Source organism: Methylobacterium adhaesivum (assembly GCF_022179065.1).
GTDB lineage: Bacteria > Pseudomonadota > Alphaproteobacteria > Rhizobiales > Beijerinckiaceae > Methylobacterium > Methylobacterium adhaesivum.
The window spans coordinates 113,139-155,586 of the sequence record NZ_BPQD01000025.1 but is presented as its reverse complement, the minus strand read 5'-3'; the positions used below and the strand labels follow the sequence as shown (position 1 = coordinate 155,586).

The following is a 42,448-nucleotide window of genomic DNA, read 5'->3' as shown; positions in this document are numbered from 1 at the left end:
CATAATCCGTTGACACGCGCATCGTTGATTAGAGAAGAACGGCTATTGCGAGAGCTTCAACACGAAGCTGCGGGATGAACTCCTCAACGGCGAGGTGTTCTACACCCTCAAGGAGGCCAGCGTCGTGATCGAGCAATGGCGTAGGCACTATAACAACATCCGGCCGCACTCGTCGCTCGGCTACCAGCCGCCTGCGCCCGAGGTCGTCATCTGGCCAACCGAACCGAGCGGCTCAGGGCCGCTCGCTCACCCCGCCATCGTCACGCGACTGACGATGCACTAACTTCGAACCTGGGCCACCGAATGGGGGCAGGCCAGATGGGATCATCAATATTTGAATCGTAATTACTCGAAATGTGGAATAATAAAGCATATAATATTATGACATATTTTATGAGATTAACCGACAAAATCTAGATAACGGCAACTGATATTCTGGCTTAAATCAAATATTATGTTCAATAAGCGATCAATTTTACCGTTATTGATCATTTTATTAATAGCCGGCAGCCCGATTTAACGCCGCAAGAACCATGTCCGAGATATGATCGGCGATCGAAAGGACCTTGTGGAACTCGTTTTATACGCTGAGCCTCGAAACAGGCAGAGCTATGCAGATCGATCTACAAACCCTCTGGTATTTGACAGTCGGAACGCTGCTGGTGTCGGCTTCGCTCCTCCTCTGGGAGCGACACGCTCATCCTGGCCGCGCAAACATCCTCGCTGTGCTTGCTGCAGGTCTCTTCGCGTTCGTACTCGGCTGCATTGTCGCAATGAACCGCAGCCACGTCCCGGTCGCGCTCGGCATGGGGGCGACCAACCTCCTGATGATGTCGGGCTACCTCCTGGTTCTCAACGCCATGGCCGGCCTCGACGGTCGCCGATATATTTGGTCGTCCGCTGGTGCGCTGTGCATCCTCGCCGTCGGCTGGGCGAGCATCGGCACACACTTCCCGGCTGTTTTCTGGAACCATGTCTCGGCGCTCCCCATTGCGCTGACCTGCGGTCTGACGGCATGGATCCTCTCGCGCAGTCATACAGTTCGGGGATTACGCTCACGATCAGTCGCGATATCGATCTCGGTCGTCCACTCCGCGTTCTACTTTGGGCGGGGCGTCATCGCTCCGGTGCTTGGTCACGAGTACGGTGCAACCATGCTGTCCGCCATCGCACAGGCAACGATGTACGAAGCCGTCTTGTACTCGGTGGCGATGCCGATGTCTTTTCTGATGCTCATTCGAGAGGAGGAAAAACAGCATCTGCTTCACATGTCACACACCGATCAGCTGACGGGGCTCGCGAACCGGCACGCCTTCTTCGAGCAGGGCACGCGAATCCTCAGGCAGCGGGATCGACATCACGTCTCCCTCCTTGCCTTCGATCTCGACCATTTCAAAGCGATCAACGATCGCTACGGCCATCCCGTGGGTGACGAAATTCTGAAGCTCTTCGCCGAAGTTGCCCGCCAGGGGGCGGGATCCGATGCACTTGTCGTCCGGCTGGGTGGCGAGGAATTTGCCGCGCTTCTGCCACAGTGTGATCGTGATCAAGCTTATGATCGCGGCTCGTTGATCGCCAGCCGGTTCACCGCAGCGGCCGCACGGGCAGAAGGGCCTGGAATCGAGGCCACCGTCAGCATCGGACTCGCGGCGCCGGGCTGCTCCGATCTGTCGGGGATGCTCGCCAGCGCCGATGGAGCGTTGTACCGGGCGAAGTTACTTGGTCGAAACCGAATTGAAACCGCGGACGCAAACGTCTTGCCCGCCGCAGCCTGAAAGCCTGTCCGAAAGGGCCGCCTGCGGACTTATGTGGCCAGGGTGGTGATGCGTCCAGGCTCACCAGCAAGGGCATCGCTTATGCTGAAACGCCCCGGGCGGCGATGCGGCGGGCCATGACGTCGAAGGCGCGGAACGACGCTTCGATTAGAGCATGATCCAGCCCATGCACGATGAAGACGATGCGCGATGTCCTGCGCTCATCCGGCCAGCGCTCCAAGTGAACCGGCGAGTGAACGAGACGCTGGACGCCGTGCACGGCGACGGGGCGGTCCTCGCCGATGAGATTCAGGATACCTTTCACCCGAAAGACATTCTCCCCGTGCCGGTCGAGGAGCATGGTCAACCAGAGCCCGAAGCCAGTCCAGTCGATGGGCTGCTCAATTTCCAGGGCGAAGGAGGTGACCGGCGTGTCGGCACGGAAGGTCCCGGCATGGTGGTTCAGACGTGCCGACTCAGGGGGCGGCGGCAGCGATCCTGCCTCGGTGAGAAAGTCCATTGCCCCAACCTCGGATGCCGTCATGACCCGGGCGGATGGATTCACGCTCGCCAGTCGCGCGATCAGGTCCGAGACCCTTGCGGGCGGAGCCAGGTCTGTCTTGGTCAACGCCAGGAGATCCGCCGCTCCGATCTGGCGCAAGGCCTCGAGGCGGGTATCGAGCAGGCCCGGGGCGTTGACAGCATCGACCGTCGTGACGACGCCGACGTTGCGGTAGTGGTTGCGCAGCACCGGGTGGGACCGAATCGTGGACAGGGCCGGATAGGGATCGGCCATGCCCGTGGTCTCCACCGCGACGCGGTCGAAGAATGGGACCTCGCCGCGGGCGCGGCGCGAATGCAGGGCGAGCAGGGCATCCGCGAGTTCTCCACGGACGGTGCAGCAAAGGCAGCCGGACTTCAAAAGGACCACGGTTTCGTCGATGCGGTCCAGCAATTCGTGGTCGAGCCCGATCTCGCCGAATTCATTGACGAGTACGGCGGCACCGGCCATCGCCGGATCGGCGAGCATGCGGCGCAGCAGGGTCGTCTTGCCCGATCCCAGGAACCCCGTGAGGAGATGGACGGGCGTTGGTCCGTTCAACGGATGGCCTCGATCGAGGCGATGAAGCTGGGATCGAGGGGATCAAAGGGACGACCCGCCAGCGCCCCGGCCTCCGACCACAGATGCGACAGGGCCTCGAAGATCCGGGTGCTGCCCGTCGGCGAGGCCAGGACGTAGGACCGGCCCTGCCACTCCGATAGGCGTAGACGACGCGTGGCGAGCAGGGCGTTGGCGACGGCCAGGCGACGCGCGGCTTCGCGCCGGCGGGCGATGCGATCGCTGTTGTGCGTGTAGACGCCCGGCCGCGCCACCGCGCTCGTCCAATGGTCGTCACATCCCAGCACGCCGCAGAGTGAGCACATGGCGCGAAGCCTCCGTCCTTGGGTTGGGCGGGCGAGGCCCGCCCGTCGTTCACGTCCGGCGGGGATGGCGCCGGGCGAAGTCGTCCGCCATCTCATTCATCGTCACGAAGCGCACCCCCGCGTGCCCCTTCATGTGCTCGTAGAGCCGCTCGAGCATCATGAGCACCTGGGGACGTCCTGCGACGTCCGGATGGATGGTGATCGGGAACACCGCGTAGTCCATCTCCCGGTAGACCCAGTCGAACTGGTCGCGCCACATCTCCTCCAGGTGCCGCGGATTGACGAAGCCGTGGCTGTTCGGAGACTTCTTGATGAACATCATCGGCGGTAGATCGTCGAGGTACCAGTTCGCCGGGATCTCGATGAGGCCGGTCTCCTCGCCCCGCACGAGCGGACGCATCCAGTCCGACGGCTTCCCCGCGTAATCGATCTTCGTCCAGGCATCCCCAACCCGCACGTAGTAGGGCGTGAAGTCGTTGTGCATCAGCGAGTGGTCGTACTTGATGCCCTTCTTGAGCAGGAGCTCGTTGGTGACGTTCGAGAATTCCCACCATGGCGCGACGTAGCCGGTCGGCTGCTTTCCCGACAGGTCCGCGATCAGCGCGATGCACTTGTCGAGGACTTCCTCTTCCTGCTCCGGCGTCATGGCGATCGGATTCTCGTGCGAGTATCCGTGCAGGCCGATTTCGTGACCGGCCTCGGCCACCGCCTTCATCTCCTTCGGGAACGTCTCCACAGAGTGACCGGGGATGAACCAGGTGGTCTTGATGCCCCACCGGTCGAACAGCTTCAGCAGGCGCGGCGCCCCGACCTCGCCGGCGAACAGTCCCCGCGAGATGTCGTCCGGAGAGTCCTCGCCGCCATAGGAACCGAGCCACCCCGCCACGGCATCGACGTCGACACCGAACCCGACCAAGATTTCCTTCGCCATCCGGCGTCCCCTCCCTCGTCCGGGCCGGACTTCTCCGTCCGCCCGCCGTATCGAACCGTACTGCCGGTGCAGAATTGCGGCAGGCACCGTTGTCCATCGCCGGAACGGCGCGGATGCCCGCTTCCCGCGCTCCGGCAAGCTGCATCATCGCGCCGTCAGCGGGCGTCGAAAGCAGCATCACGTCGCGACGGGAGCACAATCGAGGCCAAGCCCCGGATGATCGGTTCGAGCACGTCGGTGTCGCCCCGATAGTACGCTCAGGGGCGGCCACTCGGGGCGTGGTCCGGTTCGTGCGTGCTCGGCGGAGACTGCCGATCCGCCCCCGGCAGTCGAAGGCTCGAAAGCGCGGTGAACCCGGTCGGCGTCGCATCTCGCGACCCGGCCCGGCCCACCAGGGGCACCCTCAACAGAGCTTGCGATGCCCGAATGCCTCGTCTTCCGCGTGCCGACGCGGCACCCCGCCGATGTCTCCGGTGTGATGGACCTCATCGCGTCCGGGGCCGTGGCGGCGGCCGAGATTCTGGCCGTCTTCGGCAAGACCGAGGGCAATGGCTGCGTCAACGACTTCACCCGGCACCTCGCCGTGATCGCCCTGGAGACGGCTCTCGCCGGCGCGCTTGGATGCACGCCAGAGGCCGTCGGCGCGCGGGTCGCCCTGGTGATGTCGGGCGGAACCGAGGGCGGCCTGTCGCCCCACCTCCTCGTACTCGCCCGCCGCGACGGCGCGCCGGCCGCCGATACGGCGGCGCTCGCCATCGGCACGGCCTTCACCGCCGACTTCCAGCCCGAAGAGATCGGCCGCATGGCCCAGGTGGAAGCCACCGCCGCGGCGGTCGGCCGGGCGATGGCCGCGGCCGGCTTGGACGATCCGGAGGATGTGCATTTCGTCCAGGTGAAGTGTCCGCTCCTCACGAGCGCCCGGATCGGCGAGGCGGCGACGCGCGGCCGGACCGTCGCGACCCACGACACCTACGCGTCGATGGGGCTGTCGCGCGGTGCCTCGGCTTTGGGCGTCGCCCTCGCGCTCGGCGAAGCGGAGGGGGCCGAGCTCTCCGACGCCGCCATCGGCACCCGGCGCGACCTCTATTCCGGCCGGGCCAGCGCCTCGGCCGGCATCGAACTGATGCGCAACGAGGTCATCGTGCTCGGCAACGCCCGCGGCTGGTCCGGCCCCTATGCCATCGCCCACCGGGTGATGCGCGACGGCATCGATTTTCTCGCGATTCAGGGCGTTCTGGCGGATCTCGGCTTTTCCATGTCCGGCCAACTGACGCCGGAGGATTCGGAGCGGGTGGTCGCCCTGCTCGCCAAGGCCGAGCCGTCGCATGACGGGCTGATCCGGGGGCGGCGCCACATCATGAACGACGACAGCGACATCAACGCCACCCGCCATGCCCGCGCCCTGGTGGGCGGGGTCGCGGCCGCCGCGATCGGGCGGACCGACCTGTTCGTGTCGGGCGGCGCCGAGCATCAGGGACCGGACGGCGGCGGTCCCGTCGCCGTCATCGCCCGCGTCAGGACCTGAACCCCATGCCCGATTTCGACCTCGCGATCCGGGGTGGCACCCTCGTCACCGCCGCCGACACGGTGCAGGCCGATCTCGGCATCCGCGACGGCCGCATCGCCGCTATCGCCGAGCGGATCACCGATACCGCCCGCACCCTCGACGCCTCCGGCCTCCTCGTCCTGCCCGGCGGCATCGACAGCCACGTCCACATCGCGCAGGCCGCCGGCCCCGGCATAGTTATGGCCGACGATTTCGCCTCCGCCACCCGGGCGGCGGCGGCCGGCGGCAACACCTGCGTGATGCCCTTCGCCCTGCAGCCGCGCGGCGCATCCCTGCGGGAGGCGACGCACGCTTACCGGGCTCTCGCGGAGGGCCAGTGCCATATCGACGTCGCTATCCACCTCATCGTCTCGGACCCGACGCCCGCCGTCCTCGGCCAGGAACTGCCGGCGCTGATCGCCGAGGGCTACACCTCGTTCAAGGTGTTCATGACCTACGACGATCTGGTCCTGAACGACCGCCAGATCCTCGACGTCTTCGACGTCGCCCGCCGCGAGGGCGCGCGGGTGATGGTCCATGCCGAGGGCTACGACACCATCCGGTACATGACCGAGCGGCTGGAGCGCGCCGGGCAGACCACGCCGTACGGTCACGCCCTGTCCCGCCCCGAACTCGTGGAGCGGGAGGCGGCGCACCGGGCGATCTCTCACGCCGAACTCGTCGATCTCCCCATCGTCATCGTTCACGTCTCGGGCGAGCAAGCCATGGAGCAGATTGCCTGGGCGCGGGCCCGGGGGCTGAAGATCCACGCCGAGACCTGCCCGCAATACCTCACCCTCACGGCCGAGGACCTGAAGGGGCGCGGGTCCGGCGACCCGATGGCGGGGGCGAAGTACGTCTGCTCGCCGCCCCCCCGCGACACGGCGAGCCAAGCCGCGATCTGGCGTGGATTGCAAGGAGGCGTCTTCGAGGTCGTCTCGTCGGACCATTGCCCGTTCCGCTACGACGACGCTCGGGGCAAGCTGAATCCGCGCGCGAAGGAATCCTTCCGCTACGTGCCCAACGGCATTCCCGGCATCGAGACGCGTTTGCCAATCCTATTCTCCGAAGGGGTCTCGACGGGCCGCATCTCCCTCAACCGCTTCGTCGAACTCACGGCCACGAACCACGCCAAGCTCTACGGGCTCTACCCGCGAAAAGGTTCGATCGGCGTCGGCTTCGACGCCGACCTGACGCTGTGGGATCCGAACCGCCGCGAGACGATCACCCAGGCCAACCTGCATCACGGCGCCGACTACACCCCCTGGGAGGGATTCGCGGTGACGGGCTGGCCGGTGATGACCCTCGCGCGGGGTGAGATCGTCGCCGAGGATGGACGTGTGGTCGGTGCCCTCGGCCATGGGCGGGTGCTCGATCGGATCGCGCAGGCCGCCCCACATCCATGATCCGATGGGAGGGCCGTTTCGGCGAACCGTCCCTCGTCTGGCCCGCCCCTTGCTGGATGCCTGCGGGGAGAAAATCATGGATGTCGAGCTGATCAGCCTGACCAAGCGCTACGGCAACACCGTTGCGGTGGACGGGATCGACCTTAAAGTGCGCTCGGGCGCCTATTGCTGCCTGCTCGGGCCTTCGGGCTGTGGCAAGACCACGACCCTGCGGATGATCGGCGGACACGAGACGGTGTCTTCCGGCGACGTCGTTATCGGCCCGCGCGCCGTGGGCGACGCGACGCCGGCTGAGCGCGGCACGGCGATGATGTTCCAGAGCTACGCCCTGTTCCCCCACCTCAATTGCCGGGACAACGTCGCCTTCAGCCTCAGGATGCGCGGTGTGGGCAAGGCCGAGCGCCGGGCCAAGGCGCTGGCCATGCTCGATCTCGTGCAGATGGCGCATCTGGCCGAGCGCCTGCCGGCACAACTCTCCGGCGGCCAGCAGCAGCGCGTGGCGCTCGCCCGGGCCCTCGTCACCGGCCCCAAGGTCCTGCTCCTTGACGAGCCGCTCTCGGCCCTCGACCCGTTCCTGCGGGTGCGAATGCGGACCGAACTGAAGCGCATCCAGGCGGAACTCGGCCTCACCTTCATCCACGTCACCCACAGCCAGGAGGAGGCGATGGCGCTCTCCGACCTCGTGGTGGTGATGAACGGCGGGCGCATCGAGCAGGCGGCCGACCCACGCACCGTGTTCGAGCGCCCGGCCACCGCCTTCGTCGCCCGCTTCATCGGCGGCCACAACGTCATCCGGCTGCCGGATTCCACCGAGATCGCCGTGCGGGCCGACCGGATGCGCCTCGGCCTGCAGGCCGGCCCGGAGGCGGTGCCCGCCCGCGTCGTCTCGGTGGAGTACCAGGGCACCAGCGTCCATGTCGGCTTCGAGGCGGACGGCCTCGGCGCCACAGCGCTCACCGCCATCCTCGACGACGCGGCCTATGCGGGCCGTCCGCTGGCCCTCGGTGAGACCGTACCACTCGGCTGGGATGCGGCGGCCGCGCACCGCCTGAGCGCCTGATCCGACATCCAACGCCTCCAGAGGACACCGTATGACGACCACGATCAAGTTCAGCCGTCGCACCCTGCTCCAGGGGGCGGGTGCCACCGGACTGACCCTCGGCGCCGGACCGATCACCGGCTTTCCCAACGTGATCGCCGCCGAGCCTGTGACCCTGCGCTACCTCGGCACCGCCGTGAACCAGTCCGGCGACATCGCCCGCAAGGTGAAGGAGGATCTCGGCATCACCATCGAGTACATCCCCGTCGTCACCGACGAGGTCACGAAGCGCGTGGTGACGCAGCCGAACTCCTTCGATCTCCTCGACACCGAGTTCTTCAGCCTCAAGAAGCTCATCCCCTCGGGCAACATCCAAGGCATGGATGCGCGCCGGATCAAGCAGGCCGACAACATCACCCCGGTCTTCACCAAGGGCGAGGTCGCGGGCAAAAAGATCGGCGACCAGGGCACTGCGCCCAAGAAGGTGTTCTACATCGAGGGGCAGAACGCGAAGACTTTCGCCGGTTCGCCCACCGAGTGGATCACCCTCATCCCGACCACCTACAACGCCGATACGCTCGGCATCCGCCCCGACCTGATCAAGCGCCCGATCACGAGCTGGAAGGAACTCCTGAACCCCGAGTTCAAGGGCAAGGCCTCGATCCTCAACATCCCGTCCATCGGCATCATGGATGCCGCCATGGTGATCGAGGCGACGGGCGACTACACCTATCCCGACAAGGGCAACATGACGAAGGCGGAGATCGACCGCACCATCAAGCTCCTGATCGAGGCCAAGCGCGCCGGTCAGTTCCGGGCCTTCTGGCAGGACTTCAACGAATCCGTGAACCTGATGGCGTCCGGCGAGACCGTGATCCAGTCGATGTGGTCGCCCGCCGTCACCAAGGTGCGTTCCCAGGGCGTCGCCTGCACCTACCAGCCCCTCAAGGAAGGCTACCGCGCCTGGGCGACGGGTTTCGGTCTGCCCAAGACCCTCACCGGCCGCAAGTTGGATGCAGCCTACGACTTCATCAACTGGTTCCTCTCAGGCTGGGCCGGCGCCTACCTCAACCGCCAGGGCTACTACTCGGCCGTGTTGGAGACGGCGAAATCCCAGATGGAGCCCTACGAATGGGCCTACTGGATGGAGGGCAAGCCCGCCGAGAAGGACATCAAGGGTCCCGACGGCACCGTGCTGGAGAAGGCCGGCGCCGTCCGTGACGGCGGCTCCTTCGAGACCCGCATGGGCGCGGTGGCCTGCTGGAACGCCGTGATGGACGAGAACACCTACATGGTCCGCAAGTGGAACGAGTTCATCGCCGCGTGAGCGGGCGCGCGGCACGACCCTCTCCCCTCTGCGGGAGAGGGTGCCCGCGGAGCGGACGGAAGAGGGGGCGACTTCTCCGGACAACGCGCTCCCCTCTTGCGGGATTTCGTCCCGGCCCGACCCGCGCTCACGCGCGGGCCACCCTTTCCCGCATAGGGGAGAGGGTTTCGCGTGTCACGAGGGGTGAGCCATGACCGACACTGCCCTCTCGGCGATGCCCGCCGCCGTGAACGTCCCGGCCGCTCCGGCATCAACCACCAGCCTCACCGCGAAAACCCGCCGCCGCCGGGCGCTCGCCTATCTCCAGGCCGCCCCCATGGCGCTGGTCTTCGCGGTGTTCTTCCTCGTGCCGCTGCTGCTGACCCTGATCGTCAGCTTCTGGGAGTACAACGAGTACGAGATCATCCCGTCCTTCACGGTGCAGAATTACTTCGACGTGTTCGAGGGCTGCTTCAGTCCGGCGGAGGCCTGCACGACGGTGCGGACCTACGTGTCCACCCTGAAGTTCTGCGTCCTGACCTGGGCCTGCACCCTCGTGATCGGCTTCACGGTGGCGTATTTCGTCGCCTTCCACGTCCGCTCGCGCACGATGCAGATGGCGCTGTTCCTCGTCTGCACGATCCCGTTCTGGACCTCGAACGTGATCCGCATGATCTCGTGGATTCCGCTGCTCGGCCGCAACGGCCTCGTCAACTATACGCTGATGGGGCTGGGGCTCATCAAGGCACCCATCGAGGGGCTGCTCTATTCCGATTTCTCGGTGGTGCTCGCCTTCGTGCACCTCAACACGGTGTTCATGATCGTGCCGATCTTCAACAGCATGGCGCGGATCGACCGTTCGCTCATCGAAGCGGCGTACGACGCCGGCGCCACGGGCTGGCAGACCCTATGGAACGTGGTGGTGCCACTCGCCAAGCCCGGCATCGCCATCGGATCGATCTTCGTGGTCACCCTGGTGATGGGCGATTTCGTCACCGTCGGCGTCATGGGCGGCCAGCAGATCGCCTCCGTCGGCAAGGTCATCCAGGTCCAGATGTCGGCCCTGCAGCTGCCGGCGGCGGCGGCCAACGCGGTGATCCTCCTGGGCGCCGTGATGCTGATGATCGTCGCCATGACCCGCCTCATCGACCTGAGGAAGGAACTCTAGGCATGAGCGACCGGCCCCGCTCCCCCGCCTTCTACCTCCTGGCGGCGTTCTTCTGTCTCTTCGTCGCATTCCTGTACGGGCCGACCCTGACCATCCTGGTTCTCAGCTTCCAGGGGCCGCAGGGCGGCCTGACATTTCCCATGAACGGGGTCTCGACCCACTGGTTCGGCAAGCTCTGGGCGGGGCTCGGCATCGTCGACATCTGGGGGGCCCTGTGGCGGTCGCTGCGCCTCGGCGTCGTGGTGATGGGGCTCACCGTCGGGATCGCGTTCTTCGCCGGTCTCGCGTTCCGCAAGCGGTTTCGTGGGGAGGGCGCCCTGTTCACGGTCGCGGTGGCGAGCCTGATCGTTCCCTCCATCGTGGTCTCGCTCGGGATCGGCCTCGAATTCCGGCTCCTCGACGACGCGGTGAACTGGGCCGCCGCCGCGACCGGCTGGGGCTGGCTGCAGGAGCACGGCACCCTGATGGGGCTCTACACGTCGGCACTCGGTGCGCACCTCACCTGGACGCTGCCCTTCGGCCTTCTCATCATGTTCGCGGTCTTCAACCGGTTCGATCCGGCCTACGAGGAGGCGGCACGCGATCTTGGCGCCACCGGCCCCCAGACCCTCCGGTACGTGGTGGTGCCGATCCTCGGGCCGTCCCTCGTCGGCGTCGCCCTGTTCGGCTTCACCCTGTCCTTCGACGAGCTCGCCCGCACCAGTCAGGCTATCGGCGGCCGCAACACCCTGCCGCTCGAGCTGCAGGGCCTGACCACCACCGTGACGACGCCGGAGATCTACGCGCTGGGCACCCTCACGACGGGCATGTCCCTGGCGGTGATCGCCACGGCGCTCGGGGCGAGCCTGTACCTCCAGCGACGGCGGGCGAGGACCGGGCTGCGCCTCGGGTGAGCGAGCAGGTCCGCCGCCCGCGCGGGCAGATCGAGCGCATGGCGCGGGCAGTCGGCGGAGAGTTTAGGCACGAGGTCGAACCGTGCGATTTAAGGTTTGACGTCTTGGTGCAGGCGGCCATTCTCGGAAGATGCAGCGAGGCACCCAAGCATTCCGGTGCCGTGACGTAGCGAGAGCTTGACGGCGTCCATGCAACCGCGTGGTCCGGCGTAATCTGACTGGGAGGTGACGATGGCCGAGCCCATGAATATCGGCGTCTTCATTCCGATCGGCAACAACGGCTGGCTCCTCTCGGAGAATGCGCCGCAATACAAGCCGAGTTTCGAGCTGAACAAGCAGGTGACGCTGAAGGCCGAGGGCTACGGGTTCGACTTCGCCCTCTCGATGATCAAATTGCGCGGGTTCGGCGGCAAGACCGAGTTCTGGGACCACAACCTCGACTCGTTCACGCTCATGTCGGGGCTCGCCGCCGTCACCAGCCGCATCAAGCTCTACGCCACCGTCCCGACCCTGTGCCTGCCGCCGGCCATCGTCGCCCGGATGGCCTCGACCGTCGACTCGATCTCGAACGGCCGCTTCGGCCTGAACCTGATCACCGGCTGGCAGAAGCCGGAATACTCCCAGATGGGCCTCTGGCCCGGCGAGGAATATTTTTCGCGGCGCTACGAGTATCTGTCGGAATACGCGCAGATCCTGCGCGATCTCTGGGAGACCGGCCGCAGCGATCTCAAGGGCGATTTCTTCCAGATGGATGATTGCCGCCTGAGCCCGCGCCCGCAAGCCGAAATGAAACTCATCTGCGCAGGCCAGAGCAGCGCCGGCATGGCCTTCACGGCGACCTATGCCGACTATAATTTCTGCTTCGGCAAGGGCGTCAACACGCCCACCGCCTTCGCGCCGACCGTGGCGCGGCTGGAGGAAGCCAAGGCGAAGACCGGTCGCGCGGTCTCGTCCTACGTGCTCTTCATGATCATCGCCGACGAGACCGACGAAGCGGCGCAGGCCAAGTGGGAGCACTACAAGGCGGGCGCCGACGAGGAGGCGATCGCCTGGCTCGGTCTGCAGAGCTCGGTCGACACCAAGTCCGGCACCGACACCAATGTCCGCCAGATGGCCGATCCGACCTCCGCCGTGAACATCAACATGGGCACCCTCGTCGGCTCTCACGCCACCGTGGCGCGCCTCCTCGACGAGGTCATGACGGTGCCGGGCACCAGCGGCGTGCTCCTCGTCTTCGACGATTTCCTGGAGGGCCTCGATGCGTTCGGGCAGAAGATCCAACCGCTGATGCAGACGCGCCGGCACATCACCGGCAATGTCGCGCCCCTGGCGGAGGTGGCCTGATGCAGGGCGACGCCCCCGCCGGTTATCGCGACGCGGCCGGCCGCTCCGGCGGCATGCTCCTTCCCGCGCGGCCCGAGCCGATCGCCTTCGATCCGGCGGCGAGTGCCCTCATCGTCGTCGACATGCAGAATGCCTACGCAACGAAGGGCGGCTATCTCGATCTTGCCGGTTTCGATGTCTCGGCCACGGCGCCGATCATCGAACGATGCGCTGATGCCGTCGCGCTCGCCCGGGCCGCGGCAATTCAGGTGATCTGGTTCCAGAACGGCTGGGACGCCGACTACGTCGAGGCGGGCGGCCCGGGTTCGCCGAACTGGCACAAGTCGAACGCGCTGAAGACCATGCGCAAGCGCCCGGAGATGAGCCAGCGGCTGCTGGCCAAGGGCACCTGGGATTATGCTCTCGTCGATGCGCTCAAACCGGGGCCGGGCGACATCGTCTTGCCGAAGCCGCGCTACAGCGGGTTCTACAACACCGCTCTCGACAGCATGCTCAGGGCTCGCGGAATCCGCACCCTGATCTTCACCGGCATCGCCACCAATGTCTGCGTGGAATCGACCCTGCGCGACGGCTTCTTCCTCGAATATTTCGGAATCGTGCTGGCTGACGCCACCCATCAGGCCGGGCCGCCGAGTCTGCAGGAGGGCGCGCTCCTCAACATCGAGACCTTCTTCGGCTGGGTCTCCGACGTCGGCGCCTTTGCGGCGGCGCTCGCCTCTGCCCCCTCAACGTCAAGCGAAAGTCCGCGATAGATGCCGAAGACCGTCGTGATTCCGCCCGGCACAGGCAAGCCGCTGGCGCCCTACGTCCCCGGAACCCTCGCCGACGGCATCCTCTACGTCTCGGGGACCCTACCTCTGGATGCGGAGGCCAATGTCGTCCATGTGGGCGACGCCACCGCGCAGACCCGCCACGTTCTGGAGACGATCAAGGGCGTGGTCGAGACCGCCGGCGGCACCATGGACGACATCACCTTCAACCACATCTTCCTCAAGGATTGGGCCGACTACGCCGCGATCAACGCCGTCTATGCCGGGTATTTTCCGGGCGAGAAGCCGGCGCGCTACTGCATCCAGTGCGGATTGGTGAAACCGGAGGCGCTGATCGAGATCGCGTCCGTCGCGCATCTCGGCAAATCCGGGTGAGCCGATGGCTGCTGCAGTCCATCATACGGTTCAAGGCCGGGCCGGGGGGCGGACCGTGCTGCTCTCGCCGGGGCTCGGCGGCTCGGCAAGCTATTTCGCGCCGCAGCTGCCGGCCCTGGCCGAGCGCCTGCGCGTCGTCACCTACGATCACCGCGGCACCGGCCGTTCGCCCGGTCCCCTGGAGCCCGGCCACGACATTTCGGCCATGGCCGACGACGTGCTGGCCCTCCTCGACCGGCTCGAGATCGCCACAGCCGACATCGTCGGGCATGCCCTCGGCGGCCTGATCGGCCTGCAGCTCGCCCTCGTTCACCCCGAGCGGGTCGGGCGCATCGCTGTCGTGAACGGCTGGGATGCCATGGAGTCGGCGACCCGGCGCTGCTTTGCCGCCCGCAAGGCCCTACTGACGGGGGCCGGCCCTGAGGCCTTCATCCGCGCCCAGGCGACCTACCTGTATCCGGCGCCGTGGATCTCGGCGAACGCGGATCGCATCGCCGCGGACGAGGCCCATGCCCTGGCGCATTTCCCCGGCGCCGAGACCGTTCTCGTCCGCATCGCCGCCCTCGAGGCGTACGACTTGACGGGACGCCTCGGCGCGATCCCGCACGAAACCCTGGTGATGGCCGCACGCGACGACGTTCTCGTGCCGTTTACAGCTTCGGAGCGCCTCGCAGCGGGGCTGCCGAACGCACGCCTCGATCTCGCCCCCGACGGTGGCCACGCCCACTCCGTAACGCGGGCCGAGGCCGTCACCGCAGCGCTCCTGCGTTTCGTCGATCGACCGTGACGCCGCTCACATGAGATCTACGCGTCGATGACGCTGACATGGGCTGCCACGACCTTCCAGCCTTCGGGAAAGCGCAGCCAGGTCTGGCTCTGCCGTCCGATTCGGCCCGGAGCGCCCGAGCGGCTGAACAATGTCATCGCCACGGCGCAGTCGCTTCCGTAGGTGGTGATGACCGTGCCCGAGAGATCGCGCGCAAGCCCTTGCGGCGAGCGGGACCGGCGGAAGGCGCGGATCGCATCCATGCCATACAGGTTCTCGTTCGCGCCGTAGCGGATGGTGCGCGGATCGTCGTGGAACAGGGCCTCGAGCGTCGCGACGTCGTTGCCGACGAGGGCTGCCTCGTAGCGGGCGAACGCGGCCTCGACCTCGGCCTTCACCAGGGGATCGTCGATGATCATCGGGGTCACGCGAGGTTGGCGACGGGCGCGCGGACGAAACCCGCGCGTTCGAGGTGGCGGGCGACCCGGAGGGCGAGGTCCTCGCGCCAGGGGGCGGCGATAATCTGCACGCCAAGGGGCAGGCCGTCATCGAGCCAGACGGGTGCCGCGACGACGGGAAGCCCGATGAACGAGATCGGCTGAGTGAACAGGCCGATATTCGCCCGCATCGGCACTGCGACACCGTCGAGCACGAGGGTCGTCTCGCCGGACAGCGGCGCTCGGCAGGGCGTGCAGGGCGCGAGGATGATGTCGACCTCGCGGAACAGATCGAGCACCGCCGCCCGGTACCAGCGCCGGAAGCGCTGGGCGCGCTCGACGAAGGGCGCGGGCAGCATAGCCCCGGCGATCAGCCGGTCCCGGACGGCCGGATCGAACTCCGACGCCCGCGTGCGCAGGCGGTCGAGATGCAGCGCAGCGCCCTCGGCGGCGGTGATGAGGTAGGCCGAAGCCCGGGCCCGAGCGGCCTGCGGGATCTCGATTGTGCGGGTGCAGGACAGGGCGCCGGCCAAAGCCGCGACGGCGCCAAGGGCATCGGCATCGGCACCGCGCGCGAAATAGCCCCCCGCCACGGCGATCCGCAGATCCGCCACGCCGGCATCGAGGCCGGCCCGGACGGGATCGGGCGCCCGCCCGGTCACCACGGGGTCGGCCGGGTCCGGCCCCTGCATCGCCTCGTACGCGAGGGCGAGATCCTCGACGGAGCGGCCCATCGGCCCGAGGTGATCGAGGCTACCGACGAAGGGAAAGCTGCCGGCCCGGCTGAGGCGCCCGTAGGTGGGTTTGAGGCCGAAGCAGCCGCAGAAGGCCGACGGCACGCGGATCGAGCCGTTGGTGTCGGAGGCGAGCGCCAGGGGCACGAGGCCCGCCGCCACCGCCCCGCCGGACCCGCCCGACGACCCCCCGGACATGCGCCCGAGATCGTGCGGGTTGCGGGTGTTGCCGTCGTGGATATTCTCGCCGGTGAAGTCGTAGGCGTACTCACCCATGTTGAGGGCACCGACGAGTATTGCCCCGGCGTCTTCGAGGCGCGCGATCAGGGTCGCGTCCCGCTCCGCCGGTGCCCGCTCGCGGTTGATCCGCGACCCGGCCCGCGTCGGCAATCCGGCGATGTCGAATAGGTTCTTCGCCGCGAAGGGCACGCCCGCGAGGCACCCAAGGCGCTCACCCCGGTCGCGGGCCGTGTCGAGGCGGTCGGCGCGGGCGAGCGCACGCTCCGCCAGAACCTGCGTAAAGGCGTTCACGGCCGGATCGACCCGGCCGATCCGATCGAGGGCGGCGGCGACCACCGTCCGGGCCCGCACCGAACCCTCCGCCAAGGCGGTCGCGATGGAGGCTGCCGGCGCGATGCTCCAATCCTGTTCGCTCACGGGCTGCCTCATGCCGAGAAGACCGGCGCGACCTCGGCCTCGTCCGGCAGGGGGAAGGCGCCGACGAGATCGGCGGCGGCGTGGAGAACGCGCAGGTTCGCCGCGATCGACGGCATCCAGGCGGGGTCGATGGGCAGGGCGAGGAGGCCGGCGACGGCCTCGGCGTAGGTGTCCGGATCGAAGGCCGGGTCCTCGGGTGGGTTCGTCATGCGTCGCCCCTTGATGGGAATGGTAGTGGACCCGGCGTGCCGGGCGCCTGAGTCCGAGGGATCACCCGTGCTGCCAGAGGGCGGCGACGACGCGGCCCGAATCGGAGACCCAGCCGAAGATGCCCCCCTGCGCCTTGATCATCGCAAGGCCGACTTCGTGGAATTCGGGGATGTACGAGGCGCAGGCATCGGCGACGACGACGCAGCGATAGCCCCGGTCGTTGGCCTCGCGGACCGTCGTGTGGACGCAGACCTCGGTGGTCACGCCGCAGACGAGGAGCGTGGTGATCGCGCGGGCCGAGAGGATGTCGGCGAGGTCGGTGGCGTAGAACGCGCCCTTGCCCGGCTTGTCGACGACGGGTTCGCCCGCGAGCGGCGCGAGGGCGGGAATGATGTCGTGTCCGGGCTCTCCGCGGATGAGAATGCGGCCCATCGGTCCGGGCTCGCCGATCCGGGCCGTCGGCGCGCCACGCTCCAGTTTGGCCGGCGGCGCGTCGGAAAGGTCCGGGCGGTGGCCCTCCCGTGTATGCACAACCAGAAGTCCAGCGGCGCGTGCCGCGTCGAGCAAGGCCCGGCAGGGCGGTACGGCGGCGGCGAGGCGCGAGACGTCGTTGCCGAGGCTCTCCCCGAAGCCGCCAGGCTCCAGGAAGTCTCGCTGCATGTCGATGATCACGAGGGCCGTGCGCGACGCATCGAAGAAGAGCGGAGATGGCTGGGCTTCAATGACGCTGGGCATGCGGAGGGCCTCGCGGGGCCAGGGGCCGGATCGACAAGCCCCGATCATGTATGCAAATCGTGGGAAGCGTCTGCCCAAACCCCGTCCATCCCTGCGCGAAGTTTCGGCCTCTCGGCCAACGCATGGGCAGACCGGCGCGGCGGCGGAGGGTTCAGCGTGGCGGACGCGCCCTGTTCGCGGGCGCGGCCTTTCGCGTCCGGCGTTCCCGCACGCGCGCGCCGGCGGCTTCGCGGGCGGCCGCGCTCGCGGCGTCGAGGGTCTCGAAGGCGTCCTCGACGACGCTCATATGGACCAGCATCGCCGAGTTCGCCGCCGCCGCATCGCGGGCGAGGACGGCACGCACGACGATATCGTGCTCGGCATGCGAGCGGGCGAGCCGCCCCGGTGCCTGGAACTGGATGCGACGGTAAGGCGTCAGTCGCCGCCGTAGGTTGCGGGCGATCTCCTCGATCACCGAGTTATGGGCACCGATGTAGAGGAGGCCGTGGAAATCGCCGTTGGCGAGGACGTATCCGTCGTGGTCACCCGCCGCCGCGAGGCCGCCCATGCGCTCGTGGAGGGTCCGGAGCTGCCCGCGCTCCGTCGGGGTCATGCTCAGAGTCGAGAGGCGCGCGCAGGTCGCCTCGATCTCGCCCATGGCGATGAACAGCATGTCGAGCTGGTCCGGCGTGATCGTCCGCACGGTGGCGCCGAAGCGCGGGCGCAGATCGATGAGGCCGGTGCCGTTGAGGAGACGCAGGGCATCGCGCACCGGGGTCCGCGAGACGCCGAAGCGCCTGGCCAGGATCTGCTCGTCGAGATGGGTGCCGGGCGCGAATTCGCCCGACAGGATGGCGTCGGCGATGGCATCGGACAGGCTCTCGGCGCGGGTGGGGGACGCGGACACTGGGGATCTCGGCTCCCGTCACGCGATCAGCCCAAGGCGAGCGTGCACAGCATTGATTAGGACGCGTTTCGTCGCCCCGCAACGGCACGACCCACCCGCGGCAGCCATCCGCCACCCTCGGCGCGCCCGCCGGGCCGGCCGAAAACTGTGCATACACGGCCAGCGAATTAGGCATCCGGCGAACCGGAGACGGGGTTACACAGCGGAATCGCCCCCGCGGCACTGCCGAAAGTCTTAGCTTCTTGCAGCCGACGCGACGGCTTAGATTTCGGTTCATCGCAGCCATGCGACGCGATTTGGCGATTCGACCTGGAATACATGCCGTGACCGCACGTTCTCTCTCCCGCAGATCCCTTCTCGGCGGCGGCGCTGCCCTGTCCCTCGGCCTGCTGCCCTTCGGCCAGGCCCGCGCCGCCGGCGCCCTGACGGTGGGGGTCATCTACGTGGGCCCCAAGGACGATTACGGCTACAACCAGGCCCACGCCCAGGCCGCGAAGGTTCTGAAGGGTATGCCGGGCCTCGAAATCCTCGAGGAGGAGCGCGTTCCCGAGACCAACGCCGTCGAGAAGACCATGGAGAGCATGATCAACCTCGACGGGGCGACGCTGCTGTTCCCCACCTCATTCGGCTATTACAGCCCGTATCTCCTCGCCGAGGCGAAGAAGAACCCCAAGATCCAGTTCCGCCACTGCGGCGGCCTCTGGTCGGAGAAGGACCCGAAGAACGCCGGCTCCTATTTCGGGTACATCGCGCAGGGGCAGTATCTCAACGGCATCGTCGCCGCGCATGCGTCGAAGTCGAAGAAGATCGGCTTCGTCGGGGCAAAGCCGATCCCGCAGGTGCTCAACAACATCAACGCCTTCCTGCTCGGTGCCCAGAGCGTCGATCCGTCCATCACCTGTCAGGTCATCTTCACGGGCGAGTGGTCGCTGGCGGTGAAGGAAGCGGAGGCCACCAACGCGCTCATCGACGGCGGCGCCGACGTGATCACCTGCCACGTCGACAGCCCGAAGGTGGTGGTGGAGACCGCCTCCCGGCGCGGCGCCTTCGTATGCGGCTACCATGTCGATCAGTCGCCCCTGGCGTCGCAGAAGTACCTCACCGGTGCCGAGTGGAACTGGCTGCCGATCTACAAGGATTTCATCGCGGCCATGCAGGCCGGCAAGGTGCCGCAGAACTTCGTGCGCGGCGGCCTCGCGGACGGCTACGTCCGGATGAGCCCCTACGGCCCCGGCGTGAGCGAGGCGGCCCGCAAGAACGCCGATGCGGTCAAGGCCGAGATGATGAAGGGCGGCTTTTCCATCATCAAGGGGCCGCTCAAGGACAACACCGGCAAGGAGATCCTCGCCGCGGGCACGGCCTACCCCGAGAAGGCGCCCGAGCTGGAGAGCACGAACTACCTCGTCGCCGGCGTCAAAGGCTCGGTCTGACGGCTTCCGGGCCGAACACGGAGAACCCCGACACGTGCGCGCGGATGTCGCCCCCACGGAATTGACCGCCGGCCCGGCGCGGCCCTCGGCCGGCCTCCAGGCCCGTGCCTGGCTGGCGCGCCGCGCGGAGGCGGTGGCGATCCCCGTCGGCGCCGCCGTGACCGGGTTCGTGGTGTTCGGGATCTTCCTCGCCCTCATGGGCAAGTCGCCGGTCCAGCTCGTCGAGATCGTCTGGCGCGGCGGCTTCGGCTCGGCCTTCGCCCTGGGCAACACCCTGCAGCGCGCCGCCCCCCTCCTGTTCGCCGCCCTGTGCGTGGCCCTGCCGGCCCGGCTCGGCCTCGTGGTCATCGGCGGCGAGGGCGCCATCGTGTTGGGCGGCCTCGCGGCGGCAGCGGCGGCCCCGTCCCTCGCCGCCCTGCCGGCGCCCCTCGCGATCGTCGTGATGGCGTGCGCGTCGGCCCTCGTTGGGGCGATCTGGATCGGAGCGGTCGGCTGGCTCCAGGCCTATCGCGGCGTCAACGCCACCATCGCCAGCCTGCTCCTGTCCTACATCGCCATCGCGCTGGCCAACCACCTGATCGAGGGGCCGCTGCGCGATCCGGCGAGCCTCAACAAACCCGCAACCCTGCCGGTGGGCGACGCCCTCATGCTGGGACCGATGCCGGGCCTCGGCGTCCATTGGGGGCTCGGCTGCGGCGTGATCGCGTGTCTGGCCGCCTATCTCCTCATGGACCGCACGACGGTGGGCTTCGCCGCCCGCATCGCCGGGGGCAACGTCCGCGCCGCGCAGATCCAGGGCCTGCCCGTCGGCCGCCTCATCGTCGGTTTCACGGCGCTCGGCGGCGCCTTCGCGGCTTTGGCCGGCTTCTTCGAGGTGGTCGCCGTGCAGGGCACGGCCAACGGTACGCTGGCGGCGGGCTACGGCTACACCGGTATCCTCGTCGCTTTTCTCGCCCGGCAGAACCCCATCGCCATCGTGCCGGTGGCGTTCCTGCTCGGCGGCATCGAGGCCTCGGGCGGCCTGATCCAGAGGCGGATGCAGCTGCCCGACGCCACCGTCCTCGTGCTGGAGGGCCTGCTGTTCCTCGTCGTGCTCATGAGCGAGACGCTCTACGGCCGGTTCAAACTGTTCAGTCCGCACCTCTGGGCGGCCAGGGGCGAGACGGCGAGGGGAACAGCATGAGGAACGGGCGATGAACGAGGATCTCGGCCTCTGGTCCGTCCTGCTCGCCGTCATCGGCGGGGCGATCCGCGTCTCGACGCCGTTCCTGTTCGTCAGTCTCGGCGAGACCATCACCGAGCGCTCGGGGCGGATCAACCTCGGGCTGGAGGGGACGCTCGTGTTCGGGGCGATGTCGGCCTACGGCACCGCCGTGCTGACGAACTCACCCTGGGCGGGGGTGGCCGTCGCGGCCTTGTCGGGAGCCGTCTTCGGCCTCCTGCACGGTGCCGTCTGCCGTCTACCCCGGGTCAACGACGTGGCGGTGGGCATCGCCCTGATGCTGTTCGGCTCCGGCCTCGCGTTCTTCCTCGGCAAACCCTTCATCCAGCCCTCGGCCCCGCCGCTGCCGGCGATTTCCTTCGGGGACTGGTCGAGCTTGCCCCAGGTCAGGGCGGCTTTGCAGATCAACGTGCTGTTCCTCGCCGGGGCCGCCCTGTCCGTGGTGCTGTGGTGGGCGTTCCGCAACACCCGGGTGGGGTTGATCGTGCGCGTCGTCGGCGACAGCGCCGATGCCGCCCGCGCCATGGGCTACGACGTCGACCGGGTCCGCCTCTACGCGACGGCGACGGGGGGCGCCCTAGCCGGAATCGGCGGCGCCTACCTGTCGCTCTATTATCCGGGCTCGTGGAACGAGGGCGTGTCCTCGGGCCAGGGCCTGATGGCGGTGGCACTCGTCATCTTCGCGCGCTGGAACCCGCTCGCGTGCTTCGGCGCGGCTTTGCTGTTCGGCGGTGCCGGGGCGCTCGGACCGGCGCTCCAATCGGTGGGCGTCTCACAGGGCTACTACCTGTTCTACGCCGCGCCCTACGTCCTCACCCTCGCCCTGCTCGTCGCCACCTCGTCGCCCGAACGGGCGCTCGCCGGGGCGCCGGGCGAACTGTCCCTGTCGAAATAGACGACCTCATGAACGGACATCGCGCATGAACGGACTTGGCGGACTGAACAAGTCGCCCAACGGCGTCGTCATCGGCCTCGTGCAGCTGCAGTTGCCGTCCGTGGTCACGCCGGCCGACCTCATAGCCCAGACCGACCGCGTCGTCGCCATGGTGGCCAAGGCGCGGGCGAATCTGGCTACCATGGATCTCGTGGTCTTCCCCGAATACGCCCTGCACGGCCTGTCGATGGACACCAATCCGGAGATCATGTGCCGCCTCGACGGCCCGGAAGTCGCGGCGTTCCAAAAGGCCTGCCGCGATCACCGGATCTGGGGCTGCTTCTCCATCATGGAGTTCAACCCGCACGGAAACCCCTACAACACCGGCCTGATCATCGACGATCGGGGCGACGTGAAGCTCACTTACCGCAAGCTGCACCCCTGGGTGCCGGTGGAGCCCTGGGAGCCGGGCGATCTCGGCATTCCGGTGATCGAGGGGCCGAAGGGGGCGAAGCTCGGCCTCATCATCTGCCACGACGGCATGTTCCCCGAGATGGCGCGCGAATGCGCCTACCGGGGCGCCGAGATCATGATCCGCACGGCCGGCTACACCGCGCCGATCCGTGACTCCTGGCGCTTCACCAATCAGGCGAATGCCTTCTCCAACCTCATGGTCACCGCCAACGTCTGCCTGTGCGGCTCGGACGGTACCTTCGATTCCATGGGGGAGGGCATGATCTGCAATTTCGACGGCGCGGTCATCGCCCACGGCACGACGGGACGCGTCGACGAGATCATCACCGCGGAGGTCCGCCCCGACCTCGTGCGCGAGGCGCGCCTCCATTGGGGGGTCGAGAACAACATCTACCAGCTCGGCCATCGCGGCTACACGGCCGTGAAGGGCGGGGCGCGGGATTGCCCCTACACCTACATGCACGATCTCGCCGCCGGTCGGTACCGCGTGCCGTGGGAGGACGAGGTCAAGGTCGTGGACGGCACGAGCTGCGGCTTTGCCGCGCCGACCCGGTCCTACGGCGCGGCACAGACCCCTCTGGCGCGGGAGGCGGCGGAGTGAGCGCCTCAGCGCTCCTTGAGCGCCGCCAGCATCTCGCGGCGCAGGATGGCGTTGATGCGGGTCTGGTAGCCCCGGCCCTGGGCGCGCAGCCACGCGAGCACATCGGAATCGATGCGGACCGTCGTCGCGGTCTTGGTCGGCCGGTAGAAGCGATTGGGAACGGCCTTCTCCCAGAAGGCCTCCGTCAGGGGCGGGATATCGCTGTAATCGATCGTCTCGTCCGGCATCGCGGCGAGCGCTTCCAGCTCCGCCTTCTGCCGATCGGTCAGGGGCGGCGGGTTGGCCAGGTCAATTTCGTATCTAACGAGCTTCGTCTTCATAGCGCCGCCTCTCGGAACGGTCGGCCTTGCGAGCCGAGATGATGCGGATGATCTCGATCTCCTCGCCGACCTCGTTTGTCTCGTGGATCGTATGGACCACGACGAGCACCTTGATGGCGTCGGCCATCCCGGTGATCAGCCACCGCAGTTCGCCGTCTTCGATCCGATCCGCAGACGTGATGGCGAAAGGGTCGGCGAAAACGCGTGCCGCCGTCTCGAAACGCACCCCATGCTTACGCAGGTTGGATGCAGCTTTGCCTGGATCCCAATCGAAGACCCGCTTCATGGCAGAGTTGTTACTACAAATCCGTTGGGTGGGCCAGAACCGAGAGGCCGTGGCATGCGCATAATCGCCACTGAACCGGGCGTCGGCACCGTCGCGGCCGAGCCCTATCCCTGGCCCTACGACGGTAGCCTCCGCCCGGAGACCACGGCCCTTGTCGTCATCGACATGCAGACCGACTTCTGCGGACCGGGCGGCTACGTCGATGCCATGGGCTACGACCTCGGCCTCACCCGCGCGCCGATCGGCCCGATTGCCCGGCTGCTCGCCGCCGCGCGAAGGAACGGCATCTGCGTCATCCACACCCGCGAGGGCCATCGGCCGGATCTGGCGGACCTGCCCGCCAACAAGCGCTGGCGTTCGCGCCGGATCGGCGCCGGCATCGGCGATCCCGGCCCCTGCGGCCGCGTGCTTGTGCGCGGTGAGCCGGGCTGGGAGATCATCCCGGAGCTGGCGCCGGAGCCGGGCGAGCCGGTGATCGACAAGCCCGGCAAGGGCTCGTTCTATGCCACCGACCTGGAGCTGATCCTGGCGGCGCGCGGCATCCGCAACCTCATCCTCACGGGCATCACGACGGATGTCTGCGTCCACACCACCATGCGGGAGGCCAATGATCGCGGCTTCGAATGCGTCATCGTCTCGGACGCCACCGCGGCGACCGACCGGGGCAACCACGACGCGGCCCTGAAGATGGTGACCATGCAGGGCGGCGTCTTCGGCGCCGTCGCCACGTCCGACGCCCTCCTCGCGGCCATGGGGTGAGCATGGCCGACATCGCGCCCGCCCCGCCTCTCGCCATCGGTGTCGAAACCATCGGCATGACGAAGCGCTTCGGCGCCCATGCGGCCCTCGACGACGTCTCGATGAAGATCGAGCGCGGCGGCTTCCATGCGCTCCTCGGCGAGAACGGCGCCGGCAAGTCGACCCTGGTCAAGTGCGTGATGGGGTTCTACGCGCCCACCTCCGGCACGGTGCTGCTCGACGGGCGCGAGGCCGAAATCACCAACCCCCGGGGCGCCCAGGCCCGCGGCCTCGGCATGGTCTACCAGCACTTCACCCTGGTGCCCTCGCTCACGGGGGCGGAGAACCTCGTGATCGCGCGGGCGGACGCGCCAGCGATCCTCGACTGGCGCGCCGAGCGCGCCGCCCTGGCGGACTTCATGGCGCGGATGCCGTTCCGGCTGAACCTCGACCGGCCGGTGGCGGAACTGGCGGCGGGCGAGAAGCAGAAGCTCGAGATCGTCAAGCAGCTCTACCTCAAGGCCCGCTTCCTCATTCTCGACGAACCGACCTCGGTGCTGACGCCGGCCGAGGCCGAGGAGGTGCTCGGCCTGCTGCGCGCCATGACGGATCGCGGAACCCTCACGGTTCTGATGATCAGTCACAAGTTCCGCGAGGTCGAGACCTTCGCCCGCTCCTTGAGCGTCCTGCGCCGGGGCCGCCTCGTCGGCGGCGGAGCGGTCGGCGACCTCTCGCGCGGCGATATGGCGGCCCTGATGATCGGCGAGCGCACCGTGCGGACCCTGACCACGCGGACCGGTTCGGCGGATACTGGCCGCGAGCGCCTGCGGCTGGAGGGCGTCACCGCCACCGACCCGTCCGGCCTGCGCCCCATCGCCATCGACAGCTTGCGCGTCTGCGCCCGGGAGATCGTCGGCATCGCCGGGGTGTCCGGCAACGGCCAGAAGGAACTCGCCGATGTCCTTGGCGGGCAGATCCGTGCCACCGGCGGGCGGGTGACCGTGGCCGGTGCGCCCTATGCCGGCACCCGGGCCGAGAGCCGATCGCGAAAAGTCCGCTTCATCCCGGAGGAGCCCCTGCGCAACGCCTGCGTGCCACGCATGTCGGTGGCCGAGAACCTCGCGTTGCGCGCCTTCGACCGGCGCGGCGACGATTCGGACCGGCCCCCGACCCTGTGGCTCGACAAGGGCGCCATGGCGCGGCGCGCCCGGGACCTCATCGCCCGCTTCGGGGTGAAGACCGCCTCGGCGGACGCGCCCATCGCGACCCTGTCGGGCGGCAACGTGCAGCGGGCCGTGCTGGCACGCGAACTCACCGATCCCGTCGATCTGCTGATCGTGGTTAATCCCTGCTTCGGCCTCGACTTCGCGGCGGTGTCGGAGATCCGCAACCGGATCGTGGCCGCGCGCAACGCGGGCGCGGCGGTGCTGCTGATCAGCGAGGACCTCGACGAGATCCTGGAACTGTCCGACCGCATCCTCGTGATGTCGGATGGCCGCCTCGTCTACGAGACCCCGGCGGCGGCGGCCGACGTCGCCACTATCGGGCGGCACATGGCCGGGCATCACTGATGGAGACGGACATGCATCGTAGTGAGCATGGTGGGGAGGGTGACGGCCTGCCGTCGGTCCTCACCCTGAGTGCCCTGCGCGGCCTCTACGCCGCCCGAGACCTCACGCCCGTCGATGTCGCCGCCCGCGTCGCCGACCGCATGGCGGCCTCCGCTGATCCGGCAATCTTCATCACCCCCACCTCCCGCGAAAACCTGATCGCGGCGGCCCGCGCGCTGATGGCGCGCCATCCGGAGCCCAACTCCCTGCCGCTCTGGGGCGTGCCCTTCGCGGTGAAGGACAACATCGACGTCGCCGGCCTGCCCACCACGGCGGCGTGCCCCGCCTTCGCGTTCACGCCAGCCCAAGATGCCCACGTGATCGCACGGTTGAAGGCGGCCGGCGCTCTTCTCACCGGCAAGACCAACCTCGACCAGTTCGCCACCGGCCTCAACGGCACCCGCTCGCCCTACGGCGCCCCCCGCAGCGTCTTCTCGCCCGAGCACATCTCCGGCGGCTCGAGTTCGGGCTCCGCCGTGGCGGTGGCGGCGGGCCTGGCCTGTTTTTCCCTCGGCACCGACACCGCCGGGTCCGGCCGGGTGCCTGCCGCCTTCAACAACCTCGTGGGCATCAAGCCGACGCCGGGCCTGCTCTCCACCACCGGCCTCGTGCCGGCCTGCCGCAGCCTTGACTGCATCACCGTCTTCGCCCCGAGCGTCGGGGACGGCGTGGAGATCCGTCGGATCGCTGAGGGGTTCGACGCGGACGATATCTACGCCCGGCGCATTGCACCCGTGGCTCTCCCGGCCGCCCCGCGCTTCGGCGTGCTGACGGGGGGCGACCGCGAGTTCTTCGGCGATATCGAAGCCGAGCGCCTCTACGAGGCGGCGACGGCGCGCCTCGAAGCCCTCGGCGGAACGCCCGTTCCGTTCGACTACGCGCCGCTGCGGGCCATCGCGGCGCTGCTCTACGACGGTCCCTGGGTGGCCGAGCGCCTCGCGGCGGTGGACGCCTTCATCGACACGAACGCGGATGCCGTCGATCCGAGCGTGCGCGCCATCATCGAATCCGCCCGGCGGTTCAGCGCCGTCGATGCCTTTCGCGGCCGCTACCGCTTCGAAGCCCTGAAGCGCGAGGCGGAGGCGTTGTTCGCCGGCCTCGACATCCTGCTCCTGCCGACGGCGCCCACCACCTACACCGTCGCCGAAATGCGCGACGATCCCGTCGCCTTGAACAGCCGGCTGGGGCTCTACACCAACTTTGCTAATCTGCTCGGCCTCGCCGCCATCGCGGTGCCGGCGGGGTTTCGCCGCGATGGTCTGCCCCTGGGTGTGACGCTCGTCGGTCCGGGCGGCAGTGACGACGCCCTGGCGCCCCTGGCGGATGCCCTCCACCGGGGCGCCGCCTGCGGCATGGGCCGCGACCGTGCCGCACCCGTGCCGGACCTCCCCCGCCCGCCGGAGCCGCGCACCGAGCGCGTGGCCCTCGCGGTGGTCGGGGCCCATCTCTCGGGCCTGCCCCTCAACCGAGAACTCGTCGCCCTCGGCGCGACGCTCTCGCGAAAGACCCGGACGCGGGCTGATTACCGCCTCTATGTCCTCCCCGGCACGGAGCCGGCCAAGCCCGGCCTCGTGCGCGACCCCGGCTTCTACGGCCCCGGAATCGAGGTCGAGGTCTGGAGCCTGATGCCGGAGGCGTTCGGCCGGTTCGTCGCGGCGATTCCCGCCCCCCTGGGCATCGGCCGAATTGCCCTCGGCGACGGCAGCACGGTGGCTGGCTTCCTCTGCGAGGCCCACGCCGTCGCGGACGCGCCGGAGATTACCCGCTACGGAGGCTGGCGAACCTATCGCGCCGCTGCGGATGAGTGAATCGACCTTGACCGCGACCCCTCGATACACGGATCGGGAGGCTTTCCCGTCGAACAGACGCGATGTGGCCTACCGCGATGTGATCTTGCAGCAATCCGACCTGCGTCGCCGTCGTCAAGGGGGGCGAGCACCTGTATCGAGACCCGACCCGTCGTCTTGAACGGCCCTTCTCGACCCACGAGGTCATCGAGGCGACGTGTAGGGCCTCGGCGTTCGTGCCCCCCGCTCGATCTCGGGCGCCGAGCCGCAGCGATGCGCAGCGCAAACGCATTCAGGTGTTGCTCCACGATCCGGTGCCGGACGATTTGCAACGGTAATTGGCCTCTGTGTTGCAGCAGTTCGACGGGGCCGGCCTTCCGGATTGGCTCCGAGTCGCGGCAGCGCTGGTTTCGAGCGAATTGCAGGCGGGCCGAGACCAGCGGCAACAGCGTTCTCGTTCGGCGGGTCAGCATTCCACGTTGAGGGTGGGTATTCCGCGCAGCCAAACGGCGGCTATGCCGTCGGTCGGCGCGGGCTGGACGGCGCTGAACACCAGAACAGCGTCCCACGCCAAACCGAAGGCCGGGAACAACAGGATCGCGGACCTCATCGTCGAGGCGCACGACGATGGAAAAGTGCTGGTCATCCTCGAACACCAAGTTGAATCGCGGTCGCCGGCGGTTCCACTCAATAGTCGTCGTGGTGGTAATGGTGGTGCCTACGCTCATCGTAGAACCGACGCTCGCGATAGTACGCCCGGTCACCGTAAACCCGATGTCGACGGTGGATGACGATATCGTCGTGATCACCGTGACGGTAGCGGTCGACATGGACGTCGCCGCCACGCCGGTCGAAGTCGCCGCCGTAGTACTGCGCCGACGCGGCGGCGGGAGCCAGGATCAAGATCGCCAGGGCCAGACCAAAACGCTGTATTCGCATGACGCATCCCCGAAGTTCGATAGCGTGAGAATGGCCCCGTCGACGTGAACCGCGTCTGACGCCCCCGTTCAGGTGGGTCGAGGTGCCTACCCTCGACGGGATGGCGAGGCGGGCAGTCCTCTGGACGGGACGAGGCACGGCCGCACGGTGAGGGCCTTGCCCCGGAAATGGTTGGTTATCGGCCGAGAGGGCAAAGCGGGTACTGGCGTCGAGCAGCGCGGAGATGACGGGACGGGGAGCATGCGCAGAATTGCATCTGCTTCGGAAAGGTGGCGCTCACCGCGCGCACTCATTTGGAGATCGGGCGCTGGAAGAACTGGCCCGACCGGAGACCAGATCGTCATCGCGCAATCGGACGACGCTCTCGTGAAGAGGCGGGCAGTCATGTTCGCCTCCGTCTTTACGGCGGACTTCGATTAGCAGTTCGACCCGAGGGCGCGGCACATCGTGCCGAGCGATCATCGCAGTGTCACGACGCGTGCCCGTGGCGTCCGCTTTCGATCCACCGCGCGAGCGTTCAACCATGACAGGCGCGTCGACCTCGTTGGCCAGACGGCAGTTTGACCGATCCCATTCCCGAGACGGAATCCCGAGGACGGCAAGGAACGAATTGCCGCTGCCAGCCATTTCCGGTCCCCGTTCCGGGACATAGGAGTTCATCATGCGTCGCCTCGTTCTCGCCCTCGCCGCCGTCACCGCGCTGACCGGCCCCGTCCTGGCCAAGGACGAGGCGCCCATGCCGCCGGCTACCGTCAAGTTCGCGCCGGTGCCGCAGGACGCGGTCTTGAGCTACAATCTCCTCGGGCTGAACGTCGTCGACGGCACCAACAGCAACGTCGGCGAGATCAAGGATCTCGTCATCGAGAAGGGTAAGCTCGCGGGCTACATCATGTCCGTCGGTGGCTTCCTCGGTATGGGCGAGCACTATGTGGTGGTCGACCCGTCCTCGGTTGCCCTGACCTACGACGCAGACGCCAAGAAGTGGAAGGCGTCGGTGAACGCGAGCAAGGACGCCCTCAAGGCCGCTCCCGAGTTCAAGTACGACGGCAAGTTCAAGCGCTGATGGCGCTGGGCGGGGGCGCCTCGCGCTCCCGCCTCCCAGGACGACGGGAAGCACGGCGGTATCGCATTCGACGTCGAGGCAGGCAGCCAGCCTCATACACCGCAGGAACAGCGCCGTCCTCGGCGCGGCCCTCGCGCCCGCATCGTTTCTCGAAAGGACGGCAGATCTTCGCTGCAACGGGACGGCGACCCAGCCCGGACTCCCACGAATCCCGGTGTAACCCCGGTGTATGAACCTTGGTGGAAGCCGGAAATATCCCCGATCGGTTTCGGCTGAGACGGACGCGGTCGCGCCCCCGTACCATACGTACCGCGCGAGCATGCGACATTGCGGACGCGCGAGACAACGTCCGACGCGCGACTTTAATCCTTCGGAGGGCAACGATGTGCGACGGCTCAGGTTGTCGTCGCGACGACGGCTACGGATCAGCGATATGGAACGGTCGAACGATTTCGGTGGGCAGGAGATCTGTAGGACCGAGCACGGCGAAATGCCCGATCCGGAGACCGCCGAGACCGTCGTTCTCGAACCCCTGGCCGACTATCCGCGCATCGATCTGCGCGGGGCGGGGGAACCCTGGGAGAGGCGCCGTGATGCCGGCAAGGTTCTGCGCGAGACCGTGCCGCACGACAGCCACGCCCCACTGTTCGTCCCGGAGAACCGCCCCGACCCGGTGACGCTCATCGAGGCCGCGCACGAGGGACGCCAGCCGCATCTCCTGCCCCTGCGAGTGGCCCGTATGGCGAGTTCGCCCTTCGCGTTCCTGCGTGGCGCGGCCCATGTCATGGCCTGGGATCTGGCGCAGTCGCCGAGCAGCGGCATCATGGTGGCGATGAACGGCGACGCCCACATCTCGAACTTCGGCCTGTTCGGCACACCCCAGCGCGACGTGGTGCTTGATCTCAACGATTTCGACGAGGTCACGATCGGTCCGTGGGAATGGGACCTGAAGCGCCTCGTCGCCAGCATCGATGTCGCAGCGCGTGGCGATCACGTTCCGCCCGGCGAGCGGCGTGCGGCCACCACGGCGGCGGTGGCCGGCTACCAGCACACCATGATCGAGCTCGCCCCCCAGGGCCCCCTCGACGTCTGGCAGCAGGCGGCGCGGGCCGACAATCTCGATTTTTCGGGGATCCGGATCGATTCGGAATCGCAAGGGGTGATCCGCAAGGCGGTAGAGAAAGCGCGCAAGCGCAACAACCAGACTCTGCTCGACCGGGTCGGCGAGCGTCGGGTCGATGGCGGCTGGCGCTTCCGCGAGGACCCGCCGATCCTGACGCGTGTCGACGACGCCACCCGCGAGGCGGTGATCTCCGGTCTCGAGCATTACGCCGACACCCTGCCGCGCGAGCGCCGGTTCATGCTGAGCCGCTACCATGTTGTCGATGTCGCCCACCGGGTCGTCGGAGTCGGCAGCGTCGGCACCCGCGCCTACGTAGCCCTGCTCTGCGGCAACTCGGATCGGGACGTGCTCTTCCTCCAGGTGAAGGAGGCGGTGCGCCCCGCCCACGCGCCCTATCTCCCGGGCATGCCCGAGCCCTATGCCAGCCACGAAGGCGAGCGGGTGATCTACGGTCAGCGCCTGCTCCAGGCAGTCGGCGATCCCCTACTCGGCTGGACCACCATCGGGGACAGGCCGTTCTACGTGCGGCAGATGAAGAATATGAAGGGTGAGATCCCGGTGTCGTGCATGACCGGGCAACCGCTCCTGTACTTCTCCTGGGCCTACGGCGCTCTCCTCGCGCGAGCCCATGCCCGCACGGGCGATGCTGCCGCCATCGCGGGCTATTGCGGCAAGGACCGTCACGCCGATCTGCGCGAGGCCCTGGCCGACTGGGCCGAGGCCTATGGCGAGCGCAATCAGGCGGATTACGAGATCTTCCGCGCCGCAATCGCCGAGGGCCGCCTGGAGGCGGCACCCGACCCGCATCTGTGACGATGCGACGGGGGAGGGGCGCCCCCGGATGCTTGATTCTCGCAAGGACCCTCGAAAGGGTGGGGCATGGCGCGCCGCATTCATCGGACCACGGACTTCCTCGCCGACGCCCTTCACCGGCTCGGCATCGCGGCCGGTGCCGTCGACCGGGAGGCACTCCGCGAGCGTCTCGGCCTCCCGGAACGGGGAGGGGTCTGCGAGGATGCAGCAGTGGCCGAGGCCCTGCGCGCGTCGGATGCGCGCCGGGACTTCGTTCGGGACGGCATTCCCGTCCTGACGCAGGCGATCCCCGCCCTGCGGGCCGAAGTCGATCCGGAAGGGCACGTGCGCTGGTGGGTGCGGGTGCTGTGCCCGCTCCTTGACGACAACCGCCTGGACCTGCGCCTCGACACGGCACCGGATGCCGAGGCCGCCGAAATCCTCGACGAGATGGCGCTCGGCAATGATCCGGCTTGGCGCCGCGAAGCCCTGCGGGCCCGAGTCGTCCAGATCGCGGGCCGCCTGCGCGGTAACCTCAACCGCACCATCTTACGCTTGCGGGATCAGATCCGCGCCGACATGGCCGAAACCGGGGCGGACGCCGTCACCTACATCGCCCACCTTGATCGCTCGTTGCGGTCGCGAGTCTTCACGGACGGGCCGGACGTGGCAGGCACCATCCTCGACACCCTGAAGGCGGTCCGCGCCCGGGGGAGGGTGGTGGCGCAGGAGGCATCCGGAACGCGGCGCCTGCGCGACCGGGCGGGGTTCGGGAGCTATATCGACAAGTTCGCCGCCGCACGGCGCATGGGTCGGCGCATCGTCTTCCACATGGGACCGACGAATTCGGGCAAGACCTACGCCGCCCTCGAAGCCCTGACCCAGGCCACAACGGGCGCCTACCTCGCCCCCCTGCGGCTCCTCGCCCTCGAGAATTACGAGGCGCTCCTGGCGCGGGGTCTGCGTGCCGGCATGGTCACGGGCGAGGAGATCCTGGGCGAACCCGACCCGACCCATACAGCCCGGACCATCGAGACGGCGGATCTGCGCCGCCCCCTCGACGTCGCGGTCATCGACGAGATTCAGATGCTGTCCGATCCCGACCGGGGTTGGGCCTGGACCAACGCCCTGTTCGGCATTCCGGCCCGCCTCGTCATCGTGTGTGGGGCCGAGGACGCGCTCTCGGCCGTGCGGCGGGCGGCGGAAGCGGCGGGCGAATCCCTCGACGTCGTCACCTTCACCCGCAAGACGCCCCTGGTGGCCCTCGACGCCCCCGTGCCCCTGGAGGCCGTCGAACCGGGCGATGCCGTCGTGGCCTTCTCCCGCCGGGCCGTGCACGAGAACCGCGAAATCCTCGTCGCCGCCGGACGCAGCGTCGCTACCATCTATGGTGCCCTGTCGCCGGAGGTGCGCCGGGCAGAAGCCGGGCGGTTCCGCGACGGTGAGGCCGAGGTGCTGGTCACGACGGACGCCATCGGCATGGGCCTGAACCTCGGCCCGCTCAAGCGCGTGGTCTTCGCTGCCATCCGCAAGTGGGACGGCACGCAGGAGCGCGCCCTCACGAATGCCGAGATCCGTCAGATCGCCGGCCGCGCCGGGCGCTTCGGCCACCAGGAAGCGGGCTACGTCGCGGCAGCCGACGACGACGGCCTCGGGCCGATCCGCGACGCCCTGTCGGGCGCCCCCACGGCGCCCGCCGCCGACACGCGGTTCTTCGTCCGCCCGGACCTCGCCGCCATCGAGGCCGCGGCCGCCGAACTCGGCACCGATTCCCTGAGCGCCGTGATGGCGCACTTCACCCGCGCGACCTTCTACGACGGCTCGCCGTTCCAACCTTCGGCCCTCGAGGACTTCCTCGGCGCGGCGGAGGCGGTCGACCGGGTGTCGCTGCCGATCCGCGAGAAATTCGCCTTCGCGGTCACGCCCATCGACCGGCGCGATCCCGTCGCCGTCGATGTCGTCGCGCGTTGGCTCCAGGCCCGCGCGGTGGGCGCCACGGTGCCGGCGCTCCGGGCCGACCATCAGGGCGATCTCGCCTATCAGGAACGCACGGTCCGCCTCGCCAGCGCCTACCTGTGGCTGGCGCGGCGGTTTCCCGACACCTTCGACGATGGCGCCGTGATGCGTGGCGTGCGCGAACGGGCGAACGCCGCCATCGAGCGAACTCTGCGGGAAACCGCGACGCTGAAGCTCACACAGCGCATTCGGGAAAAGACGCCGGATCGCGTGGCTTGATCGGACCGCCCCCGGACGGGAAGGCCCCAACTCACGAAGTCACTCCACCCGTTGCCAACCCGGACCGGTGAGCCGCTCCTGCGGCAGGAACTTCGCCTTGTAGTCCATCTTGCGCGAGCCCTCGACCCAGTAGCCGAGGTAGAGGTAGGGCAGGCCGAGGTCACGGGCGCGACGGATATGGTCGAGGATCATCAGGGTGCCGAGCGAGCGCTGCGCCTCCGTCGGTTCGTAGAACGAATAGACCATCGACAGGCCGTCCGAGAGCACGTCGGTCAGGCACAGGGCGACGGTGGAACCGATGCCCCGGCCGTTGATGGCGGTGTCCGGCCCGCGACGGCGATAGGCCACCAGATGGGTGTCGACGTGGCTGTCCTCGATCATCATGGCGTAGTCGAGCACTGTCATGTCGACCATGCCGCCGTCGCCGTGCCGGGCATCGAGATAGCGCCGGAACAGGGCGTATTGCTCCGAGGCCGGGCGATTCGGCTCCGGCGTACCCACGAGGTCGGCGTTACGCTGAAGAATGCGGCGCTGGCTCCCGGACGGCATGAAATCGGCCACCACCACCCGCACCGAGATGCAGGCGCGGCAGGTCTCGCAGGCGGGCCGGTAAGCGATGGTCTGCGAGCGGCGAAACCCACCCTGGGTCAGAATCTCGTTGAGGTCCCGGGCGCGTCGCCCGACGAGGTGCGTGAACACCTTCCGCTCCTCCTGTCCCGGCAAATAGGGGCAGGCGGACGGAGCCGTGAGATAGAATTGCGGCGTGTCGCGGGAATGGCTCGTCACACTGGGGTCGCTCGCGGCCTCGGGGCACGCGATGCGGCCCGAGCAATGAGTGTATCGACAACCTCCGCCGGCTCAACACCCTGAGACGCCGTTGCGGACCGAATTCGTCAGGCGGCCCGCACGACGGCGAGGCCGAGGAGGAGATCGTGGCCGAGGCGGCGGTCGGACCGCACGAGCCCGATGACGAGGTCGAGGGCCCAGAGAAGGAAGGTCGAGATCGCCACGTAGAACAGGAGAGCGTGGATGGCGGCGGTGATCATGTCGACCCGCGTGCCCTCCTGGTTCACCACCCGCAGGCCCATCATCCGCATGCCCCAGGTTCCCTGGCTCGCGCCGCCCACCGTGACGGCGCTGTAGAGGATGCCGCTCGCCGGCAGAACCGCGAACAGAGTCCAGCCGAGGCCGAAGGTCAGTGCGCCGATAATGGTGATCAGCAGGGTCAGGAGCGCCGTGAACCCGATGATGAACAGGATATCGAGGAGGTAGGCGACGAAGCGCGCCCCGAGGCTCGCCCGAATGACGGGCACCGCCATGGGAGCACCGTAGGCGGAATACGGGCGGGACGCGTAGCCGGGCGGGGCTTCGAGCATGGGGCGCTCCTCGGGGCAGGGCGGCGTTCGGTTCCCAGCAGGTGGGCGTCTATCCGCGAAATCTCAAGATCCGTCGGCGCCGGATCGCTTCGCCAAGGATCTCCGCCTTACGGCGCGGTCGCCCCCGGATCGGCGGCAGCGGCATCGGGGGTATCGAGGTAGAACTGCTTCAGGAGGTAGAGGGCGGCGCCGTTCATCGGCCCGTGTTCCGTCGTGATCGACAGGAGTTCGGCGCCCGGGCCGAAGCCGCACAGCACCCAGCGCTGGCGCGCGGCCAGGGTCGAGGGACCCGCAACCGCGTAATCGACCCGCAGGGCGTCGGGCGTCGGGCCCGCGCCGATATGCAGAATCCGCGGCGTGGTTCCGGGGGGCGCCAGGGCTGGTACCGCCTGGCGGCACGTGGTGGCCCGCTGCTGGTCGACGCTGCTCGCGCAGGCGGTGAGGACGAGGAGGGCAGCAAGGCCGAGACGGGCGGGCCTCACGCGCCGGCGCGCAGGCGCTCGGCGACCCGGGGAGCGTAGTAGGTGAGCACGCCGTCGGCTCCCGCGCGTTTGAACGCCAGCAGGCTCTCGGCCATGGCGCGCTCGCCGTCGAGCCAACCGTTGCGGGCGGCGGCCTCGATCATCGCGTACTCGCCCGACACCTGATAGGCGAAGGTCGGCACGCCGAACTCGTCCTTCACCCGGCGGATGATGTCGAGATAGGGCAGGCCGGGCTTCACCATCACGGAGTCGGCACCCTCCGCGAGATCGAGGGCGACCTCCCGCAAGGCTTCCGACGAGTTGCCGGGGTCCATCTGGTAGGTGCGCTTGTCGCCCACCAGCGCCGCCTGCGTGCCGATGGCGTCGCGGAACGGGCCATAGAAGGCCGAGGCGTATTTCGCCGCGTAGGCCATGATCTGGACGTCGCGAAAGCCCGCCCGGTCGAGGCCGGCGCGAATGGCGCCGACGCGCCCGTCCATCATGTCGGACGGGGCGATGATGTCGGCGCCCGCCTCCGCCTGGATCAGGCTCTGCTCGACGAGCAGTGCGACGGTCTCGTCGTTAAGGATGGCGCCGTCCTGCAGCAGACCGTCATGGCCGTGACTGGTGTAGGGATCGAGGGCGACATCGGTCATGAGCCCGAGTTCGGGCACTGCCTGCTTCACCGCCCGCACGGCCCGGCACACGAGGTTGTCGCGGTTGAGGGATTCGGAGCCGGTGGCGTCGCGCAAGGACGGCTCGGTGTAGGGAAAGAACGAAATTGCAGGAATGCCGAGGCGCGCGGCGTGCTCGGCCGACCGCACGATCTCGTCGACGCTGAGGCGCTCGACGCCCGGCATCGACGCGATGGGCTCGCGCCGGCCGGTCCCCTCGATGACGAAGAGCGGCCAGATCAAATCGTCGACCGTCAGGGTATGCTCGCGCACGAGGCGGCGCGACCAGGCCGACTTGCGGTTGCGGCGTGGGCGCTGGGTGATGCCGAGGGCGGCCGGGCGGGCGCTCTCCGCGGCGGCTTCGAGGGCGATGGGGCGCGGTGTCGGCATCTCGTCGGGCATGGGGTCATCCGGACCTGCCGCATCGCCTGGGGATGCGGGAGACGCCCGCCTACCACATCCGCGAAAGCCTCCGAAACCCAACCCGCCGTCGCAACCCGATCCGCCCCCGGAGATTGACGGGCCGGGCCCAAACTTCGTCTATGCGGACGATCCCGAGGACAGGATGAGCGATGCTGGGCGAGGACGAAGCGGAAATCCTGCTCACGCGGCGCGGCGCGGTGGGCCTCGTGACTTTGAACCGGCCGCGCGCGCTGAATGCCCTGTCCCTGGCGATGATCCGGGCGATGCACCGGCAGCTGCAAGCCTGGGAAACGGACGACTCCGTGACGCGGGTCGTCCTGCGCGGCGTCGGCGGACGCGCCTTCTGCGCCGGGGGCGACGTGCGGGCGATTCATGCCCTGGCCCGCACCGGACGCTCCGAGGAGGTCGACGCGTTCTGGCACGGCGAATACGCCCTCGATGCCGCCGTGAAGGCCTACCCCAAGCCCATCGTGTCGCTCATCGACGGCCTCACCATGGGCGGCGGCAACGGCATCTCGCTGCACGGCAGCCACAGGGTCGCGTCGGAGGGCTACCGTTTCGCCATGCCGGAGGTCGGAATCGGCTTCTTCCCCGATGTCGGCATGACCTACGCCCTGCCGCGCCTGCCCCACCGGGCCGGCGCCTACCTCGCGCTCACGGGCGCGACCATCGGGGCCGGAGACGCCCTGGCGCTGGGGTTGGCAACGCATCATGCCCCGGCCGCGCGTTTCGACGCCATCGTCGACAGCCTTGCGGAGGGGGACAGCATCGAGGCCGCGCTCGCGGCGCAGGCGGACGTGCCGCCGCCCCCGGGGTCCGTGATGGCGCACCGCGCCCTCATCGAGGCGTGCTTCTCGGAACGCGACGTGACCGGGATCCTCGCGCGGCTCGACGCCGTGGCGGCAGGCGAGGCGGGTTCGAGCGAGGCGGCCTTCGCCGCCGATACGGCCGCCCTGATCCGCACCCGCTCACCCACCAGCCTGTGCATCGCCCACTTGCAGATGCGGCGAGGCGGGGCGATGACCTTCGCCGAGTGCATCGCCGCCGAGACCCGTCTCGCGATCCTGCTGATGCAGGGCCATGACTTCTTCGAGGGCGTGCAGGCGGCCCTGATCGACAAGTCCGGCGCCCCGGCCTGGAGGCCGGCGACCCTGGACGCCGTCGATGCGGCGGCCATCGTGGCCGCGTTCGAGGGCGAGGGCGGCGCTCACGCCTCGCCGGAGCGGGATGCCGGTCGACATTCATGACGCCGCGGCCGGGGATCCGGTTAGGGCCTTCAAGAAAGGAACGGACACGACGTGCGCAGTTTGACCAAGGTTGGCGGGGGGCGGGGCGGGCGCGCGGGGGAGGGCGACGACCGGATCGAGCGGTCGCCGCGCCCACCCCAGACGGGCTGGGACGTGGTTCTGGTGTGGTTCATGCGCCTGACCGCGCTGATCTGGCTCGCGAAGGCCGTGGCCAACTGGGCCTCGATCGTCGACGTCCTGCCGGGCGCGGCGCCATTCGCGACCGAGCCGGTTCCCCGCCAGACGGTGATCGTCTACTTCGCCGTCATCGACGCCATGGCGGCGGTCGGCCTGTGGCTCACCAGTGCTTGGGGCGGCGTTGTCTGGCTGCTCGCAGCGACGAGCGCCCTGACCCTCGCGCTCCTGACACCGCATCTGCTGCCAATGTCAGTGCCTCACCTTGTTCTGCAGGCAAGCATCGTGACGATCTACTTTGTCCTATCCTGGTTGGCGGCGCGCGAAATCCGGTGAACGAGTCCTTACGACGATCGCTTCATCTTGCATTTACCGACAGAGGTAAATCGCAAATTCATCCTATCGCTTAAACCGTCTTTCATCCGCGCTGCCTAGGTTGGGTTCATGAGCGGTGGCAACGAACACCGGCCCTGCAACGCGAAGATTTGACGAGGCCAGCGATGAAGTCCCAGGCAACCAAGGTTAGCGAGACGAATACCGCCCCCGAGGCCGCCCCCCACGGCTCCTACCTCGAAGCCCTCCACCTCGTGGAGCGCCTGCACCGCCGCCTCCTCGATGTGATCAAGGACGAGTTCGAGCGCCGCGACCGCGAGGACGTCAACAGCGTCCAGGCCCTGCTGCTCTACAACATCGGCGACAAGGAACTCACTGCGAGCGAGCTGCGCACCAAGGGCTACTATCTCGGTTCCAACGTCTCCTACAACGTCAAGAAGCTCGTCGAGGCCGGCTACCTCCACCATGCCCGCTCCACCACGGACCGCCGTTCCGTGCGGATCAGCCTCACCGACAAGGGCCGCCAGATCCACGACATCATCCAGAGCCTGTACGACAAGCATGCCCGCACCATTCAGCCCATCGGCGGCATCTCGGACGACGATTTCGGCCGCATGAACACGGCCCTGGGCCGCCTCGAGCGCTTCTGGACCGATCAGATCCGTTACCGGCTCTAGCAGAGCCTCGAAGGCGGCGCCGGTTTGATCGGCAAGAGCTGCGGAAAGCCAACCGACTACCGGCGTCGGTGCCCTCCGAGTTCCGGAGGGAACCAAGCGGAAGATTTAGGAGAAGCGGGCCCACGCACCGGAACCGGAGCGGGTGGGCCCGCTTCCGTTTCGACAACCGGCCCGATCCCGATCCGCGGGGATCATCCAGGTAATCGCCGCTCTGGCGCCTATGGACCGAGTCTATTGACCGGCGCTTTTTCAGAAGCAGGCGCGTCAGTCTGGCTGCGAGCCCGACCCGATCCTCGCACCGGAGAACACGAGTAAGGCGGGGCTCACGCGGCGACTGGGCAGGGCGCCATCAATGCTCCGCACAACAAAAAAGGGTGCCGCCCAATCTGGACGGCACCCCTCATCAGGTAACGGCGGTCTTAGTTGAAGGTGTCGATCTCAGCCGACTCGTAGCTGGTGACTTCCATGCCGACGCAGACTTCCTGAACGATGGGGGCAGACCACTTCATGGCGTTTCTCCTGGTTTGGGTTGGATGGTTACGACGGACGTCCCGAGGGACGCCGATCCCTTAGTTGAAGGGATCGATTTCTGCCGACTCGTAGCTCGTGACTTCCATGCCGACGCAGATTTCTTGAACGACGGGGGCTGACCACTTCATGGTGTTTCTCCTTCGTGTTCGACCCCCTGAATATGCCGATGCATTGGGCGCAACACAAGTGGGCACTACACTTATATTTCTCATAGGGTCGTGTCGGGGAGGGCGGGGCCGTAAAGCGGCATCCGCATGGCGCCGCCGAGCAGTGCCTCAACGACGCGGCCGCTGGATCGATCCGGCGTGATGGAATCGGAGGTTTCGGGGGAAGGGTAGGACCCGTCTCGCAACTCCGGCTTGACGCGCACGGGATGGAGGCGCACGCACGCGCCGCCTGCCCGTGCGGGCGCTCCTTCAAACCGAACGATGCCCAGCGACAGTTCCCGACGATCTCCCGCGCCCTGCGCGGCCGCGCACGTCGCCGATCCGGCTCCCTGAGGGTTCGGGCGGCGCAACGCCCCGGCCGCCCGCGGCCGTGCGACTTCGCGCGAGGTTTAAGCCCATGAACGCGACCGTTTCCTTCACGGCCAATGTCGATCCCTCCGTCCTGGCCGCGCGGCTTTCGGACGAACGCGCCCCCGATATCGTCGAGGCCCTGAACGAAGAGGCGCCCGAGGTCGCCGCCGCCATCCTCCTCGGCCTGCCACAAGACCGCGCCATCGAGGTTCTGGATCAACCCGAGCTCGACTGCGCCGCCGACATCGTCGAGATGCTGCCGCGCGACCGCGTCGCCTCCTTCCTCTCGGGCATGTCGGCCGATCGCGTCACCGACATCTTCCGCGAGATCGAGGAGCCGGGACGCTCCGATCTGCGCGCCCGCCTCGACGCCGAGACGCGCGGCACCATCGATCGCCTGAGCGCCTACGGCGAGGAGAGCGTCGGGTCGCTCATGACCACCGAATTCGTCGCCGTGCCGGGCGACTGGACCGTCGGGCAGACCCTCGAGCACGTCCGCCACGTCGAGAAGACGCGCGAGACGATCTATTCCATCTTCGTCCTCGACCCACGCACACGGGCGCTCACCAAGGCGGTGCCCCTGCGCCGCCTCATCTCGGGGAATCCGAACGATAACGTGCTCTCGGTGGCGCCCGGCCGGCGGCCGCTCGCCGTCTCGCCTACGGCAAGCCGCGAGGAGGCCGCGCGCCTGATCTCGAAATACGATCTCCTGGCGCTGCCCGTCATCGATGCGGTGGGCCACCTCATCGGCATCGTCACCGTCGACGACATGATCGACGCTATGGTCGAGAAGCAGACCCAGGACGTGCAGCGCTTCGGCGGCATGGAGGCTCTGCCCGACCCCTACATGGATATCGGCTTCTTCACGATGATCCGGAAGCGGGCCGGCTGGCTCTGCGCCCTGTTCCTCGGCGAGATGATGACCGCCACCGCCATGCAGGGCTTCGAGGGCGAATTGGAGAAGGCCATCGTCCTCACCCTGTTCATCCCCCTCATCATGAGTTCGGGCGGCAATTCGGGCAGTCAGGCAACATCGCTTCTCATCCGCGCCCTCGCACTCCATGAAGTCCGCCTGCGCGACTGGTGGCGGGTGGCCTTGCGCGAACTGCCCACGGGGCTCGTCCTCGGGGGGATCCTCGGGATCATCGGCGTGGTCCGGATCGTCGTCTGGCAGAAGACCGGCCTGTACGATTACGGCGTGCATTGGCCCCTCGTCGCCGCCACGGTCGGCGTGGCGCTCGTCGGAATCGTCACCTTCGGCTCGCTGACGGGCTCGATGCTGCCGTTCCTGCTCCAGCGGCTCGGCTTCGATCCGGCCACGGCCTCGGCCCCGTTCGTCGCGACCCTGGTCGATGTGACCGGCCTGGTGATCTACTTTTCCGTCGCGATGCTGATCCTGCACGGCACGCTTCTGTGACAAACGCGGCCGGATGAACTTCCGGTGACGCGGGGTCGCATTGCAAAAAAGTTCCGGACGGTGCTTGCCTGCCGCCGGGCTGACTTTCCTTCGAAAGCCTCTAATGTCTCGCCCGGCCACGCCGCGTTCGCGCGGTACGGTCGTGCCCGTATCCCTGCTCGGAGTCCGACACTTGGCGAACCACTCGGCGACCCCCTCGGCGAATTACGCTGCGGCCCCTTCGGCGAACCCGGTCGTGAATGCCGACGGCACCATCCCGGGGACGGACGGAACGCGGCGCGACTTCATGTTCCTCGCCACCGGCGCGGCCCTCGCCGTCGGGGCCGGCGCCTTGGCCTGGCCCTTCGTCGCCTCCATGGCACCGGACGCGGAGACGATCGCGGCGGGTGCGCCCCTTGAGGTCGACCTGACGCCGATCCAGGAAGGGCAGATCGTCAACGTGTTCTGGCGCGGCAAGCTCATCTTCGTCCGTCACCGCACGGAGAAGGAGATCAAGGAAGCGGCCGCCGTGCCGATGAAGGATCTCATCGATCCGCAGGCCGACGCCGCGCGGGTCAAGGACGGCCACGCCCAATGGCTCGTGGTCTATGGCAACTGCACCCATCTCGGCTGCGTGCCGATCGGACATCAGGGCCAATATGAGGGCTGGTCGTGCCCGTGCCACGGCTCGCTGTACGACACCTCGGGCCGCGTCCGCCGTGGCCCCGCCCCGACGAACCTGCCCGTTCCGCCCTACGGATT

44 protein-coding genes and 1 pseudogene (1 of these 45 running past the window's edge) are annotated in these 42,448 nt (G+C 68.0%); 27 read left to right on the top strand and 18 right to left on the bottom strand.

What is annotated here, in order from left to right:
* Positions 1-34 precede the first annotated feature (34 nt).
* Positions 35-283: pseudogene (locus tag MFF01_RS17145) on the top strand (integrase core domain-containing protein); the annotation flags it as partial.
* A gap of 328 nt (positions 284-611) precedes the next feature.
* Positions 612-1,775: a GGDEF domain-containing protein gene (locus MFF01_RS17140; protein ID WP_238227272.1), complete on the top strand. Its 1,164-nt coding sequence runs from the start codon at positions 612-614 to the stop codon at positions 1,773-1,775.
* A 79-nt stretch (positions 1,776-1,854) separates the two neighbouring features.
* Here MFF01_RS17140 and MFF01_RS17135 read toward each other — a convergent pair whose 3' ends face one another.
* The 3 genes from MFF01_RS17135 to MFF01_RS17125 are packed head-to-tail and all read right to left on the bottom strand — an operon-like array spanning position 1,855 to position 4,110.
* Positions 1,855-2,856: a CobW family GTP-binding protein gene (locus MFF01_RS17135; RefSeq protein WP_283207202.1), complete on the bottom strand. Its 1,002-nt coding sequence runs from the start codon at positions 2,854-2,856 to the stop codon at positions 1,855-1,857.
* Positions 2,853-3,179 (bottom strand): hypothetical protein, encoded by a 327-nt coding sequence (locus MFF01_RS17130; protein ID WP_238227269.1) that lies wholly within the window; start codon positions 3,177-3,179, stop codon positions 2,853-2,855. The genes MFF01_RS17135 and MFF01_RS17130 overlap by 4 nt, the downstream gene beginning before the upstream one ends.
* A 49-nt stretch (positions 3,180-3,228) precedes the next feature.
* Complete coding sequence (locus MFF01_RS17125) at positions 3,229-4,110, bottom strand: polysaccharide deacetylase family protein (RefSeq protein ID WP_238227267.1); 882 nt, start codon at positions 4,108-4,110, stop codon at positions 3,229-3,231.
* 418 nt (positions 4,111-4,528) lie between these two features.
* Here MFF01_RS17125 and atzD point away from each other — a divergent pair, with 418 nt between their 5' ends.
* The 10 genes from atzD (at position 4,529) to rutD (ending at position 14,744) form a co-directional block, all read left to right on the top strand.
* Positions 4,529-5,635 carry a cyanuric acid amidohydrolase gene (gene atzD / locus MFF01_RS17120; RefSeq protein WP_238227265.1) on the top strand — a complete coding sequence of 369 codons (1,107 nt, stop codon included), beginning with the start codon at positions 4,529-4,531 and terminating at the stop codon, positions 5,633-5,635.
* A gap of 5 nt (positions 5,636-5,640) precedes the next feature.
* Entirely contained in the window at positions 5,641-7,062 is a 1,422-nt protein-coding gene (gene hydA, locus MFF01_RS17115) for a dihydropyrimidinase (RefSeq protein ID WP_238227264.1), read from the top strand.
* Between the two features lie 76 nt (positions 7,063-7,138).
* Complete coding sequence (locus tag MFF01_RS17110) at positions 7,139-8,122, top strand: ABC transporter ATP-binding protein (RefSeq protein WP_238227263.1); 984 nt, start codon at positions 7,139-7,141, stop codon at positions 8,120-8,122.
* Positions 8,123-8,153: 31 nt separating this feature from the next.
* Complete coding sequence (locus tag MFF01_RS17105) at positions 8,154-9,428, top strand: ABC transporter substrate-binding protein (RefSeq protein WP_238227262.1); 1,275 nt, start codon at positions 8,154-8,156, stop codon at positions 9,426-9,428.
* Positions 9,429-9,618: 190 nt separating this feature from the next.
* Positions 9,619-10,575 carry an ABC transporter permease gene (locus MFF01_RS17100; protein ID WP_238227261.1) on the top strand — a complete coding sequence of 319 codons (957 nt, stop codon included), beginning with the start codon at positions 9,619-9,621 and terminating at the stop codon, positions 10,573-10,575.
* A gap of 2 nt (positions 10,576-10,577) precedes the next feature.
* Positions 10,578-11,468, top strand: a complete 891-nt coding sequence (locus MFF01_RS17095) for an ABC transporter permease (RefSeq protein ID WP_238227260.1) — start codon at positions 10,578-10,580, stop codon at positions 11,466-11,468.
* A 243-nt stretch (positions 11,469-11,711) separates the two neighbouring features.
* Positions 11,712-12,812 carry a pyrimidine utilization protein A gene (gene rutA, locus MFF01_RS17090; protein WP_238227288.1) on the top strand — a complete coding sequence of 367 codons (1,101 nt, stop codon included), beginning with the start codon at positions 11,712-11,714 and terminating at the stop codon, positions 12,810-12,812.
* Positions 12,812-13,564, top strand: coding sequence for a pyrimidine utilization protein B (gene rutB / locus MFF01_RS17085; RefSeq protein WP_238227259.1), 753 nt, complete (start codon positions 12,812-12,814; stop codon positions 13,562-13,564). Before rutA ends, rutB begins: the two co-directional genes overlap by 1 nt.
* Positions 13,565-13,957, top strand: a complete 393-nt coding sequence (rutC, locus tag MFF01_RS17080) for a pyrimidine utilization protein C (protein WP_238227257.1) — start codon at positions 13,565-13,567, stop codon at positions 13,955-13,957.
* Between the two features lie 4 nt (positions 13,958-13,961).
* Positions 13,962-14,744 (top strand): pyrimidine utilization protein D, encoded by a 783-nt coding sequence (gene rutD, locus MFF01_RS17075; protein ID WP_238227255.1) that lies wholly within the window; start codon positions 13,962-13,964, stop codon positions 14,742-14,744.
* Positions 14,745-14,761: 17 nt separating this feature from the next.
* Here rutD and hpxZ read toward each other — a convergent pair whose 3' ends face one another.
* The 5 genes from hpxZ to MFF01_RS17050 form a co-directional block, all read right to left on the bottom strand.
* Positions 14,762-15,142: an oxalurate catabolism protein HpxZ gene (gene hpxZ, locus MFF01_RS17070; protein WP_238227253.1), complete on the bottom strand. Its 381-nt coding sequence runs from the start codon at positions 15,140-15,142 to the stop codon at positions 14,762-14,764.
* Between the two features lie 5 nt (positions 15,143-15,147).
* A complete protein-coding gene (locus MFF01_RS17065) occupies positions 15,148-16,551 on the bottom strand; it encodes an AtzE family amidohydrolase (RefSeq protein ID WP_238227251.1) in 1,404 nt (467 codons plus the stop codon).
* Between the two features lie 8 nt (positions 16,552-16,559).
* Positions 16,560-16,760 carry a DUF4089 domain-containing protein gene (locus MFF01_RS17060; protein ID WP_238227249.1) on the bottom strand — a complete coding sequence of 67 codons (201 nt, stop codon included), beginning with the start codon at positions 16,758-16,760 and terminating at the stop codon, positions 16,560-16,562.
* A 61-nt stretch (positions 16,761-16,821) separates the two neighbouring features.
* Complete coding sequence (locus MFF01_RS17055) at positions 16,822-17,496, bottom strand: cysteine hydrolase family protein (protein WP_238227248.1); 675 nt, start codon at positions 17,494-17,496, stop codon at positions 16,822-16,824.
* 151 nt (positions 17,497-17,647) lie between these two features.
* The gene (locus MFF01_RS17050; RefSeq protein ID WP_238227247.1) at positions 17,648-18,382 is read right to left on the bottom strand and encodes a GntR family transcriptional regulator; all 735 of its coding nucleotides are present in this window, start codon (positions 18,380-18,382) and stop codon (positions 17,648-17,650) included.
* Between the two features lie 323 nt (positions 18,383-18,705).
* Between MFF01_RS17050 and MFF01_RS17045 the strand changes: the two genes are divergently transcribed.
* Genes MFF01_RS17045 through MFF01_RS17030 form a run of 4 tightly spaced genes read left to right on the top strand, consistent with a single transcriptional unit; the run spans position 18,706 to position 22,983 of the window.
* Entirely contained in the window at positions 18,706-19,812 is a 1,107-nt protein-coding gene (locus tag MFF01_RS17045) for a BMP family ABC transporter substrate-binding protein (protein ID WP_238227246.1), read from the top strand.
* Positions 19,813-19,846: 34 nt separating this feature from the next.
* Entirely contained in the window at positions 19,847-20,995 is a 1,149-nt protein-coding gene (locus tag MFF01_RS17040) for an ABC transporter permease (RefSeq protein WP_373319793.1), read from the top strand.
* A 10-nt stretch (positions 20,996-21,005) separates the two neighbouring features.
* Positions 21,006-21,929, top strand: a complete 924-nt coding sequence (locus tag MFF01_RS17035; RefSeq protein WP_238227245.1) for an ABC transporter permease — start codon at positions 21,006-21,008, stop codon at positions 21,927-21,929.
* A gap of 25 nt (positions 21,930-21,954) precedes the next feature.
* The gene (locus tag MFF01_RS17030; protein WP_238227244.1) at positions 21,955-22,983 is read left to right on the top strand and encodes a formamidase; all 1,029 of its coding nucleotides are present in this window, start codon (positions 21,955-21,957) and stop codon (positions 22,981-22,983) included.
* 5 nt (positions 22,984-22,988) lie between these two features.
* On the opposite strand, the gene MFF01_RS17025 is transcribed toward MFF01_RS17030, so the two are convergent.
* Together MFF01_RS17025 and MFF01_RS17020 are read right to left on the bottom strand one after the other, a co-directional pair.
* Positions 22,989-23,303 carry a BrnA antitoxin family protein gene (locus tag MFF01_RS17025; RefSeq protein ID WP_238227243.1) on the bottom strand — a complete coding sequence of 105 codons (315 nt, stop codon included), beginning with the start codon at positions 23,301-23,303 and terminating at the stop codon, positions 22,989-22,991.
* The gene (locus MFF01_RS17020) at positions 23,284-23,589 is read right to left on the bottom strand and encodes a BrnT family toxin (RefSeq protein WP_238227241.1); all 306 of its coding nucleotides are present in this window, start codon (positions 23,587-23,589) and stop codon (positions 23,284-23,286) included. Before MFF01_RS17020 ends, MFF01_RS17025 begins: the two co-directional genes overlap by 20 nt.
* 54 nt (positions 23,590-23,643) lie before the next feature.
* Between MFF01_RS17020 and biuH the strand changes: the two genes are divergently transcribed.
* The 3 genes from biuH to atzF are packed head-to-tail and all read left to right on the top strand — an operon-like array spanning position 23,644 to position 27,745.
* Positions 23,644-24,348 carry a biuret amidohydrolase gene (gene biuH / locus MFF01_RS17015; RefSeq protein ID WP_238227239.1) on the top strand — a complete coding sequence of 235 codons (705 nt, stop codon included), beginning with the start codon at positions 23,644-23,646 and terminating at the stop codon, positions 24,346-24,348.
* A 2-nt stretch (positions 24,349-24,350) separates the two neighbouring features.
* The gene (locus MFF01_RS17010) at positions 24,351-25,898 is read left to right on the top strand and encodes an ABC transporter ATP-binding protein (protein WP_238227237.1); all 1,548 of its coding nucleotides are present in this window, start codon (positions 24,351-24,353) and stop codon (positions 25,896-25,898) included.
* 11 nt (positions 25,899-25,909) lie between these two features.
* Positions 25,910-27,745 carry an allophanate hydrolase gene (atzF, locus tag MFF01_RS17005; protein WP_238227235.1) on the top strand — a complete coding sequence of 612 codons (1,836 nt, stop codon included), beginning with the start codon at positions 25,910-25,912 and terminating at the stop codon, positions 27,743-27,745.
* Between the two features lie 666 nt (positions 27,746-28,411).
* Here atzF and MFF01_RS17000 read toward each other — a convergent pair.
* Both MFF01_RS17000 and MFF01_RS16995 read right to left on the bottom strand, forming a co-directional pair.
* Positions 28,412-28,663: a hypothetical protein gene (locus tag MFF01_RS17000; RefSeq protein WP_238227233.1), complete on the bottom strand. Its 252-nt coding sequence runs from the start codon at positions 28,661-28,663 to the stop codon at positions 28,412-28,414.
* Between the two features lie 276 nt (positions 28,664-28,939).
* Complete coding sequence (locus tag MFF01_RS16995; RefSeq protein WP_238227231.1) at positions 28,940-29,326, bottom strand: hypothetical protein; 387 nt, start codon at positions 29,324-29,326, stop codon at positions 28,940-28,942.
* On the opposite strand from MFF01_RS16995, the gene MFF01_RS16990 reads away from it, so the two are divergent.
* From MFF01_RS16990 to MFF01_RS16980, 3 genes are all read left to right on the top strand, one after another.
* Positions 29,325-29,726, top strand: coding sequence for a PRC-barrel domain-containing protein (locus MFF01_RS16990; RefSeq protein ID WP_238227229.1), 402 nt, complete (start codon positions 29,325-29,327; stop codon positions 29,724-29,726). The genes MFF01_RS16995 and MFF01_RS16990 overlap by 2 nt on opposite strands.
* Before the next feature lie 490 nt (positions 29,727-30,216).
* Entirely contained in the window at positions 30,217-31,662 is a 1,446-nt protein-coding gene (locus MFF01_RS16985; RefSeq protein WP_306421614.1) for a DUF2252 domain-containing protein, read from the top strand.
* A gap of 66 nt (positions 31,663-31,728) precedes the next feature.
* On the top strand, positions 31,729-33,876 hold the full coding sequence (locus tag MFF01_RS16980; RefSeq protein ID WP_238227225.1) for a helicase-related protein: 2,148 nt from the start codon (positions 31,729-31,731) through the stop codon (positions 33,874-33,876).
* Positions 33,877-33,915: 39 nt separating this feature from the next.
* Here the strand turns inward: MFF01_RS16980 and MFF01_RS16975 are convergent, their stop codons facing one another.
* The 4 genes from MFF01_RS16975 to hemB all read right to left on the bottom strand — a co-directional run bounded on the left by MFF01_RS16975 (position 33,916) and on the right by hemB (position 36,789).
* Entirely contained in the window at positions 33,916-34,662 is a 747-nt protein-coding gene (locus MFF01_RS16975) for an arginyltransferase (protein WP_238227223.1), read from the bottom strand.
* A gap of 107 nt (positions 34,663-34,769) precedes the next feature.
* Positions 34,770-35,252, bottom strand: coding sequence for an RDD family protein (locus MFF01_RS16970; protein WP_373319791.1), 483 nt, complete (start codon positions 35,250-35,252; stop codon positions 34,770-34,772).
* Positions 35,253-35,359: 107 nt separating this feature from the next.
* Complete coding sequence (locus tag MFF01_RS16965) at positions 35,360-35,734, bottom strand: hypothetical protein (protein WP_238227221.1); 375 nt, start codon at positions 35,732-35,734, stop codon at positions 35,360-35,362.
* Positions 35,731-36,789, bottom strand: a complete 1,059-nt coding sequence (gene hemB, locus MFF01_RS16960) for a porphobilinogen synthase (RefSeq protein ID WP_238227219.1) — start codon at positions 36,787-36,789, stop codon at positions 35,731-35,733. The genes MFF01_RS16965 and hemB overlap by 4 nt, the downstream gene beginning before the upstream one ends.
* Before the next feature lie 170 nt (positions 36,790-36,959).
* Between hemB and MFF01_RS16955 the strand changes: the two genes are divergently transcribed.
* The 3 genes from MFF01_RS16955 (at position 36,960) to ldtR (ending at position 39,241) form a co-directional block, all read left to right on the top strand.
* On the top strand, positions 36,960-38,057 hold the full coding sequence (locus MFF01_RS16955) for an enoyl-CoA hydratase/isomerase family protein (protein WP_238227217.1): 1,098 nt from the start codon (positions 36,960-36,962) through the stop codon (positions 38,055-38,057).
* A 51-nt stretch (positions 38,058-38,108) separates the two neighbouring features.
* Entirely contained in the window at positions 38,109-38,567 is a 459-nt protein-coding gene (locus MFF01_RS16950; protein WP_238227214.1) for a DUF6163 family protein, read from the top strand.
* Between the two features lie 164 nt (positions 38,568-38,731).
* The gene (gene ldtR, locus MFF01_RS16945; protein WP_238227212.1) at positions 38,732-39,241 is read left to right on the top strand and encodes a transcriptional regulator LdtR; all 510 of its coding nucleotides are present in this window, start codon (positions 38,732-38,734) and stop codon (positions 39,239-39,241) included.
* A gap of 419 nt (positions 39,242-39,660) precedes the next feature.
* On the opposite strand, the gene pqqA (MFF01_RS16940) is transcribed toward ldtR, so the two are convergent.
* Positions 39,661-39,750, bottom strand: a complete 90-nt coding sequence (pqqA, locus tag MFF01_RS16940; protein ID WP_109951178.1) for a pyrroloquinoline quinone precursor peptide PqqA — start codon at positions 39,748-39,750, stop codon at positions 39,661-39,663.
* A 60-nt stretch (positions 39,751-39,810) separates the two neighbouring features.
* Complete coding sequence (gene pqqA / locus MFF01_RS16935) at positions 39,811-39,900, bottom strand: pyrroloquinoline quinone precursor peptide PqqA (protein WP_055952695.1); 90 nt, start codon at positions 39,898-39,900, stop codon at positions 39,811-39,813.
* Between the two features lie 436 nt (positions 39,901-40,336).
* Between pqqA (MFF01_RS16935) and mgtE the strand changes: the two genes are divergently transcribed.
* Positions 40,337-41,707, top strand: a complete 1,371-nt coding sequence (mgtE, locus tag MFF01_RS16930; protein ID WP_238227210.1) for a magnesium transporter — start codon at positions 40,337-40,339, stop codon at positions 41,705-41,707.
* Positions 41,708-41,960: 253 nt separating this feature from the next.
* Positions 41,961-42,448, top strand: partial view of a ubiquinol-cytochrome c reductase iron-sulfur subunit gene (gene petA, locus MFF01_RS16925; protein WP_283207203.1) — the 5' portion only. Its footprint extends 55 nt past the window's final position; 488 of the gene's 543 nt are visible here — the first part of the coding sequence; the start codon lies at positions 41,961-41,963; its stop codon lies beyond the right edge, outside the window.

Excerpts from the sequence above, each read along its gene's own strand:
- MFF01_RS17140 (WP_238227272.1), top strand. The coding sequence starts at position 612 with ATGCAGATCGATCTACAAACCCTCTGGTATTTGACAGTCGGAACGCTG.
- rutC (WP_238227257.1), top strand. The coding sequence starts at position 13,565 with ATGCCGAAGACCGTCGTGATTCCGCCCGGCACAGGCAAGCCGCTGGCG.
- MFF01_RS16995 (WP_238227231.1), bottom strand. The coding sequence starts at position 29,326 with ATGATGAACTCCTATGTCCCGGAACGGGGACCGGAAATGGCTGGCAGC.
- atzD (WP_238227265.1), top strand. The coding sequence starts at position 4,529 with ATGCCCGAATGCCTCGTCTTCCGCGTGCCGACGCGGCACCCCGCCGAT.
- MFF01_RS17010 (WP_238227237.1), top strand. The coding sequence starts at position 24,351 with ATGGCCGACATCGCGCCCGCCCCGCCTCTCGCCATCGGTGTCGAAACC.
- MFF01_RS17105 (WP_238227262.1), top strand. The coding sequence starts at position 8,154 with ATGACGACCACGATCAAGTTCAGCCGTCGCACCCTGCTCCAGGGGGCG.
- MFF01_RS16955 (WP_238227217.1), top strand. The coding sequence starts at position 36,960 with ATGCTGGGCGAGGACGAAGCGGAAATCCTGCTCACGCGGCGCGGCGCG.
- MFF01_RS17055 (WP_238227248.1), bottom strand. The coding sequence starts at position 17,496 with ATGCCCAGCGTCATTGAAGCCCAGCCATCTCCGCTCTTCTTCGATGCG.
- MFF01_RS17110 (WP_238227263.1), top strand. The coding sequence starts at position 7,139 with ATGGATGTCGAGCTGATCAGCCTGACCAAGCGCTACGGCAACACCGTT.
- MFF01_RS17025 (WP_238227243.1), bottom strand. The coding sequence starts at position 23,303 with ATGAAGACGAAGCTCGTTAGATACGAAATTGACCTGGCCAACCCGCCG.
- ldtR (WP_238227212.1), top strand. The coding sequence starts at position 38,732 with ATGAAGTCCCAGGCAACCAAGGTTAGCGAGACGAATACCGCCCCCGAG.
- MFF01_RS17100 (WP_238227261.1), top strand. The coding sequence starts at position 9,619 with ATGACCGACACTGCCCTCTCGGCGATGCCCGCCGCCGTGAACGTCCCG.
- MFF01_RS16985 (WP_306421614.1), top strand. The coding sequence starts at position 30,217 with ATGCCCGATCCGGAGACCGCCGAGACCGTCGTTCTCGAACCCCTGGCC.
- MFF01_RS17020 (WP_238227241.1), bottom strand. The coding sequence starts at position 23,589 with ATGAAGCGGGTCTTCGATTGGGATCCAGGCAAAGCTGCATCCAACCTG.
- MFF01_RS17095 (WP_238227260.1), top strand. The coding sequence starts at position 10,578 with ATGAGCGACCGGCCCCGCTCCCCCGCCTTCTACCTCCTGGCGGCGTTC.
- MFF01_RS16970 (WP_373319791.1), bottom strand. The coding sequence starts at position 35,252 with ATGCTCGAAGCCCCGCCCGGCTACGCGTCCCGCCCGTATTCCGCCTAC.
- pqqA (WP_109951178.1), bottom strand. The coding sequence starts at position 39,750 with ATGAAGTGGTCTGCCCCCATCGTTCAGGAAGTCTGCGTCGGCATGGAA.
- biuH (WP_238227239.1), top strand. The coding sequence starts at position 23,644 with ATGCGCATAATCGCCACTGAACCGGGCGTCGGCACCGTCGCGGCCGAG.
- MFF01_RS17035 (WP_238227245.1), top strand. The coding sequence starts at position 21,006 with ATGAACGAGGATCTCGGCCTCTGGTCCGTCCTGCTCGCCGTCATCGGC.
- mgtE (WP_238227210.1), top strand. The coding sequence starts at position 40,337 with ATGAACGCGACCGTTTCCTTCACGGCCAATGTCGATCCCTCCGTCCTG.
- MFF01_RS17060 (WP_238227249.1), bottom strand. The coding sequence starts at position 16,760 with ATGACGAACCCACCCGAGGACCCGGCCTTCGATCCGGACACCTACGCC.
- MFF01_RS17130 (WP_238227269.1), bottom strand. The coding sequence starts at position 3,179 with ATGTGCTCACTCTGCGGCGTGCTGGGATGTGACGACCATTGGACGAGC.
- rutB (WP_238227259.1), top strand. The coding sequence starts at position 12,812 with ATGCAGGGCGACGCCCCCGCCGGTTATCGCGACGCGGCCGGCCGCTCC.
- hemB (WP_238227219.1), bottom strand. The coding sequence starts at position 36,789 with ATGCCCGACGAGATGCCGACACCGCGCCCCATCGCCCTCGAAGCCGCC.
- pqqA (WP_055952695.1), bottom strand. The coding sequence starts at position 39,900 with ATGAAGTGGTCAGCCCCCGTCGTTCAAGAAATCTGCGTCGGCATGGAA.
- rutA (WP_238227288.1), top strand. The coding sequence starts at position 11,712 with ATGAATATCGGCGTCTTCATTCCGATCGGCAACAACGGCTGGCTCCTC.
- rutD (WP_238227255.1), top strand. The coding sequence starts at position 13,962 with ATGGCTGCTGCAGTCCATCATACGGTTCAAGGCCGGGCCGGGGGGCGG.
- MFF01_RS17000 (WP_238227233.1), bottom strand. The coding sequence starts at position 28,663 with ATGCGAATACAGCGTTTTGGTCTGGCCCTGGCGATCTTGATCCTGGCT.
- MFF01_RS16980 (WP_238227225.1), top strand. The coding sequence starts at position 31,729 with ATGGCGCGCCGCATTCATCGGACCACGGACTTCCTCGCCGACGCCCTT.
- MFF01_RS17030 (WP_238227244.1), top strand. The coding sequence starts at position 21,955 with ATGAACGGACTTGGCGGACTGAACAAGTCGCCCAACGGCGTCGTCATC.
- MFF01_RS16990 (WP_238227229.1), top strand. The coding sequence starts at position 29,325 with ATGCGTCGCCTCGTTCTCGCCCTCGCCGCCGTCACCGCGCTGACCGGC.
- MFF01_RS17125 (WP_238227267.1), bottom strand. The coding sequence starts at position 4,110 with ATGGCGAAGGAAATCTTGGTCGGGTTCGGTGTCGACGTCGATGCCGTG.
- atzF (WP_238227235.1), top strand. The coding sequence starts at position 25,910 with ATGCATCGTAGTGAGCATGGTGGGGAGGGTGACGGCCTGCCGTCGGTC.
- hpxZ (WP_238227253.1), bottom strand. The coding sequence starts at position 15,142 with ATGATCATCGACGATCCCCTGGTGAAGGCCGAGGTCGAGGCCGCGTTC.
- hydA (WP_238227264.1), top strand. The coding sequence starts at position 5,641 with ATGCCCGATTTCGACCTCGCGATCCGGGGTGGCACCCTCGTCACCGCC.